General features: G+C 62.7%; 58 protein-coding genes (1 of these 58 only partly in view). 45 read left to right on the forward strand and 13 right to left on the reverse strand.

Translation table 11 applies throughout. The features are described 5' to 3' along the window. Both B7Y49_RS04780 and B7Y49_RS04785 read right to left on the reverse strand, forming a co-directional pair. Positions 1-198, reverse strand: a 198-nt coding sequence (locus tag B7Y49_RS04780; RefSeq protein WP_374126433.1) for a hypothetical protein, incomplete at its 3' end; no start/stop codon positions are given. Between the two features lie 104 nt (positions 199-302). Next, complete coding sequence (locus B7Y49_RS04785; RefSeq protein WP_374126434.1) at positions 303-644, reverse strand: hypothetical protein; 342 nt, start codon at positions 642-644, stop codon at positions 303-305. Positions 645-741: 97 nt separating this feature from the next. Between B7Y49_RS04785 and B7Y49_RS04790 the strand changes: the two genes are divergently transcribed. Then, positions 742-2,847, forward strand: a complete 2,106-nt coding sequence (locus B7Y49_RS04790; RefSeq protein ID WP_374126435.1) for an amidohydrolase family protein — start codon at positions 742-744, stop codon at positions 2,845-2,847. Positions 2,848-2,876: 29 nt separating this feature from the next. After that, positions 2,877-3,215: a DUF962 domain-containing protein gene (locus B7Y49_RS04795; protein WP_374126436.1), complete on the forward strand. Its 339-nt coding sequence runs from the start codon at positions 2,877-2,879 to the stop codon at positions 3,213-3,215. A 3-nt stretch (positions 3,216-3,218) separates the two neighbouring features. On the opposite strand, the gene B7Y49_RS04800 is transcribed toward B7Y49_RS04795, so the two are convergent. Then, positions 3,219-3,608, reverse strand: coding sequence for a type II toxin-antitoxin system VapC family toxin (locus tag B7Y49_RS04800; protein WP_374126437.1), 390 nt, complete (start codon positions 3,606-3,608; stop codon positions 3,219-3,221). After that, positions 3,605-3,871 (reverse strand): type II toxin-antitoxin system VapB family antitoxin, encoded by a 267-nt coding sequence (locus tag B7Y49_RS04805; RefSeq protein ID WP_374126438.1) that lies wholly within the window; start codon positions 3,869-3,871, stop codon positions 3,605-3,607. The genes B7Y49_RS04800 and B7Y49_RS04805 overlap by 4 nt, the downstream gene beginning before the upstream one ends. A 116-nt stretch (positions 3,872-3,987) precedes the next feature. Between B7Y49_RS04805 and B7Y49_RS04810 the strand changes: the two genes are divergently transcribed. The 22 genes from B7Y49_RS04810 to B7Y49_RS04915 all read left to right on the forward strand — a co-directional run bounded on the left by B7Y49_RS04810 (position 3,988) and on the right by B7Y49_RS04915 (position 30,296). Next, the gene (locus B7Y49_RS04810) at positions 3,988-4,977 is read left to right on the forward strand and encodes a cysteine synthase A (protein ID WP_374126439.1); all 990 of its coding nucleotides are present in this window, start codon (positions 3,988-3,990) and stop codon (positions 4,975-4,977) included. Positions 4,978-5,043: 66 nt separating this feature from the next. Further along, complete coding sequence (locus B7Y49_RS04815) at positions 5,044-5,337, forward strand: hypothetical protein (RefSeq protein WP_374126440.1); 294 nt, start codon at positions 5,044-5,046, stop codon at positions 5,335-5,337. Positions 5,338-5,692: 355 nt separating this feature from the next. Continuing rightward, a complete protein-coding gene (locus tag B7Y49_RS04820) occupies positions 5,693-6,196 on the forward strand; it encodes a division/cell wall cluster transcriptional repressor MraZ (RefSeq protein WP_374126441.1) in 504 nt (167 codons plus the stop codon). A gap of 11 nt (positions 6,197-6,207) precedes the next feature. Then, the gene (gene rsmH, locus B7Y49_RS04825) at positions 6,208-7,134 is read left to right on the forward strand and encodes a 16S rRNA (cytosine(1402)-N(4))-methyltransferase RsmH (protein ID WP_374126442.1); all 927 of its coding nucleotides are present in this window, start codon (positions 6,208-6,210) and stop codon (positions 7,132-7,134) included. Beyond that, a complete protein-coding gene (locus B7Y49_RS04830) occupies positions 7,134-7,727 on the forward strand; it encodes a hypothetical protein (protein WP_374126443.1) in 594 nt (197 codons plus the stop codon). Before rsmH ends, B7Y49_RS04830 begins: the two co-directional genes overlap by 1 nt. Beyond that, positions 7,724-9,439 carry a penicillin-binding protein 2 gene (locus B7Y49_RS04835; protein ID WP_374126444.1) on the forward strand — a complete coding sequence of 572 codons (1,716 nt, stop codon included), beginning with the start codon at positions 7,724-7,726 and terminating at the stop codon, positions 9,437-9,439. Before B7Y49_RS04830 ends, B7Y49_RS04835 begins: the two co-directional genes overlap by 4 nt. Next, the gene (locus tag B7Y49_RS04840; RefSeq protein WP_374126445.1) at positions 9,436-10,851 is read left to right on the forward strand and encodes a Mur ligase family protein; all 1,416 of its coding nucleotides are present in this window, start codon (positions 9,436-9,438) and stop codon (positions 10,849-10,851) included. Before B7Y49_RS04835 ends, B7Y49_RS04840 begins: the two co-directional genes overlap by 4 nt. Next, complete coding sequence (gene murF / locus B7Y49_RS04845; RefSeq protein WP_374126446.1) at positions 10,848-12,224, forward strand: UDP-N-acetylmuramoyl-tripeptide--D-alanyl-D-alanine ligase; 1,377 nt, start codon at positions 10,848-10,850, stop codon at positions 12,222-12,224. Before B7Y49_RS04840 ends, murF begins: the two co-directional genes overlap by 4 nt. Beyond that, the gene (gene mraY, locus B7Y49_RS04850; protein ID WP_374126447.1) at positions 12,224-13,294 is read left to right on the forward strand and encodes a phospho-N-acetylmuramoyl-pentapeptide-transferase; all 1,071 of its coding nucleotides are present in this window, start codon (positions 12,224-12,226) and stop codon (positions 13,292-13,294) included. Before murF ends, mraY begins: the two co-directional genes overlap by 1 nt. Further along, entirely contained in the window at positions 13,291-14,580 is a 1,290-nt protein-coding gene (gene murD, locus B7Y49_RS04855) for a UDP-N-acetylmuramoyl-L-alanine--D-glutamate ligase (protein WP_374126448.1), read from the forward strand. The genes mraY and murD overlap by 4 nt, the downstream gene beginning before the upstream one ends. Beyond that, positions 14,577-15,824 (forward strand): FtsW/RodA/SpoVE family cell cycle protein, encoded by a 1,248-nt coding sequence (locus tag B7Y49_RS04860; RefSeq protein WP_374126449.1) that lies wholly within the window; start codon positions 14,577-14,579, stop codon positions 15,822-15,824. Before murD ends, B7Y49_RS04860 begins: the two co-directional genes overlap by 4 nt. Then, on the forward strand, positions 15,821-16,981 hold the full coding sequence (gene murG, locus B7Y49_RS04865) for a UDP-N-acetylglucosamine--N-acetylmuramyl-(pentapeptide) pyrophosphoryl-undecaprenol N-acetylglucosamine transferase (RefSeq protein ID WP_374126450.1): 1,161 nt from the start codon (positions 15,821-15,823) through the stop codon (positions 16,979-16,981). The genes B7Y49_RS04860 and murG overlap by 4 nt, the downstream gene beginning before the upstream one ends. Before the next feature lie 9 nt (positions 16,982-16,990). Then, positions 16,991-18,409 (forward strand): UDP-N-acetylmuramate--L-alanine ligase, encoded by a 1,419-nt coding sequence (gene murC / locus B7Y49_RS04870; protein WP_374126451.1) that lies wholly within the window; start codon positions 16,991-16,993, stop codon positions 18,407-18,409. Positions 18,410-18,534: 125 nt separating this feature from the next. Continuing rightward, positions 18,535-19,413 carry a UDP-N-acetylmuramate dehydrogenase gene (murB, locus tag B7Y49_RS04875; protein ID WP_374126452.1) on the forward strand — a complete coding sequence of 293 codons (879 nt, stop codon included), beginning with the start codon at positions 18,535-18,537 and terminating at the stop codon, positions 19,411-19,413. Positions 19,414-19,540: 127 nt separating this feature from the next. After that, positions 19,541-20,461, forward strand: a complete 921-nt coding sequence (locus B7Y49_RS04880; protein ID WP_374126453.1) for a D-alanine--D-alanine ligase — start codon at positions 19,541-19,543, stop codon at positions 20,459-20,461. Continuing rightward, positions 20,458-21,405, forward strand: coding sequence for a cell division protein FtsQ/DivIB (locus tag B7Y49_RS04885; RefSeq protein ID WP_374126454.1), 948 nt, complete (start codon positions 20,458-20,460; stop codon positions 21,403-21,405). The genes B7Y49_RS04880 and B7Y49_RS04885 overlap by 4 nt, the downstream gene beginning before the upstream one ends. A 4-nt stretch (positions 21,406-21,409) precedes the next feature. Beyond that, positions 21,410-22,672 (forward strand): cell division protein FtsA, encoded by a 1,263-nt coding sequence (gene ftsA / locus B7Y49_RS04890; RefSeq protein ID WP_374126455.1) that lies wholly within the window; start codon positions 21,410-21,412, stop codon positions 22,670-22,672. A gap of 114 nt (positions 22,673-22,786) precedes the next feature. Next, a complete protein-coding gene (gene ftsZ / locus B7Y49_RS04895) occupies positions 22,787-24,235 on the forward strand; it encodes a cell division protein FtsZ (RefSeq protein WP_374126498.1) in 1,449 nt (482 codons plus the stop codon). A gap of 108 nt (positions 24,236-24,343) precedes the next feature. Further along, positions 24,344-26,380 carry an SPOR domain-containing protein gene (locus tag B7Y49_RS04900; RefSeq protein ID WP_374126456.1) on the forward strand — a complete coding sequence of 679 codons (2,037 nt, stop codon included), beginning with the start codon at positions 24,344-24,346 and terminating at the stop codon, positions 26,378-26,380. Continuing rightward, complete coding sequence (locus B7Y49_RS04905; RefSeq protein ID WP_374126457.1) at positions 26,377-27,555, forward strand: deoxyguanosinetriphosphate triphosphohydrolase; 1,179 nt, start codon at positions 26,377-26,379, stop codon at positions 27,553-27,555. Before B7Y49_RS04900 ends, B7Y49_RS04905 begins: the two co-directional genes overlap by 4 nt. 67 nt (positions 27,556-27,622) lie before the next feature. Continuing rightward, on the forward strand, positions 27,623-29,134 hold the full coding sequence (locus B7Y49_RS04910; protein ID WP_374126458.1) for a DUF1800 family protein: 1,512 nt from the start codon (positions 27,623-27,625) through the stop codon (positions 29,132-29,134). Between the two features lie 4 nt (positions 29,135-29,138). Further along, on the forward strand, positions 29,139-30,296 hold the full coding sequence (locus tag B7Y49_RS04915) for a DUF1501 domain-containing protein (protein ID WP_374126459.1): 1,158 nt from the start codon (positions 29,139-29,141) through the stop codon (positions 30,294-30,296). A 1-nt stretch (position 30,297) separates the two neighbouring features. On the opposite strand, the gene B7Y49_RS04920 is transcribed toward B7Y49_RS04915, so the two are convergent. Next, positions 30,298-31,545, reverse strand: a complete 1,248-nt coding sequence (locus B7Y49_RS04920) for a glutamate carboxypeptidase (RefSeq protein ID WP_374126460.1) — start codon at positions 31,543-31,545, stop codon at positions 30,298-30,300. Between the two features lie 117 nt (positions 31,546-31,662). Here B7Y49_RS04920 and argS point away from each other — a divergent pair, with 117 nt between their 5' ends. The 9 genes from argS to tatC all read left to right on the forward strand — a co-directional run bounded on the left by argS (position 31,663) and on the right by tatC (position 38,659). Further along, positions 31,663-33,390 (forward strand): arginine--tRNA ligase, encoded by a 1,728-nt coding sequence (gene argS / locus B7Y49_RS04925; RefSeq protein ID WP_374126499.1) that lies wholly within the window; start codon positions 31,663-31,665, stop codon positions 33,388-33,390. Further along, entirely contained in the window at positions 33,390-34,118 is a 729-nt protein-coding gene (locus tag B7Y49_RS04930; protein ID WP_374126461.1) for an SPOR domain-containing protein, read from the forward strand. The genes argS and B7Y49_RS04930 overlap by 1 nt, the downstream gene beginning before the upstream one ends. A gap of 15 nt (positions 34,119-34,133) precedes the next feature. Then, entirely contained in the window at positions 34,134-35,141 is a 1,008-nt protein-coding gene (locus tag B7Y49_RS04935) for a glycoside hydrolase family 3 N-terminal domain-containing protein (RefSeq protein WP_374126462.1), read from the forward strand. A gap of 157 nt (positions 35,142-35,298) precedes the next feature. Next, positions 35,299-35,640: a hypothetical protein gene (locus tag B7Y49_RS04940; protein WP_374126463.1), complete on the forward strand. Its 342-nt coding sequence runs from the start codon at positions 35,299-35,301 to the stop codon at positions 35,638-35,640. A 132-nt stretch (positions 35,641-35,772) separates the two neighbouring features. Then, positions 35,773-36,513: a ScpA family protein gene (locus B7Y49_RS04945; protein WP_374126500.1), complete on the forward strand. Its 741-nt coding sequence runs from the start codon at positions 35,773-35,775 to the stop codon at positions 36,511-36,513. Further along, positions 36,510-37,172 carry an SMC-Scp complex subunit ScpB gene (gene scpB / locus B7Y49_RS04950; RefSeq protein WP_374126464.1) on the forward strand — a complete coding sequence of 221 codons (663 nt, stop codon included), beginning with the start codon at positions 36,510-36,512 and terminating at the stop codon, positions 37,170-37,172. Before B7Y49_RS04945 ends, scpB begins: the two co-directional genes overlap by 4 nt. Then, the gene (locus tag B7Y49_RS04955; RefSeq protein ID WP_374126465.1) at positions 37,172-37,405 is read left to right on the forward strand and encodes a Sec-independent protein translocase subunit TatA; all 234 of its coding nucleotides are present in this window, start codon (positions 37,172-37,174) and stop codon (positions 37,403-37,405) included. Before scpB ends, B7Y49_RS04955 begins: the two co-directional genes overlap by 1 nt. Positions 37,406-37,451: 46 nt before the next feature. Continuing rightward, a complete protein-coding gene (gene tatB / locus B7Y49_RS04960) occupies positions 37,452-37,889 on the forward strand; it encodes a Sec-independent protein translocase protein TatB (protein WP_374126466.1) in 438 nt (145 codons plus the stop codon). Further along, positions 37,886-38,659 (forward strand): twin-arginine translocase subunit TatC, encoded by a 774-nt coding sequence (gene tatC / locus B7Y49_RS04965; RefSeq protein WP_374126467.1) that lies wholly within the window; start codon positions 37,886-37,888, stop codon positions 38,657-38,659. Before tatB ends, tatC begins: the two co-directional genes overlap by 4 nt. A 241-nt stretch (positions 38,660-38,900) precedes the next feature. Here tatC and B7Y49_RS04970 read toward each other — a convergent pair whose 3' ends face one another. Next, complete coding sequence (locus B7Y49_RS04970) at positions 38,901-40,517, reverse strand: sensor histidine kinase (RefSeq protein WP_374126468.1); 1,617 nt, start codon at positions 40,515-40,517, stop codon at positions 38,901-38,903. Positions 40,518-40,525: 8 nt separating this feature from the next. Next, positions 40,526-40,690 (reverse strand): NepR family anti-sigma factor, encoded by a 165-nt coding sequence (locus B7Y49_RS04975; RefSeq protein WP_374126469.1) that lies wholly within the window; start codon positions 40,688-40,690, stop codon positions 40,526-40,528. 229 nt (positions 40,691-40,919) lie between these two features. On the opposite strand from B7Y49_RS04975, the gene B7Y49_RS04980 reads away from it, so the two are divergent. The 3 genes from B7Y49_RS04980 (at position 40,920) to B7Y49_RS04990 (ending at position 42,673) form a co-directional block, all read left to right on the forward strand. Next, positions 40,920-41,723 (forward strand): response regulator, encoded by an 804-nt coding sequence (locus B7Y49_RS04980; protein ID WP_374126470.1) that lies wholly within the window; start codon positions 40,920-40,922, stop codon positions 41,721-41,723. Between the two features lie 51 nt (positions 41,724-41,774). Continuing rightward, positions 41,775-41,912 (forward strand): hypothetical protein, encoded by a 138-nt coding sequence (locus tag B7Y49_RS04985; protein ID WP_374126471.1) that lies wholly within the window; start codon positions 41,775-41,777, stop codon positions 41,910-41,912. A 104-nt stretch (positions 41,913-42,016) separates the two neighbouring features. Next, positions 42,017-42,673 (forward strand): sigma-70 family RNA polymerase sigma factor, encoded by a 657-nt coding sequence (locus tag B7Y49_RS04990; protein WP_374126472.1) that lies wholly within the window; start codon positions 42,017-42,019, stop codon positions 42,671-42,673. A 34-nt stretch (positions 42,674-42,707) separates the two neighbouring features. Here the strand turns inward: B7Y49_RS04990 and B7Y49_RS04995 are convergent, their stop codons facing one another. Continuing rightward, a complete protein-coding gene (locus tag B7Y49_RS04995) occupies positions 42,708-42,908 on the reverse strand; it encodes a hypothetical protein (protein WP_374126473.1) in 201 nt (66 codons plus the stop codon). 89 nt (positions 42,909-42,997) lie between these two features. Between B7Y49_RS04995 and B7Y49_RS05000 the strand changes: the two genes are divergently transcribed. The 7 genes from B7Y49_RS05000 (at position 42,998) to B7Y49_RS05030 (ending at position 49,367) form a co-directional block, all read left to right on the forward strand. Then, positions 42,998-45,700 carry a glutamine-synthetase adenylyltransferase gene (locus B7Y49_RS05000; protein WP_374126474.1) on the forward strand — a complete coding sequence of 901 codons (2,703 nt, stop codon included), beginning with the start codon at positions 42,998-43,000 and terminating at the stop codon, positions 45,698-45,700. A 5-nt stretch (positions 45,701-45,705) separates the two neighbouring features. After that, the gene (locus tag B7Y49_RS05005; RefSeq protein WP_374126501.1) at positions 45,706-46,173 is read left to right on the forward strand and encodes a peroxiredoxin; all 468 of its coding nucleotides are present in this window, start codon (positions 45,706-45,708) and stop codon (positions 46,171-46,173) included. Positions 46,174-46,195: 22 nt separating this feature from the next. Then, positions 46,196-46,477 (forward strand): hypothetical protein, encoded by a 282-nt coding sequence (locus tag B7Y49_RS05010; protein ID WP_374126475.1) that lies wholly within the window; start codon positions 46,196-46,198, stop codon positions 46,475-46,477. Beyond that, complete coding sequence (locus B7Y49_RS05015; RefSeq protein ID WP_374126476.1) at positions 46,471-47,658, forward strand: M23 family metallopeptidase; 1,188 nt, start codon at positions 46,471-46,473, stop codon at positions 47,656-47,658. The genes B7Y49_RS05010 and B7Y49_RS05015 overlap by 7 nt, the downstream gene beginning before the upstream one ends. A gap of 85 nt (positions 47,659-47,743) precedes the next feature. Continuing rightward, a complete protein-coding gene (erpA, locus tag B7Y49_RS05020) occupies positions 47,744-48,085 on the forward strand; it encodes an iron-sulfur cluster insertion protein ErpA (RefSeq protein ID WP_374126477.1) in 342 nt (113 codons plus the stop codon). A gap of 35 nt (positions 48,086-48,120) precedes the next feature. Further along, complete coding sequence (gene xth, locus B7Y49_RS05025) at positions 48,121-48,897, forward strand: exodeoxyribonuclease III (protein WP_374126478.1); 777 nt, start codon at positions 48,121-48,123, stop codon at positions 48,895-48,897. Positions 48,898-49,076: 179 nt separating this feature from the next. Then, positions 49,077-49,367, forward strand: coding sequence for a hypothetical protein (locus tag B7Y49_RS05030; protein WP_374126479.1), 291 nt, complete (start codon positions 49,077-49,079; stop codon positions 49,365-49,367). Between the two features lie 87 nt (positions 49,368-49,454). Here the strand turns inward: B7Y49_RS05030 and B7Y49_RS05035 are convergent, their stop codons facing one another. After that, positions 49,455-50,612 carry an N-acetyltransferase gene (locus B7Y49_RS05035; RefSeq protein ID WP_374126480.1) on the reverse strand — a complete coding sequence of 386 codons (1,158 nt, stop codon included), beginning with the start codon at positions 50,610-50,612 and terminating at the stop codon, positions 49,455-49,457. Positions 50,613-50,735: 123 nt separating this feature from the next. Here B7Y49_RS05035 and B7Y49_RS05040 point away from each other — a divergent pair, with 123 nt between their 5' ends. Then, entirely contained in the window at positions 50,736-51,848 is a 1,113-nt protein-coding gene (locus tag B7Y49_RS05040) for a fatty acid desaturase (RefSeq protein ID WP_374126481.1), read from the forward strand. A gap of 51 nt (positions 51,849-51,899) precedes the next feature. On the opposite strand, the gene B7Y49_RS05045 is transcribed toward B7Y49_RS05040, so the two are convergent. Then, positions 51,900-52,679 carry a glutathione S-transferase family protein gene (locus B7Y49_RS05045; protein ID WP_374126482.1) on the reverse strand — a complete coding sequence of 260 codons (780 nt, stop codon included), beginning with the start codon at positions 52,677-52,679 and terminating at the stop codon, positions 51,900-51,902. A gap of 64 nt (positions 52,680-52,743) precedes the next feature. Between B7Y49_RS05045 and B7Y49_RS05050 the strand changes: the two genes are divergently transcribed. Then, a complete protein-coding gene (locus tag B7Y49_RS05050) occupies positions 52,744-53,334 on the forward strand; it encodes a TetR/AcrR family transcriptional regulator (protein WP_374126483.1) in 591 nt (196 codons plus the stop codon). 9 nt (positions 53,335-53,343) lie between these two features. On the opposite strand, the gene lptG is transcribed toward B7Y49_RS05050, so the two are convergent. The 3 genes from lptG to B7Y49_RS05065 all read right to left on the reverse strand — a co-directional run. Next, positions 53,344-54,438 carry an LPS export ABC transporter permease LptG gene (gene lptG / locus B7Y49_RS05055; protein WP_374126484.1) on the reverse strand — a complete coding sequence of 365 codons (1,095 nt, stop codon included), beginning with the start codon at positions 54,436-54,438 and terminating at the stop codon, positions 53,344-53,346. Next, on the reverse strand, positions 54,438-55,634 hold the full coding sequence (gene lptF / locus B7Y49_RS05060) for an LPS export ABC transporter permease LptF (protein ID WP_374126485.1): 1,197 nt from the start codon (positions 55,632-55,634) through the stop codon (positions 54,438-54,440). The genes lptG and lptF overlap by 1 nt, the downstream gene beginning before the upstream one ends. Before the next feature lie 94 nt (positions 55,635-55,728). Continuing rightward, on the reverse strand, positions 55,729-56,454 hold the 3' end of the coding sequence (locus B7Y49_RS05065) for an ATP-binding protein (RefSeq protein ID WP_374126486.1). It continues 1,284 nt past the right edge of the window; 726 of the gene's 2,010 nt are visible here — the last part of the coding sequence; its start codon lies off the right edge, out of view — the gene reads right to left on this strand; it ends in the stop codon at positions 55,729-55,731.

Consider the following 56,454-nt stretch of genomic DNA (forward strand, 5'->3'; position numbering starts at 1 on the left):
TCGCTTCCAAGGACCCTTGTTTTTATTGATCAGACCACTGACAACGATATCGGGGTCAGCGGATTTCTTGGGCGCCGCCGACGTAGTTTGTCCAGCGCTTTGCACCAGTAGGGGGAGCGTGATCGTTCGACTGTTCGATGGCGCTGCAATGATAATGCAGACGATTATTGTGATACACCACCATTGATATCTAGCCATCACGTTGCCTCGTGAGTCGGTACGGTACCTACTGTATTTATTGAATCCGCCGGTGCTATGCTATTGTTTTAAATCATTTCCGAAGTGATGATGGACCGGATCATTTAAAGCGCTCGGCGCTCAAACAGTTCCGGATGGGCCTGCGGCTGCTGAGATTGTAAGTCTCGCCTTGCAGCACTTAGATAAGCAAAGATGTTTGGCAGCTTGATCGGCGCGACCAGGATTGGTTTGCCGTACAGCGCCGGGTTCAGCTGCTGCTCCACGCTCGCGAAATAGCTGTTGAGATCGAGAAACAGCCACCGCAGCGGGCGCGGCGGGAGAGAGAGATTGCTTTCGGTTGCAGGGGGAAAAGTTACGGAAGTTGCGGGTCTCGATTGCTTCTGCGCAACCGGCGCAAATGGCCCGACGGTGGCCTGGGGTTGGAGGACAGATTCGCCGTGGAACATACATGGAACATAGGCGATTTCGGGTGTATAGGAAAGAGGCGACCAGCGAACGGATCGCGCTGTCAGGCGTGGCTTGCCAAGGATCGACCGGCGGGGGATGATCCGCCTGTTGTTTGCCGATTTGGAGGGTGAGTCGATGGGGCATCGTGCAAAGATTGCGGCCTGTGCGCTGGCCGCGTTGATGACTTCGGTCGGCGTTTTGCCCGGTATCGTTGCAGCAGGTGCACAGACGCCTAAAGAACAGCTGCTCGTCCCGCCCGCCGATGCGCAGAAATACAAGCTCGTTTCGGCGGCAGGTGAACATGGCAGTGCGGCGGTGTGGCGGCTTGCTGACGGCAGCTATGCGGTGCGTGAGAGCATGAACCTGCGCGGGCAGATATTCGAGCAGGACGAAGTGATCCATTCCGGCCCGAACGGCCAGCCCGACCGGATTGTCATTCGCGGCTTCACGCCGAGCGGCGATTCGGCGGAAACCTTTTCGATCATGGGTGGCTTTGCCCGTTGGCAGTCACCGATCGACAAGGGCGAGGTGAAATACGACGGCAAGGCACAATATTCACCCTTTGGCGGGCCGTTCGCCGCCACTGCCTATGGCGCCGAGGCAATCATGAAAGCGCCGGGGCGGCAGATCAACTTGCTGCCCGGCGGTGTCGCGAGGCTCGAAAAGCTGGTCGATGTCGCGGTCGGCAACGGCGCGACTGCGAAGACCGTGACGGTGTGGACGCTTGAGGGTGTGTCGACCGAGCCGGTCCCGGTGGTGATGAACACCGATGGCAGCTTTTTCGGCTTCGTCAGCTTCATCGCGCTTCTGCCCGAGGCTTACATCGGCGACATGCTCAAGATTCAGAAGGCCCAGATCGACGCGCTCGCGGCGCGCAATCCGGCGTATAAGGAGCGCTTCGGCAAGGTCTCTTCCGTGCCGGTCGCCTTCACTCATGTGAAGCTGTTCGATGCGTTGACAGGGAAGTTCGTCGATGACCAGACGGTGATCGCTGACCAGGGCAAGATCGCCGCTGTCGGGGCATCGGCCACGGTGAAGCTGCCCGCCAATGCGCGCGTGATTGACGGCACCGGCAAGACGCTGTCCCCCGGCATCTGGGATGCGCACATGCATGTCGGCTCGGATTTGTCCGGGCTGCAATTGCTGTCGCAGGGAGCGACGAGCGCGCGCAATCCGGGCGCCGACATTCAGCCGACAGTGCTGCGCAACCAGCAGATCGCTGCGGGCAAATTGCTGTTCCCCACGGTCTATTCGTCGGTGCTGATCGACGGGAAGGGGCCGCTGCAGGCCCAGGGCGGGATCAGCGTCGGATCCGCGGAGGAAGCGGTCGCGGCGGTGCGTCGCGCGAAGGAAAGCGGCTTTACGGCCGTGAAATTCTACACCTCAATGAAACCCGAATGGTTGTGGGCCGGGATCAAGGAGGCCAAGACGCTCGGGCTTCACGTCCATGGGCACATTCCGGCGACGCTGCGCGCGACCGATGTGATCGCGGGCGGCTATGACGAGATCACTCACATCAATTTCGTAATGATGCAGGCGCTTCCCGATAGTGTGATCGCCATCAGCAACGGGATTGAGCGATTCAATGGCCCGGGCAAATACGCCAAGGACGTCGACCTGAACGCAGAACCAATGAAGTCGCTGATCAAGCTGATGGCGGCGAAGCAAACGGTGGTCGATCCGACAATCTCGACCTTCGAAAGTCTCTATGTTCCCGAAAATGGGGATCTGTCACCGGCCTATGCGCCCTTTGTCGGCACGTTGCCGCCCGCCGTGGAACGCGGCTTTCGCGCCGGTGGGTTCAAGCCGCCCGAAGGGGTGGCACGGGCGGATTGGCGGGCGAGCTTTGCCAAGATGATTGCGCTGGTAAAGGCGTTGCACGATGCCGGTGTGCCGATCGTGGCGGGCACCGATGGATCGGGGCTCGAGATCGTGCGCGAGCTGGAGCTGTATGTGCAGGCCGGTTTCAGCCCTGGCGAGGCGCTGCAGACCGCGACGATCGCGCCCGCACGGCTGGTGGGGGCGGACAAGGAAACGGGATCGATCAGCATCGGTAAGCAGGCCGATCTTGTGCTGGTCGACGGTGATGCGTCGAAGGACATTGGCGCTATGCGGCGGACGATCTGGGTAATGTCCGACGGGGCACTGATGAATGCTGACGAGCTGCGTGCGGCGGCGGGTTTTTCAGGGCGACCGAAGTGAAACGACGATTGGGGGACAGAGACAAGACGATGACCAAGATCACCACCTATGCTGAATTCTGGCCATTCTATCTGCGCGAGCATGCCAAGCCCGAAACGCGTACGCTGCATTATATCGGCACGGCGATGACGTTCGGCTTTGCCGCTATCGCGATCGTGCTTGGCGGATGGTGGTGGGCGCTGGTGCCGCTGGCGGGATACGGCATGGCCTGGCCAGCGCATTTTGCGGTCGAGAAGAACCGGCCCGCGACCTTCACTTATCCGCTTTGGTCGCTGGTCAGCGATTACCGGATGTTCTTCCTGTGGCTCACCGGACGGTTGCCGGCGCATCTGGCGGCGGCGGGCGTGGCAGTGAAGCAGCCGGCCTGAGGATCAGGCAGCGGCCGCCACGTCGGTTTGGATGAAATCATCGCCCTTGAAGAGTAACGGCTCGCCAGTGGCGCGTGACAGGGCGTAAGCGAAGCAATCGCCGAAATTCAGGTGCGCCGGGTGGCCGGAACCGCGACCGTAGCGACGATAGGCATCGTGACCAATGCGGGCCTGCTGCACATCGACCGGCATGATCTGCAATTCGGATCGTTCTGCGAGCTCCTTCAGCGCGCCATCGAGATCGGCTTTGCGCCGCGTCAGTACGGCGGCAATTTCGATCCACGATCCTGCCGAAACGCAGCATCGCTCGGCATCTACCATGGCCGACACAAAATCCAGCGCTTCGCCTTCGCCCAGCAGTATGGCCATGATGGCCGATGTGTCGACGATCATATCGGCAGGCCGTGCTCGTCGTAGATTTCGTCCATGATTTCCTTTGATGTTTTGCCGCGCCATTCCTCTGGCATCGTACGGCGAAAATCTTCGGCAATTTTCATGATGGCGGCGATTTTCGCCTCGCGCGCAGCCTCCCGCTCGCGGACTTCTCGTTCCAGCGCAGCCTTGATCACCCCGGTGACGGTTGTGTTGCGGGCCTTGGCCAGTTGCCGGGCCATGGCGATCGTTTCGGCATCCTTGATGTTAAGCTGGCTGGCCATTTCTACCTCCGCAACGCAAGGTTATACCCTTGGAGGCACGCCGCAACAATAGCGGGCATCGGAGCGCAAAGATTGACTCGCTTGCCGAGAGCGCCGGTCCGCGCCATTTATGGTTCATGACCATCATCCCCAACACGCTCGCACTGATCGGCAATACCCCGCTCGTTCGCCTCGCCGGCCCCAGCGCGGCCAGCGGTGGCGAGATTTTCGCCAAGTGCGAATTCGCCAACCCCGGTGCCTCGATCAAGGATCGCGCGGCGCTGTTCATCGTCGAGGATGCCGAGGCGAGGGGGGCGATCCAGTCCGGCGGGACCATTGTTGAGGGGACGGCGGGGAACACGGGCATCGGGCTGGCGCTGGTCGCCAATGCCAAGGGGTACAAGACGATCATCGTCATGCCCGACACCCAGAGCCAGGAGAAAATGGCGACGCTTCGCGCACTCGGTGCCGAACTGGTGCTGGTGCCGGCCGCGCCCTATTCGACTCCGTGTCATTTCGTGCACCAGTCGCGCCGGATCGCTGAGGAAACGCCCAATGCGGTGTGGGCCAACCAGTTCGACAATATCGCCAATCGCCGCGCCCACATCATGGGGACGGCGGAGGAGATCTGGGCGCAGATGGACGGCCGGATCGACGGCTTCACCTGCGCGGCGGGGACGGGCGGAACGATCGCCGGAGTCGGCATGGGGCTGAAAAGCAAGGACGAACGCGTGACGATCGCGCTCACCGATCCGCATGGCGCGGCGCTGTATGAATATTACGCGCATGGCGAGCTGAAATCCGAAGGATCCTCGGTTGCCGAGGGGATCGGGCAGGGGCGGATCACTGCCAATCTGGAAGGCGCGCCGATCGATACCCAGTACCGTATTTCGGATGCCGAAGGCTATGAATGGATGGGGCGGTTGCTTGATGAGGAGGGGCTGTGCCTTGGCCTTTCATCGGGCATCAATGTGGCGGGCGCTGTACGGCTGGCGCAGGATCTCGGGCCGGGCAAGCGCGTGGTGACGATATTGTGCGACACCGGCTTTCGCTATCTATCGACGCTCTATAACCCGGCATGGCTCGCGGCGAAGGGGCTGGCGCGGGCGGAAGCGGTGCCGGCATAGGACAATGGCGCTGCGCGCGCCGGTTCGACAAAAGCGTTGCAAGCCGCTAAATCGATAGTCGAAGCCATGAAAACCAGCCTGGAACCATCCCAGACAATCCAGCGCGTGAAGGTCGGCATGACCGGCCTGGCGTTTGTCATGCTGCTCATCGGGCTCGCCAGCGCGATCTTCAGTTCCGCCAGCCGCGAACCCGTGCCCGCCACTGCGGCCGATGGTGCCAAGCCCGACTTGATCGCCAACCTGGCTGCAGTGCCATTGAACGAGACCGAAACGGTGCAGGAACCGTTGGCAGAGCTGGGCGTCGCCCCGAGTACAGCCACCGAGGCTAGTAACCAGGCGGCCACCACCACGCCGCGATAAGGGCGAATGGCCTCCCATTCGGGATGGCACCGGATCGGTTGGGGAAACTGCCCCACTAGCGTCCTTCACTGTGACATCGGCCGTGTTTTGCGCGATTCTTCCGTTGCCTTAACCAAGCGAATATCGAACAAATCAAGTACAAGATGAGTATCGACGACCGATCTTCACGAGAGTTCCCGCAATTACGTAGTTCTCACCCGCTCATTTCCCTAATTTCCCGTTGCATCCCCAAATCTCCCGCGATAGACCATGGTTAACAGGGGCGGGCTCTCTTGTTGATGATTTGCGAGTCTGCGGGCGGCGATGGGCCGTTTCGCGGAACTGGAGAGCTTTGCGCGCCACGAATGAGGTGGGCGTGTCGATCAGGGGTATCTATCAGGGCTATGCGCTGCAGCAGGTCGACGACAAGGGTCGCGTTGCGATCCCCGCGTCGCTGCGCGCCACCCTGGTTGCCCGGAGCGCGCGCGAGATGGACCCCAAGGAAGCCGCGCAGATCGTGATCGCGCAGCACGAAAGCGATACGTGCCTCGTCGCTTATGATGTGCCCCAGGGCGAAGCGCGGTTCGCTGAACTGGAAGCGCGCGCGCGGGCCCATGCCGGGCCGGACGGGGCCCCCAACGATCAGATCCTGCGGCGCGGCATGGCCTGGGATACGGTGTCGTTCGACTCGAGCGGGCGGTTCATCTTCCCGAGCTTTCCCCGCAAGCGCGCGAAGATCGGCAAATATGCCTTTTTCTACGGGCTCGGCAGCCATTTCGAAATCTGGGACCCCGCCCAGGTCTTCGCCTCTTCCCGCGCCGATACCACGATGCGCGAAATGGTGACCCATTTCCTTGAAGAGCGGGGTGAGCAGCTGTGAATGTCCCGCATGTGCCCGTCCTTCTCGATGAAGTGATCAGCGCGCTGGCGATCGCGCCGGGCGAAATTCATGTCGACGCGACCTTTGGCGCTGGCGGCTATACCCGGGCGATGCTGGCGGGCGGCGCGCAGGTGATTGCGTTCGATCGCGATCCCGACGCGATTGCCGGTGGTGCAGCGCTGGTCGAGGAATCGGCGGGCGCGCTGCGGCTGATTCATGCCGTTTTCTCCGCCATCGAGGCCGAGCTTGAGCAACGCGACGCCGTGCCGGTCGACGGTGTGGTCATGGATATCGGCGTGTCGTCGATGCAGCTCGATCAACCCGCCCGCGGCTTTTCGTTCCAGGCCGAAGGGCCGCTCGACATGCGGATGAGCCAGTCAGGCACCAGCGCGGCCGAGTTTCTGAACGAGGCTGACGAGGAAGAGATCGCGGATATCCTGTACCAGTTCGGCCAGGAACCGCGCGCCCGCCGCGTTGCTCGTGCGATCGTCGCTGCCCGCCCGCTCACGACGACGACAGAGCTGGCCAACGTCGTGCGGCGTGCGCTTGGTTATCGCCCGCATGACAAAAAGGATCCGTCTACCCGCACCTTCCAGGCGATCCGCATTCATCTGAACCGCGAGCTTGATGAGCTGGCCGACGGGCTCGTGGCGGCGGAGCGCGTGCTGAAGCCCGGCGGGCGGTTGGCGGTGGTGACGTTTCACAGCCTTGAGGACCGGCTGGTGAAGCGGTTCTTTCGCGAGCGCAGCGGCGGCACCCCCGGCGGATCGCGGCACTTGCCGCAGGTCGCGGCAAAGGCCGATCCGAGTTTCGAAGCCGTCGGCCGCGCGGTGCGCGCCGGCGAGGAGGAGATTGCCCGCAATCCGCGGGCGCGTTCAGCAACATTGCGGGTGGCAAAGCGGACGAGCGCTGCGCCCTGGCCAGTAGGAGAAGCGTAATGACGGCAGCATATCGGTTGCGGGGTTTGGGCTGGTTCCTGAGCGGGGTGATCATCGTGCTCGGCTTCTATCTCGTGTCGCTGCAGGTGGCGGCCGAGCGTAAAAAAGTGGCCGACATGGATCGCAAGATCATGCTCGCCAAGCGCGAGATCCGCGCGCTGGAAACCGAGTTCGATACCCGCGCCAATCTGGCCCAGCTCGCCCGCTGGAACGGCGAGATTTTTGCGTTGACCGTCCCCGCCAGCGAGCAGTTCGTGGCCGATGAAGCTGCCCTCGCCACAATCGATCTGGATGGGCCGATTGGGGAGGCGCCGCGCGCGCAGGTCGCCGCGTACATTGTGCCTGCCGCACCGCGGGCGCTCGACGTGATCACGCCCGCCCCCGCGCCGGTGGCACCGCAGCCCGCCGCGCCATCGGCCGCCCCCGCTATCCGCCCGGTCCGCGCGGTACTGGCCAGTGCCGCCGCCGTGCAGGCGCATCCTGGCGGCCAACGGGGCGCAGCGATTGCGATGCTCGATCGCAAGCTGCTGAGCGATTCGACGATCGGTGATCTGATGAACCGGGCCCGCGCCGAAGCCGTGGGCAGCCGTTGACCGTCCTGGTCGCCAGACCCGTCGCACCAAAGCGGCTGACCGGCGCGCGCCACCCCATGGCGACGATTGCGCCGGTGCGCCTGATGATCCTGATGCTGCTGATCAGCGCCGGGGTGATGATGATCCTGCTGCGGCTGACGTTTCTGGCGGTGTTCGCCGAACCGGCGACGACGCGCGATGGCGCTGCCGCGCTCGTGCCGCTGCGCGGCGACATCGTCGATCGCAACGGTGCACCGCTAGCCCGTACCATCGATGCCTGGTCGATCGGCATTCACCCCAACAAGCTGGTCAACGATCCCGAAGATCTGGCGCCAAAGCTCGCCGCGCTGATGCCTGAGCATGACAGTGGCTGGTATCTCGCCAAGCTGCGGTCGGGCGCGAAGTTTTTTTATCTGCAACGCCGGGCGATGCCCGAACTCGTGAAGGCGGTGAACGCGCTCGGTGAGCCTGCGGTTGATTTTGCGCGCGAACCCGAGCGACTCTATCCGCAGTCGAGCATGGCCGCGCACGCCATCGGCTTTCTTGATCCCAATGGCGCCGGGGTCAGCGGGATGGAGCGCGTCCTTGAGGCGCGACTGACCGATCCGATCGAACGGTCGAAACCGGTTGCACTTTCGATCGACGCACGCGTCCAGGCCGCATTTGAAAGCGAGCTTGGCAACGCGATGCTGTCTTTCAAGGCGAAGGGCGCGGCCGGTGTGATGCTCGACGCCGATACGGGCGAAATTATCGCGATGGTATCGATGCCGATGTACAATCCTAACCAGTTGCGCGGCGCGTCAAAGGACGGGATGCGTAACAACGTCACTCAATCGGTCTATGAACTCGGTTCGACGTTCAAACCGATCACGATGGCAGCGGCGATCGACAGCGGCGTTGTAACATCGATGTCGCGGCGGTTCGATGCGCGTGAGCCGCTCAAGATCGGGCGGTTTCAGATCAAGGATGATCATCCGCAGCGCCGCTATCTCGATATTCCGGAAACCTTGGTGCACTCATCCAACATTGTCACCGCGCGGATCGCCGATGAGCTGGGCGCCGCGCGGATGCAGGCCATGTTCCGGCGGCTGGGCTTTGATACGCGCCCCGATATCGAACTGCGCGAGAAGCAGCGCTCGATCTGGCCGCATTATTGGGGCCGGGTAACGGTGATGACCAGCGGCTATGGTCACGGCATCGCGGTGACGCCGCTCCATTTGGCGAGTGCCTATGCCGCGCTCGTCAATGGCGGCATCTGGCGTCCGGCGACCTTGTTACGGGTCGAGTCTGGCAAGGCGAGCAGTGGCCGCCGCGTGCTTGCGCAATCGACGAGTGATCGGATGCGGCAATTGCTCCGCCTTGTGGTGCTCGACGGCACGGGGCGCAAAGGCGAGGCGCCCGGCTACCGCGTTGGGGGCAAAACGGGCACTGCTGAAATTGCAATGAAGAGCGGCTATTCGCGGAGTCGCAATGTTTCCACCTTCGCCGCTGCCTTTCCCATGGATGCACCCCGTTACGTGGTGATCGCCATGCTCGATTCGCCCGTCGCCAATGCGCAATCGCAAGGGCAGACGACGGCGGCGTGGACGGTCGCGCCGGTCGTCAGCCGCGTCATCGCCCGGACGGGACAAATGCTTGGCGTGATGCCCGATATGCGCCGTGACGTGGACGTATCCGATCTCACCCCGCTGCTCTGGCACGCACCGGGCGAATCGACGACGGACCCCGAATGAAGCTGGGCGCGCTCATTGGCGGTGATGAGACGCAGACCGTGACCGGGTTTGCGATTGACCACCGCAAGGTCGCGCCCGGTACGATCTTCGGCGCGTTCGAAGGCATGCGCCTGAATGGCGAGGATTTCATCGAAGCGGCGATTGTCAGCGGCGCGATTGCCGTGGTGGCGCGGCCGGGCGTGGCCGTGACCGGTGCGTGCCATATTGCCAGTGACAATCCCCGCGCGGCATTTGCAGCGCTGGCGGCAAAGTTCTTCGCACCTTTTCCCGAAACTGCGGTCGCCGTCACCGGCACCAATGGCAAGACATCGACGGTTGAGATGACGCGCCAACTGTGGCGGATGTTTGGGCACCATGCCGCCTCGATCGGCACGTTGGGCGTCACCACCGCGAATGACAGTGTGACGACCGGGCTGACTACGCCCGATATCGTCACTTTCCTGTCCAATGTCGGTGGGCTGGCGCGCGAGGGTGTGACGCATCTGGCGTTTGAGGCATCGAGCCATGGCCTGTCGCAATATCGCACCGAGGGCTTGCCGGTGCAGGCGGCGGCGTTCACCAATCTAAGCCGCGATCACCTCGATTATCATCGCGACATGGCGGATTATTTTACCGCGAAGATGCGGCTCTTTACCGATATTCTTGCTCCCACAGGCACTGCCGTGGTGTGGGCCGATGACGAATATTCGCCCCGCGTGATCGATCTGGCGCGTGAACGCGGCAACCGCGTGATCACGGTGGGTGAGCAGGGCGAAACCTTGCGACTGGTCGGCCGCGAGCCGAGCCTGTTGGGGCAGGGGCTGACGATCGAAGCGGATGGCCAGCGCCACAAGGTAAACCTGCCGCTGATCGGTGCCTATCAGGCCGCCAACGCGCTGACCGCGGCGGGGCTGGTGATCGCCACGGGCGGTGAGGTGGCGCCAACGCTGGCGGCGCTCGCGCGGTTGCAGCCGGTGCGCGGGCGGCTGGAGCGCGCGGTGATTAGTCGCCAGGGCGCGCCGGTCTATGTCGATTATGCCCACACGCCCGACGCGATCGAGGCGGCGATTGCGGCGCTGAAGCCGCATGCATCGGGCAAGCTGATCGTCTTGATTGGGGCGGGGGGCGATCGGGATTCGGGCAAGCGCGCGCCCATGGGGGCGGTGGCGTCGGGTCTTGCCGACCTCGTCATCGTGACGGACGATAATCCGCGTAGCGAGGATCCCGCGACGATCCGTGCGCAGGTGATGGCAGGGGCGCCGGGCGCGACCGAAGTCGCCGGGCGGCGCGAGGCGATTGCTGCTGCGATCGCTGCCGCTGGACCAGGCGATATCGTGTTGCTGACGGGCAAGGGGCACGAACAGGGCCAGATCGTCGGCGACATGGTGCTGCCGTTCGATGACGTCAGCGTCGCGCGGGAATGTGTGGCATGAGCGGGCTTTGGACATCGGATGCGATTGCGACCGCCACTGGTGGCACCGCCTCTGCACCGTTTGACGCGACAGGCGTCACCTTCGATTCCCGCGAAGTCGGCCCCGGCGACCTGTTCATCGCACTGAAGGGGGAGGCGACCGACGGTCACCGCTTCCTCGACCAGGCATTTGCTCGCGGTGCGGCGGGCGCGATCGTCAGCACGCCGACCGAGCACCCCCATGTGCTCGTCGCCGATACGATGGCCGCGCTTGAGGCGCTGGGTGTTGCCGCACGAGCGCGCACCGATGCGACGATCATCGGCGTCACTGGATCGGTGGGCAAGACGGGCACCAAGGAAGCGCTGTTCGCCGCACTCGATCGCAGCGCGCCGGGGAAGGTCCACCGGTCGGTCAAAAGCTATAACAACCATACCGGCGTGCCGCTCAGCTTGGCGCGGATGCCCGCCGATTGCCGCTATGCCGTGCTCGAAATGGGGATGAATCATGCGGGCGAGCTCGCCGCGCTGACGCGCTTTGTGCGGCCGCATGTGGCGATCATCACTAATGTCGGCCCGGTGCATATCGAGTTTTTCAAAGACGAGGCCGGCATTGCCGATGCGAAGGCCGAGATATTTCAGGGGCTCGAAGCCGGTGGCACCGCGATCATCCCGTTCGATAATGTCCATCGCGATCGGCTCGTGAAGGCGGCGAAAAAGGAGGGCGCCCGGATCGTCACCTTTGGCCGCGGCGACGGGGCCGATGTTCGAGCGCTTGAAGCGATGCGGACGCAGACCGGGGGCACTTTCGTCACCGCTCGGCTGGTGTCGCGTGAACTGAGCTTTACGATTGGCCAGCCGGGTGATCATCTCGTTTCCAATTCGCTCGCGGTGCTGGCGGCAGTTGAAGCGGCAGGGGCGGATGTGGCGCTGGCAGGGCTTGGGCTGGCGGATCTCGGCGGGCTGCCGGGGCGGGGCGCGCGCTTCCTGACGGCGGTGCCCGGCGGCGCGGCGCTGGTGATTGACGAAAGCTACAACGCCAATCCGTCATCGATGCGCGCAACGCTGGCGGTGTTGGCGGCCGAACCTGCACCGCGCAAGATCGCGCTGCTCGGCCAAATGGGGGAACTCGGCGTTGATGGTCCCGCCTTTCATGCCGGCCTCGCCGCACCGGTGATCGACGCCGGTGTGACATTGGCGATCCTGGTGGGGGAGGGCATGGCCGCGCTCGCAATCGCGCTTGAGGGGAGGGTCGATTTCGTCCATGTGCCCGATGCCGCAACCGCGTTGGCGCACCTGAAAACGGTGCTGTCGGCGGGTGATGCGGTTCTCATCAAGGGATCGAACAGCGTGGGGCTGATGACAGTGGTCACGGCGCTGGGGGGCGAAAAACCATAATGCTGTATTTCATCGCGGAATATCTCGGCTTTCCTGGCGTTCTTAATCTGGTGCGCTACCTCAGTTTTCGCAGCGGCGGGGCGGTGGCCACGGCCTTGGTGATCGGGCTGATCATCGGCCCGCGTTTCATCGGCTGGCTGCGCGTTCGGCAGGGCAAGGGGCAACCGATCCGCGCCGATGGCCCCCAAACCCACCTCGCCAAGCGCGGCACGCCGACGATGGGCGGGCTGATGATCCTGACGAGCATGGCGATCTCGATCCTGCTCTGGATGGATCTGACCAACCCCTTCGTCTGGGCATGCCTGTTCGTGACATTGGGCTTCGGCGTGATCGGGTTCCTCGACGATTATGACAAGGTGCGCAAAGCAAGCACCGCCGGCATTTCAGGGCGGATGCGGCTGCTGGGCGAATTCGCGATTGCCGGGGTCGCCAGCTGGATCATCACCCAACAGAACGGCACGCAGCTGTACCTGCCATTCTACAGCGGATCGGTGATCGATCTGGGCTATTTCTACATTCTGTTCGCCGCGTTCACGATCGTGGCGTTCGGCAATGCCGTGAACCTGACCGACGGGCTCGATGGCCTCGCGACGATGCCGGTGATCATCGCCGCCGTCGCCTTCATGCTGATCGCCTATCTCGCGGGCAATGCAAAGTTCGCCGAGTATCTCGGCATCCCACACGTGCCGCGCGCCGGCGACATGGCGATCTTCTGCGGCGCGATGGTGGGTGCGGGGCTGGCGTTCCTGTGGTTCAATGCGCCGCCGGCAGCGGTGTTCATGGGCGATACCGGCAGCCTGGCGCTGGGCGGCGCGCTCGGCGCGATTTCGGTCGTTGCGCATCACGAAATCGTGCTCGGCATCATCGGCGGGCTGTTCGTGGTCGAGGCGATGAGCGTGATCATCCAGGTGTTCTTCTACAAGCGCACCGGCAAGCGTGTGTTCCGCATGGCGCCGATTCACCACCATTTCGAACAATTGGGCTGGGCCGAGGCGACGGTGGTGATCCGCTTCTGGATCATCGCGATCGTGCTCGCGCTCGCCGGCCTGTCGACGCTGAAATTGCGGTGATCACCAGTAGCACCTGGCGCGGCAAACGCTTCGCGGTGCTTGGACTGGCGCGCTCGGGTGCGGCAACGGTGCGTGCGCTCGATGCTGCCGGGGCAGAGGTTGTTGCTTGGGACAATGATGGGGTGCGGCGCGCTGGCATTGAAACCAGCAATGTGGCGGTTTCAAATCTTGATGAAATGCCAATTGCCGATTTCGACGCTCTCGTCCTCTCGCCCGGCGTGCCGCTCAACACCCACCCGATCGCGGCCAAGGCGCGCGCAGCGGGCGTGCCGATCATCGGCGACATCGAATTGTTCGCGCAGGCCCGCGCTGAGCTGCCGCCGCACAAGGTGGTCGGCATCACTGGTACCAACGGCAAATCGACCACCACGGCGCTGATCAAGCACATCATCGAGACGGCGGACGTGCCCGTGCTGATGGGCGGCAATATCGGCCTGCCGATCCTTGAACAGGCACCGCTGCTCGAAGGTGGTGTCTATGTGCTCGAACTGTCGAGCTATCAGATCGATCTGACCCAAAGCCTCGACTGCGATGTCGCGGTGCTGCTCAACATCACGCCCGATCATCTCGATCGCTATGACGGGTTCGATGCCTATGCCGCCGCCAAGGCGCGGTTGTTCGAGATGCAATCGCCGCAGCACGACGCGATCGTCTCGATCTTCGATGCGCCGTCCGCCGCGATCGCGCGCAGCTTATCAGGGCGCGGCGAGCATCTGACCAAGATCGCGCCCGGTTTCTGCATGGATCAATCGCGGTGGCCGTCGCTGCAAGGGCCGCACAACGCCCAGAATGCGCTCGCCGCAATCAATGCCTGCGAGGCGCTGGGCATCCCGAATTCAGCTATCGATGCTGGCCTTGCGAGCTTTCGCGGGCTGCCGCACCGGATGGAAACCGTCGCGGTCAAAAACGGCGTGCGCTTCGTGAACGACAGCAAGGCGACCAACCCCGAAAGTGCCGCCCCGGCGCTCGCGGCGTTCGACGGCATTCACTGGATTCTCGGTGGGCAGGCGAAATCGCCATCACTGGAGGCATGCCGCCCCGGCTTCGGCCATGTCCGCGCGGCTTATACGATTGGCGCTGCGGGCCAGCAGTTCCGCGACCTGCTGACGGGTACAATGCCGGTTACCTATTGCGAAACGCTGGAGCGTGCCGTTGTCAGTGCAGCTGGCGCGGCGCAGACAGGGGAGACGGTGCTGCTCTCCCCGGCTTGCGCTTCGTTCGATCAGTTTCGTGATTTCGAGGCACGGGGCGATGCGTTCCGGGTCGCAGTGGAGGCTCTGCCATGAGCGATGCCATGACCGAAGCTGTATCCCGTCCCGGCGCCGATCAACGCCGTGCGCTATGGGCCAGCGTCAAGCCACGCGGCGGGCGCGGGGATCGCACGCCGCTGGGCATGTGGTTCTGGGATATCGACCGGGTGCTGCTGTTGCTGGCACTGCTGCTGATGGCCATCGGCCTGCTCGCGGTGGCGGCGGCGAGCCCGGCATCGGCGGTTCGCTATTCGGGCGAGAAGGTGCATTTCGCGCCGCTCCATTATTTCTGGCGGCAGGTGATGTGGGTGGGCGTGTCGCTGCCGGTGATGTTCCTGGTATCGATGCTGCCTGTCTCATTGGCGCGGCGGATGGCGCTGATCGGGGCGGGCGTGTTCATCGTGTTGCTGGCCGCGGTGCCCTTTGTTGGCGTCGAGCATAATGGCGCGCGGCGCTGGATCGGGCTGGGCATTGCCGAGTTCCAGCCGTCGGAGTTTTTGAAGCCGTTCTTCATCGTTGCAACCGCCTGGCTGCTGTCGCTGCGCACAAAGGAAGCCGATTTGCCGGTGGTACCGATTACCACGGCGCTGACTGCTGTCGTCGCTTGCCTGCTGATGATGCAGCCCGATTTCGGCCAGACGATCATCTTTTGCGTCATCTGGCTGGCGTTGTTGATGATCGCGGGTACGCCCGTCCGCGTGCTTGGCGGGTTTCTCGCGGCGGTGCCGGTGGGGCTGATCGCGGCGTATCTGTTTTACGATACTGCGCGCATCCGCATCGACGCGTTTCTGTCGCGCGGCGACAACAGCGGCGCGAGCGACCATTACCAGACCGACATGGCCTATGCGACGCTCACAGCAGGCGGCGCGACCGGAACGGGACCTGGCGGCGGCGCGATGAAGTTTCGCCTGCCCGAAGCGCATACCGATTATATCTTTTCGGTGATCGGTGAGGAATTCGGACTGATCGCATGCGCGGTGATCGCGCTGCTGTTTCTGGCGATTGTCGTGCGCGTGTTCGTGAAACTGCTCGACGAGCCCGATCCGTTCCGGATGCTCGCCGCTGCCGGCCTCGCCACGCAATTCGGTGCGCAGGCGCTGGTCAGCATGGCGGTAAACACCGGGCTTGCCCCGTCAAAGGGCATGACCTTGCCGTTCATCAGCTATGGCGGATCGTCGATGATCGCGCTGTCGATCGGAATGGGCTTGCTGCTGGCGTTCACACGGCGCAATCCGTTCCTGACGCGATCTCCCTATGTCGTCCGGTGGAGCGGCCAATGAGCAAAGCACGCCATTTCGTTCTCGCAGCAGGTGGCACCGGCGGGCATATGGTGCCTGCCGCCGCGCTAGCGGCCGAGCTGATCAAGCGCGGACACAGCGTCGCGCTGGTGAGTGATGAACGCGGCGTGCGCTTTCCCGGACTGTTCGACGGCATTGAAACGCATATCCTGCCCGCCGGGCGGCTTGCGGGTGGCCCGATCGGCTGGGCGCGCGCGGGCGTGAACATGCTGCGCGGGCGGAGCATGGCGATCGGCCTGTTCCGCAAGCATCGCCCCGCCGCCGTCATCGGCTTTGGCGGCTATCCGGCTTTCCCGACGCTGTTGGGCGCCTTTGCGCAGAATATTCCAACCGCGGTGCACGAACAGAACGCGGTGCTTGGCCGGGTGAACCGGCTGGTCGCGGGCAGGGTACATGCGATTGCGACGTCCTATCCCGATGTCGAGCGGCTGAAGGACAGCTGGCGCGGTAAGACGCATCTGGTGGGCAACCCTGTGCGCGATGTGGTGTTGGCGCTGCGCACGCGGCCTTATCCGTTGCTCGAGGAGGACGGCATTTTCCGCATACTTGTGACCGGCGGCAGCCAGGGCGCGAGCGTGTTGAGCCAGGTCGTGCCGGACGGCCTCGCACTGCTGCCGATCAGCTTTCGTCGGCGGTTGCAGGTGACTCATCAGGCGCGGCTGGAGGATATCGATCAGGTCCGCGCCAAATATGCCGAGCTTTCGATTGCGGCCGAGCTCGCCACCTATTTGCCCGATCTGCCCGAGCAACTCGCCTGGGCACATCTGGTGATCGCGCGCGCTGGCGCATCGACCCTGGCCGAACTGACCGCCGCAGGCCGCCCCGCGATCCTGGTGCCGCTTCCCAGCGCGACCGATGATCACCAGACCGCCAATGCGCGCGAAATGACGATGGCGGGGGGGGCGCGCACGATCGATCAGCGCGCCTTCACCCCGATTGAACTTGCCAAGCAGATGCAGAAGCTGGGGCTTGATCCGGCCGCGCTGCAGAACGCCGCCGGTCGCGCGCGCGCCTGTGGCCGGCCCGATGCGACGCGCGATCTGGCCGATCTGGTCGAAAGCTTGGATGCGCCGAAGAGCGACATCATGGTCGGCCTGAACCGCCCGATCAAATTCGGGGATCAGGCGGCCTATGCGTAAGGCAAGCACATGAGGGGTGTCGCTACTGATATCGGCACGATCCATTTCGTTGGCATAGGCGGGATCGGCATGTCCGGTATTGCCGAGGTGATGCATAACCTTGGCTATAAGGTCCAAGGGTCGGACGTCGCCGAGGGTTATGTGATTGCTGGTCTGCGCGGCAAGGGCATTGCCGTGCATATCGGCCATAGCGCCGATAATCTGGGTGATGCGGCGGTGATCGTCACCTCGACCGCGATCAAGCGCGACAATCCTGAAGTCGAGGCGGCCTATGAACGCCGCATCCCCGTGGTGCGTCGTGCCGAAATGCTCGCCGAGTTGATGCGACTGAAATCGACCGTCGCGGTGGCGGGCACGCACGGCAAAACGACGACAACGAGCATGATTGCGGCCTTGCTCGATGCCGGTGGTGTCGACCCGACGGTGATCAACGGTGGTATCATCAACAGCTATGGCTCCAACGCCCGGCTGGGGGCCAGCGACTGGATGGTCGTGGAGGCCGACGAAAGCGACGGCAGCTTCCTCCGCCTCGACGGCACGATCGCCGTTGTCACTAACATCGATCCCGAACATCTCGATCATTATGGCAGCTTCGACAACGCCAAGGACGCCTATGTCGAGTTTGTCGAGAACGTCCCCTTTTACGGCGCGGCACTGCTCTGCCTCGATCATCCCGAGGTGCAGGGCATCATCCCGCGTGTGCGCGACCGGCGTGTCGTGACTTACGGCTTTTCGGCGCAGGCCGATGTGCGCGGCGTGAACGTGACGCCAATCCCCGGCGGCAACCGGTTCGAAGCGATCGTGCGGAGCCGCGACGGCAGCCAGCGCTCGATTGAGGGGATCGAGATGCCGATGCCTGGCCGTCATAATGTCCAGAACGCGCTCGCCGCGATCGGCGTGGCGCTCGAGCTGGGCATTCCCGATGCGACGATCCAGCAAGGTTTCGCCAAGTTCGGCGGCGTGAAGCGGCGCTTCACCAAGGTCGGCGAAGTACCGCTCGAAGACGGGTCGGTGACGATCATTGACGATTATGGCCACCACCCGGTCGAAATCCGGGCGGTGTTGTCGGCGGCGCGCGAGGGGGCGACCAACCGGGTGATCGCGGTGGTTCAGCCGCATCGCTACACCCGGCTCGACAGTTTGATGGAGGAGTTCCAGCAGGCCTTCAACGATGCCGATATGGTGCTGGTATCACCGGTTTATGCGGCTGGGGAAGCGCCGATCGAGGGCGTCGATGCCGAGGCGCTGGTATCGGGATTGAAGACGCGCGGGCATCGGAGTGCGGCGACTGTTGCGGATGCGGCGGCGCTGGCCGAGGTGCTGGCCGAGACCATTCAGCCCGGCGATATAGTGATCTGTCTGGGCGCGGGTGACATCACGAAATGGGCGGCTGGGCTGGCCGATGCGATCGTGGCGGTGCGGGCGTGAGCGGCCACTTTTCTGCCCCCCTCCCGCTCGCGGGAGGGGCTGGGGGTGGGCCTGAACTGGTCTCTAGCACTCTTGTGGAGGCACCCTCGTTCCCACCCCTAACCCCTCCCGCAAGCGGGAGGGGAATGCCGACAGTGTCCGGCCGCCTCACCCCCAACGCGCCACTTGCCCCGCTCGTCTGGTTCAAGTCCGGCGGATTGGCGGATTGGCTGTTCGAGCCAAAGGACGTGCAGGATCTCAGCGAGTTCCTCGCCAACCTCGACCCCGCGACACCCGTCATGGCGCTGGGGCTTGGATCCAATCTGATCGTGCGCGATGGCGGCTGGCGGGGCGTCGTCGTGCGGCTGGGCAAGGCGTTCAGCTTTGCGCGCGCTGATGGCACGTCATTGACGTGCGGCGGTGGCACCTCTGGCATTCTAGTTTCCTCCACCGCGCGCGACGCTGGCATCGCCGGGCTCGAATTTCTGCGCTCGATCCCTGGCACGGTGGGCGGGTTCGTGCGCATGAACGGCGGCGCTTATGGCCGCGAGACGAAGGACGTGCTCATCAACTGCACGATCGTCTTGCGCGACGGGACGGTGCAGTCGCTGCCCGTCGACGCATTGGGCTATACCTATCGTCACTCGACGTTGCCTGAAGGCGCGATCGTGGTCGAGGCGGTGTTTCATGGCACCCTTGGCGACCCACAAGCGATCCAGGCCGAGATGGACCGCATCGCCGCCGCGCGTGAGGAATCGCAGCCGCTGCGCTCCAAGACGGGCGGCTCGACCTTCAAAAACCCGGACGGGCATAAGGCATGGGCGCTCGTCGACGCTGCTGGATGCCGTGGCCTGACGATCGGCGACGCGCAGGTCAGCGAGAAGCATTGTAATTTCCTGCTCAACCTCGGCGCGGCCACCAGCGCCGATATCGAGGCGCTGGGCGAAGAAGTGAGGACGCGGGTGAAAGCGCATTCAGGGGTAACTTTGGAGTGGGAAATTCAGCGGGTGGGGGAAGTAGCATGATGTCGCTGCTTATCCCGTCATCCCCGCGCAAGCGGGGATCCGTTGGGTGCAGCACGAGCAATGGAAGTGGTGTTTCCATCGGTTCCCACTTTCGCGGGAATGACGGTTGGTTGGTGAGTGCAAACAAATGGTAACTCCCCTCCACATCGCCGTGCTGATGGGCGGCTGGTCCGCTGAACGCGAAGTCTCGCTCGTCACGGGTGCGAATGTCGCCGATGCGCTTGAATCGCTCGGCCATCGGGTAACGCGGATCGATATGGGTCGCGACGTTGCTGCGCGGCTCGCCGAAGCCTCGCCAGATGTCGTCTTCAACGCGCTTCACGGCACGCCGGGGGAGGATGGATCGGTGCAGGGGATGCTCGATCTGATGGGGTTGAAATACACCCATTCGGGCCTGGCCACGTCGGTCATCGCGATCGACAAGCAGCTGACGAAGTTGCTGCTCGTCCCGCACGGCATCCCGATGCCCGGCGGGCGGATTGTGAAGACGGCAACGCTGTACGAAGCCGATCCGTTGCCGCGTCCCTATGTGCTCAAGCCGGTCAACGAAGGCTCGTCAGTCGGCGTTGCGATCGTCACCGAAGACGGGAATTACGGCAACCCGATTGCGCCCGATGCGGTGGGGCCGTGGCAGGAATTCGAGGAACTGCTCGCCGAACCCTTCATTCGCGGGCGTGAACTGACGACCGCTGTCCTGGGTGACGAGCCGCTGGGCGTCACCGAGTTGAAGCCAAAGAGCGGTTTTTACGATTACGACGCCAAATATACCGATGGTATGACCGAGCACGTCTATCCGGCATTGATTCCTGATGAGATTGCGGCCGCCTGCATGAAGATCGCGCTCGATTCGCACCGTTTGCTTGGCTGCAAGGGATGCTCGCGATCCGATTTCCGATGGGATGACAATCTGGGGGTCGACGGGCTCTTCCTGCTCGAAGTGAACACCCAGCCCGGCATGACGCCGCTGAGCTTGGCGCCCGAACAGGCGCGCCACCGCGGTATGACCTATCCCCAGTTCGTCCAGCGTATTTTGGAGGAAGCGTTGTGAGTAAATCCATCCGTCGCGGTAATCCGCCCGCGCGCCGCCCGGTTCAGCCTAAGCGGCGTGTGGCCAAGGTACAAAAGCCATCGCAGATCGACCGTATGATCGCGATGCTGCCGGTCAGCGAGCGCACGTTGCAACGGATCGCGACCTGGTCGATCATGGGTGTGATCGGCGCTGGGGCGCTGGGTGTTGCGAGCCTGTTCGGCGTGCCACAGGCAGCTGGCGTTGCCGTTGCTGAGGAAATCGGCCGCGCGGGCTTCCGAGTGCGCGGCATAGAGGTGACGGGCGTCAAGCGGATGAACCCGATGACGGTCTATGCCGTCGCGCTCGATCAGCAATCGCGCGCGATGCCGCTCGTCGATCTGGAAGGCGTGCGCCAAAAGCTGCTCAAATATGGCTGGATCGCCGATGCGCAGGTGTCCCGACGCTTGCCCGACAAGCTGGTCGTCCACATCATCGAGCGCCAGCCCGCTGCCGTGTGGCAGGAAAAGGGGCAATTGACGCTGATCGACGCCAATGGCGAGCCGCTCCAACAGATTTCGCCCGATGAATTGCCCGAATTACCGCGCGTGATTGGGGAGGGCGCCAACTGGCAAACGCCTGCCTATCGCGCGCTGCTTGATGCGGCCCCGGCGCTGCGCCCGCTCGTCAAGGCGGCGACCTGGGTTGGCAACCGGCGCTGGAACATCGTTTTCGAAACCGGCGAGACTTTGGTTCTGCCCGAGGAAAATCCCGAAAAGGCGCTGGTAAAATTCGCCGAGCTCGACGGGGCACAGGCGCTGCTCGGCAAGGGCTGGCTGCGGTTCGACATGCGCGATCCGACGCGACTGGTGGTGCGCAAGCCCGGTCATCAGGGGCAGCGCGCGATTACCGATACTTCGACCAATGATAAGAGCAGCGACGGACCAAATACCGGCGCCGTCATGCGCATCGACCGGCAAGGATAAGACCATGGCCAAGACCGCACCCGAAGGATTGATCACCGCGCTCGATATCGGATCGTCGAAAGTCTCGGCGATGATCGCGCAAAAGGCCGAAGGCGGCGAGCTGGTGGTGCTCGGTACCGGCCAGCGCGAAAGCCGGGGCGTGAAGCGCGGCTATATCGCCGATATGGGCGCGACCGAGGCCGCGGTGCGCGAAGCGGTGGAACAGGCCGAACGGATCGCCGGGCTGAATATCGAGAATGTCTGGGTGAGCTTTTCGGCGGGGTGCCTGGTTTCAGATGTCGCCTCGGTGGAGGTCGAACTCGGCGGGCACCGGATCGAACAAGGCGATATCGACGAACTGCTCGCCGCGGGGCGGAATTCGATCGACCCCGCGGGGCGGATGGTGCTGCATGCGCAGCCAACGCTCTACACGCTTGACGGGCTGACGGGGGTGAAGAAGCCACTCGGGCTGCATGCCGATCGGCTGGGCGTGCATATCCACGTCGTCGCTGCGGACGGATCGCCGGTGCGCAACCTCGATCTGTGCGTGCGCTCCGCCCATCTTGAGGTGAAGTCGATCATCGCGTCACCGGTTGCGACTGGCATGGCCTGTTTGTCGGACGAGGAGCGCGAGCTTGGCGTGGCACTCGTCGAAATGGGGGCGGGCATCACCAATGTGTCGCTGTTTGCCGGCGGGATGCTGGTGGGGTTGACGTCGATCCCGTTCGGGGCGGCCGACATCACTGATGACATCGCCAGCGTGTTCGGCACCAGTCGGGTACAGGCGGAGCGGATGAAGTGTTTCTACGGCTCCGCCAATGCCTCGCCGCGTGACAATCATGACATGATCGATGTCGGGCCAGTGTCGATGGATGATGACGCCAGCGAAGGCGCCCGCATCACCAAGGCCCAGCTGATCGCGGTCATCCGCCAGCGGCTCGATCACCTGATGGGCGAAGTGCAGAAGGCGCTGGCGGAACTTGGGTTCGAAGGGCCGGTCGGGCGGCAAGTGGTGCTGACCGGAGGCGGTGCCGAGCTGAAAGGGGTTGCCGATTATGCCCAGGCGGCGCTTGGTCGATCAGTGCGGGTCGGCCGCCCGCGAGGGCTGACGGCATTGCCAGAGGCGCATAGCGGCCCGGCTTTCGCGACGCTGGCAGGGCTGGCGCATTACGCTGCGTCGAACCCGGTCGATTTGCGCGCCGCCTCCCCGGCGCACCAGATGGTGACCCGACCGCAGGGTTTTGCGGTGTTTCAGCGGCTGATGCAGGCGTTCAGGACAAATTATTAAAGAATTACGACAGTCATATTATGATTGGGGCTAGAGTAGCCGGATTGCATGGTGCAGAACGGCGCGAACGAACAAATGACCCGCTTTGCCAAGGGTCGTGATGGAGACATGGCGATGAGCATCGAATTCCTTCCACCCGAGGTCGACGAGCTGACGCCGCGCATCGCGGTGATCGGTGTCGGCGGCGCTGGCGGCAACGCCATCACCAATATGATGCGCGCGAATGTGCAGGGAGTCGACTTTCTGGTCGCCAACACCGACGCGCAGGCGCTGAAACAGTCGACCGCATCGCAGCGGGTGCAACTGGGTGCCAAGATCACGCAGGGATTGGGCGCAGGCTCACGCCCTGAAATCGGTCGCGCAGCGGCCGAGGAAACGATCGAATCGATCACCAAGATGCTCGAAGGCGCGCATATGTGCTTCATCGCGGCGGGCATGGGCGGAGGCACCGGCACCGGCGCTGCCCCCGTCATCGCCAAGGCAGCGCGCGACCTGGGAATCCTGACGGTCGGCGTGGTGACGAAGCCCTTCGCCTTTGAGGGCAATCGCCGTGCGAAAAGCGCCGAGGCGGGCATCGAGGAACTGCAGAAGTACGTCGATACGCTGATCGTTATTCCGAACCAGAACCTGTTCCTGATCGCCAATGCCAACACCACCTTCAAACAGGCCTTTGAAATGGCCGATGAAGTGCTGCAGCAGGGCGTACGCGGCATCACCGATCTGATGGTGATGCCCGGCCTGATCAACCTGGATTTCGCCGATGTTCGCTCGGTGATGCAGGAGATGGGCAAGGCGATGATGGGCACGGGCGAAGCCGAAGGCGACGACCGCGCGATCGTGGCCGCGCAAAAGGCGATCAACAACCCGCTGCTCGACGGCGTCAGCATGCAGGGTGCCAAGGGCGTTATCATCTCGATCACCGGTGGCGAGGATATGCGCCTGCTCGAAGTCGACGAAGCCGCCAATCACATCCGTGAGCTGGTCGATCCCGATGCGAACATCATCTGGGGCTCGGCCTTCAATCCCGATCTGGAAGGCAAGATCCGCGTCTCGGTCGTCGCAACCGGCATCGACGCCGACTCACGGCCGCAATCGGCACCCGAGCCATCGCGTGCGTTCAGCTTTTCGACGCCGCGCCGCGCCGAGTCACCTGTTGTCGCCGCTGAACCCGTAGCAGCCCCGGTGCCGGTCACGTTCGAAGCCCCGGCACCCGCCAAATCGGAACCGGAAACGCCGATTGCTGCTGATCCGGCAGATGACGAATTGGTGCTGGGCGAAGAAGCAGCGGTGCCAACGGCGCCGACCTTTGGTGGCGAAGCAGAAACGCCAGAGGATCGCAGCCAGTGGTTGGCGCCCGGCTCGCTCGATGCGCCTGATCCCGCGCCGACGATTGCGACCACCGAACCCGAACCCGCCCCGGAACCTGCACCTCGCGTCAAGGTGGGGGGGACATTGTTCGAGCGGATGTCGAACGTCACGCGCGGTGCTGCCAAGGATGACGATGGCACGGCCAAAGACCCGCTTGATATCCCGCGGTTCCTGCATCGCCAGAACAACCAGTAAGTCCCGGCGGGAAGGCGGGCCGGTTCATCGTCAAAGCGCCTCGCTCTGGCGCGTGCCGGGGCAAGGGGCATTGTCGGTTGCTCATTGCTCGGTTTTAGCGGAGCACCGATGCCCGGAATGATCCTTCATGCCGCCCGACTGGCGATCAGCGTGCCTTTGCTGCTGGCCGCAGGGCCGGTGCTTGCCGGGCAGAATCAGCCGCAATACCAAACGATGCCGGTGCCAACGCCTGACGCCGATGCCCTCGCTGCGGAGATGCGGATTCTGGGAAGCAATCCGTTCGATCTGCCCGCGCTGATCAGTGCAGGCGAAAGAACCCTGAAGCTGGGCGATATGGAGGCAGCCGCTGCGTTCTTCCAGCGTGCCGAGCGGATCAGCCCGAACAACGGCCGAATCAAGGCGGGCAAGGCACGCACATTGGTGCAGCTGGGTCGTCCTGGCGAGGCATTGCGGCAATTCAACGAAGCCGAGTCGCTGGGATATGGCGTCAGCGAAATCGCGGCGGACCACGCGCTCGCTTATGACCTGATCGGCGAACAGGAGCGCGCCCAGCGCCTCTATCGGCAGGCGCTTAAGCGACAGAGCGACGATGAGACCCAGCGCCGGTATGCGCTGTCGCTCGGGATATCGGGCAAGCGCGACCAGGCGCTTGAAGCGCTAGACGTACTGCTGCGGCGAAGCGACCGCGCGGCGTGGCGGGTGCGGGCCTTTGTGCTGGCGATGAATGGCGATGTCGCGGGCGCGAACCGGATTGCGGTCAGTATGTTGCCGGGCGATATGGCGGAGGGGCTCGCGCCGTTTTTCCAGATTTTGCCGACGCTCAGTCTCGCCAATCGCGCCTTTGCGGTGCATTTCGGTGAGGTGCGTCCAACGCCGGAGCGGATTGCCGATGCGCGGATGATCCCCGATCTGCCCGTGCTTGCGCCCGAACCCGTACCCGTGGTTCAGGTCGCTGCGGTCGATCCACGCAGCAAGGCGCAGCAGCGACGCGATCGCAACCGGCGGCGCAATAGCCCGGTTGAAGTCGCCACGCTGGTGCCACCCAAGATCGTCACGCCCAGCCAATTGCCGCCGCCGCCGCGCGTGGTGATGTCGACGCCCCAGGTGACGCAGCCAACAGCCGATCCGACCGTGCCTTCGCCTGTGCCCGCGCCGATGCGGAGCGCACCCGTTGTTTCGGCGCCTCCAGTGATCACGCGGCCCGCAGCCAATCAGCCCGTTGCTGCCGTACAAATGCCGGAGGTGTCACCACCCGTCGCCAAACCGCTGCCGACGGCGCCCGTGATCGTGACCAAAGTGCCAGAGCCAGCACCCGTCCGTCCGACGGCGCTGCCGCCTGTGCGGGCAACGGCATCCGCGATAGAGCCAGCGCCTGCGCCTGCCGCGCCACCAGCCGCCGTGGCGACAAGCGGTGCCGCATCACCGCAGATCGCACGCGCCAATCCTGTGGTCGTTCCACCCCAGCCACTGGTAACACCAGCGCCAGCGCCCAGCCCGATCGGTCCGCCTGAATCGCTATCGGCCGTGACGACGACGAATGATTCCCCCGCCGTTGTTCAAGCCAGACCGGCTGAAGAACCGGCGGCGACCGACGCGCCATCGCCGCCAGTCCCTTCGCGCCCAAAGCCGGTAGCGAGCGATGAATCGGTACTGGCGCGGATCATCTCGACCATCGGCGTTCCTGCCGCCGAGCTTGAGGTTGCGCCGGTCAAGCCCGTGGCTTCGCCATCGGCGGGTGCGCTTGCCGCGCCAATCGACACAAAGGCAGCTGCGAAGAAGGCGTTGGCTGATAAAGCGGCAGCCGAGAAGAAGATCGCTGACAAGAAACTGGCCGATGAAAAGGCCGCCAAGGCAAAGGCGCTGAAGGCAGATCCCCCGCGGATATGGGTGCAGGTGGCTGGCGGCTCCAGCGTCCGCGATTTACCGAAGGAATGGGCGCGGCTACGCGCCAAGGCATCGGCGGCGTTTCAATCGCGATCACCCTATACAACGCCGCTGCGCTTCACGAATCGCTTGCTGACCGGTCCTTTCAAGTCGGAGGATGAAGCGCAGAGCTTCGTCAACCAGATCGCCCGGTTCGGCTTGACCGGCTTCGTCTTCAACAGCGAGGCCGGGCAAAAGATCGACAAGTTGCCCGCCAAGTGAGCGTCCATGCGCCCTGGGCATCATACCCAGCGCGCAGCCGAGGCCGTCTTCACGAAGAACAAAACGCGATCGTTCCACATGCGCCGCGGGGCCCGCGCGATGCATTCCAGCGCGATCGGGATCGGATCATCCATTCGATCAGCTTTCGCCGCCTGCGCCACAAGACCCAGGTGTTCATGGCCCCTGATGGCGATCATTTCCGCGTCCGGCTGACGCACAGCCTTGAGGTGGCCCAGATCGGCCGCGTGATTGCTCGGGCGCTGGGGCTGAACGAGGACCTGACCGAGGCGCTGTGCCTGGCGCACGATATTGGTCACCCGCCCTTCGGCCATGCCGGGGAAACGGCGCTGACCACCGCGCTCGCCGAGCAGGGCGGGTTTGAGCATAATGGTCATACGTTGCGCGTGTTGATGGAGATTGAGGCGCCCTACCCGCGCTGGTCTGGCCTGAACCTGACCTGGGAAATGCTCGAGGGGCTGGCCAAACATAATGGCCCAATTGATGCGCCGGGCTGGGCGCTGGCGCAGGCCGATGCCTGCTTCCCGCTCGATCTGGGGCAATGGCCATCGCTGGAGGCGCAGGTCGCGGCGATTGCCGACGATATCGCCTATGACAATCACGATATCGATGATGGCCTGCGCGCCGGGTTGCTGACGCTCGATCAGGTGCTCGAGGTGCCGATGGTCGGGCGCATCTGGGATGCCGTCCGCGCGCGGTTCAGCGATGTGCCAGCCGAGCGCCTGGTCGGTGAGCTGATCCGTACACAGATTGGTGAGATGGTGACCGATCTGATTGCGGAGACGCGTCGCCGGATTGCGGCATCGGGCGTGGGATCGGCCGACGATGTGCGGGCAGCGGGAGAGTGTCTGGTCGGTTTTTCGCCCGCGATGCGCGATGATGAGCGCGCGCTTAAGCGATTCATGTATGCAAGTCTGTACCATCATCCGAACCAGCGGGCGGCGGCGCGGATTGCAGAGGGGATCGTCAGCGGGCTGTTCGCTGCCTATCACGCCGATGCTTCGCTAATGACGGCTGACTGGGCAGCGCGCTTGCCCGATGCGGAACCGCACCGCAGCCGCCACATCGCCGATTTCATCGCCGGGATGACTGATCGATACGCGATTACGCGGTACAAACAGGCCGTCGGCCCGATTGATCTGCCCGAAGGGTTCTAGCTTCTGGCGCGTAAAGCCTTTCAAAAGGTAGCCCTTATCTGGTGCACCTGTGATCGGAGACCGGCTCATGTCTGCGCCCAGCATCGCGCTCAACCGTTTTGGCCTTGGGGCCCGGCCTGACGAGGCACCGCCGGGTGCCAGCGCGAGCGCAGCGCAAGCCTGGCTGACAGCGCAATTCACCCGGTTCGATCCGCGCCCAGCGCCGATCGCCGCGCTGCCGGGTCGGCAGGTGATTGCGGGGCAGCTCGCCGATTATCTCGCCGGGCCGCGCCCGATGGGCAATAATGCGATGCGCACGCCAACCGCCGCATCCCCCATGGCGGAGGCTGGCCCCGACATGGCCGGGGCGATGGCAGCGATGCGCCCCGGTGCGGCTGAAAGCCCCGATGAGCCCGAGCCAATCAAGCGCGCGCGGATGTTTTTGCGCACGCAGGGGCGCGAAAACTATGTTGGTTGTGTCGGCGCGCGCGCCAATGCCGCCCTCCTATCGCCTGCGCCCTTCATCGAACGCATGGTTCATTTCTGGGCCAATCATTTTGCGATATCGGCGGACAAGCTGACGGTCATCGGGCTGGGCGGTTATCTGGAACTTGAGGCGATCCGGCCGCATGTGCTCGGCCGGTTTGGCGATATGCTGAACGCGGTGGAGCGGCATCCGGCGATGCTGCTCTATCTCGATCAGGCCCAATCGATTGGCCCTGCGAGCCCGATTGGTGCCCGCATCGCGGAACGCGGCCAACGCAAGGTTGGAATCAACGAGAATCTCGCGCGCGAAATCATGGAATTGCACACGCTCGGGGTTCGTACGGGCTATGCACAGGCCGATGTTACTGAATTTGCCCGGGCAATGACGGGGTGGACGGTTGCCGGCATCAATCGCGGGCCGATCGCGCGTTTTGCTGGTGCGAACGGCGCGCCGGGCGATTTCGCCTTTGCAGCGGCGCTCCATGAACCGGGCACCCGGACCATCATGGGCAAAACCTATCCGCAACAGGGCGAAGCACAGGCACAGGCCGTGCTCAACGACCTGGCAATGCACCCGGCGACGGCGCAGCATATTGCCACCAAGCTTGCCCGGCATTTTGCCGGCGATACGCCACCCGCAACGTTGGTTGCGCGCCTGAAGGATGCCTTTCTGAAATCCGGCGGTGACCTGCCAACGCTGTATCGCACGTTGATTGCTGCACCCGAGTTATGGGGAGATGCGCCCACCAAATTCCGATCGCCCTGGGAATGGTCGATCGCGTCACTCCGCGCAATTGGCGCGCGCGATGTACCAGCGCTGCAAGTGACGGGGCTGACCAATCAGCTTGGCCAGCCGACCTGGCGGCCTGGTTCACCGGCCGGGTTCGATGATGTGACGGCAACCTGGGCGGGGGCAGATGCCATCATGCGCCGGGTTGAGGCGGCCGAACGCTTTGCCGCCCGCACCGGCGGCACCGTCGATGCGCGGGTGCTCGCCCCCAAATTATTCCCCGGCGCGCTCAGTAGCGCGACCCAGGCCGCGCTCGCCAATGCTGACAGTCCGGGCCAGGCGCTTGCTCTGCTGCTCGTCGCCCCCGAATTCCTGCGGAGATAATGCCATGATCGATCGCCGTTTCTTCATCGCAGGTGGGGCCGCCAGTGCCGCAGCTTTGGGCTTTGCGCCCCGGCTCGTTTTCGCCAAGGCCGCCACGAACAAACGGTTCGTGTTCATCATTCAGCGCGGCGCTGCCGACGGGTTGGGGACGATCGCCCCTGTCGGCGATCCCGCCTTTGTGCCGGCACGCGGCGTGCTGGCGGCGGATTTTGCGGGCGTGCCAAAGCTCGATTCGATGTTTGCGCTTCACCCCAATCTCAAAACGGTTGGCGCGCTCTATGCCCAGAAACAGGCATTGTTCGCGCATGCCATCGCTTCGCCTTATCGCGATCGTTCGCATTTTGACGGGCAGAATGTGCTCGAGACGGGTGGGGCAGGGGCGTATCAGGTCAAGGACGGGTGGCTGAACCGGCTGCTCGGGTTGCTGCCTGCCGAAGCCGCCAAGGCAATGGCGGTATCGATTACCGTGCCGGCGGCGCTGCGCGGCGCCAATGAGGTGTCGAGCTATGCCCCGTCGGCCTTGCCGCAGGCGAGCGATGACCTGATGCAACGTGTCGCCATGCTTTATGAGGGCGATGCGCAGCTCCATGCGCTGTGGAGCGATGCAATGGGTACGCGCGCACTGACCGGCGATATGGGGGCGGACGGCCCGCAGAACGGTGTGCGCAATGCGGCCGCAACCGGCGCGCTTGCGGCAAAGCTGCTCGTGCCAACCGATGGCGCCCGGATCGCCATGATCGAAACTGGCGGCTGGGATACCCATGCGCAGCAGCGGGGGCGGCTGGGGCAGCAACTTGGCGGGCTCGATGCGATGATCGCGGCGCTGAAGGAAGGATTGGGCCCGCTTTGGGCGGATACGATGGTGCTGGTCGCTACCGAGTTTGGTCGCACGGTGGCACTGAACGGTACCGGCGGCACCGATCACGGCACGGCTTCGTCGGCGATGCTGCTCGGCGGCGCGGTGAAGGGCGGCCGCGTGATCGCTGATTGGCCGGGGCTTGCCGCATCGGCGCTGTACGAGGGCCGCGACCTGAAACCCACCCTGCCGCTTGATGCATTTATCGGCGGCGCCGTAGCGGGGCATTTCGGGCTCGATCCGGCGCGGGCGATGCCCGCGTTGTTCCCCGCCACGCGTGGAACGGCGATTGCCGGGCTGGTTTAGCCTATTGCACCCTTGGCGGCGGATTTTTGCCGAGTTCGATGATCAGGCTCGTTAGCAGATACAGGCGCGGGGTGAGCGAGTTGAGGTCCAGAAACTCGCCCTCAGTATGCGATCCGGTGCCGACTGGGCCAAGCCCATCGAGGGCGGGCACGCCGGCTTCGTGCGACAGGGCGGATTCAGATGCGCCGCCATTGCCGCTATGGACCAACGTCATGCCCGCTGCGGCGTAGATCCGATCAGCCAATGCTGCCAGCGCATCGGTTGAGGCGTTGGTGGGCAGCGGGGGAAAGCTCGCTTCGTGGCTCACGGTGACCTTGGTGTCGGGGATAATCCGGTTTTGCGCGTTGGTCTGCAGAATGGCATCGACCTCCTCACCCTGCTTCTTTTCCCGAATCCGTACATTGAGCGTTGCCGAGGCATCCTCAGGAATGATGTTGTAGCGCGATCCGGCATTCATCAGGGTGAGATTGACGGTCACGCCCTGGCCAAACTTTGGCAAGCTATCGGCGAGCTGGAGCTGGTGGATGAGTTCCAGTGCGGCATTGCGGCCTTCCTGGGGCGCGACACCGGCGTGCGAGGGGCGGCCCTTCACATCGATTTTGAATGAGGTGCTGCCCTTGCGCCAAACGGTTAGTGCATCGGGCAGATCGCCGGGTTCGAGGTTGAGTTCGACATCGGCGTCCTTCAGCAGCCGGTCGATCAGCTTGCGCGTGCCGGGCGAGCCACGTTCCTCGGATGTTTCGGACAGGAAAGTGATCTGCGCATAACCGCGCTGGCCAAGTTGTTTCAGCAGCTTCAGCGCAAAGATGCCCTCGATCACACCGCCCTTTTCGTCGATCACGCCGGGGCCGTAAGCGCGGGTGCCCTCGATCCGGAACGGGCGTTTGGCGGCGGTGCCGGGTTCGAACACGGTATCGGTATGGCAGATGATCAGGATGCGGCCCTTACCGGTGCCCTTCAATGTGCCGACGACATTGTCGGGCAGGGTAGGCAGTTCGGCGGGGATGAGTTCGACCGTCATGCCAAGTGCGCGCAATTCCGCCGCAACGAATTCGGACGCCTTTTGCCCGCTCACCTTGTCTCCCGTGCCCGAATCGATGTTGACCAGCTTTTCGAGCATCGCGAGCTGATCGGCGCGCGCAGCGGCGGCGGCTTTCCATACCGGGCCACGTTGGGCGGCCGGGGCGGCGACGGCAGGCGTCGCGGCCAGTACGAGGGAGGTCAGCAGGGCTTGGCGAATGAGGCGCAATTGATGGCTCCCGACGAGAATTTCTCGCAGCCTATGGAAAAGCCGTGCCCGACGCCACACTTTGCGCTGCTGCCCGCATCCGCTAAGGCGCGGCTCCACTCATTATTCGGACCTGCCATGACGTTGTACCACCGGTTCGCCGCGCATATCGATGCTGCCCTTGATGCGCTGGTCGCATCGGGCGATTTGCCGGACGGGCTCGATCGGCGAAACGTGACGGTTGAGCCGCCGCGGGACACCAGCCATGGCGATCTCGCCACCAATGCCGCGATGGTGCTGGCCAAGCCTGCCGCTACCAATCCACGTGCGCTGGCGGACAAGATCGCCGCGCTGCTCGGTGCGCTGCCTGAGGTGGCGAGTGTTGCTGTGGCCGGGCCCGGTTTTATCAACATGACGCTGACCGAGGCGACGTGGCGCGACGAACTGTCCGCAATTCGCTTGCAGGGCGATGCCTATGGCCGCGCCGCGCCCGCCAGCAAGCCGGTGGTCAATGTGGAATATGTCTCCGCCAACCCGACCGGGCCGATGCATATGGGGCATTGCCGCGGCGCGGTGGTAGGCGATGCATTGGCGGCGTTGCTCGAGTTTTCGGGCCAGACGGTGATCCGCGAATATTATGTCAACGATGCTGGTGGGCAGGTCGATACGCTCGCGCGGTCAGCGCATCTGCGGTACCGCGAGGCGCTGGGTGCCGACATTGGCGAGATTCCGGAAGGCCTTTATCCGGGCGATTATCTCATCCCGGTGGGGCAGGCGCTTGCCGCCCAATATGGCGATCGGTTTGCCGATGCGCCCGAGGATAATTGGCTGGTGCTGTTCCGGCAGCAGGCGGTGGCGGCGATGCTGGTGCTGATCAAGGGCGATCTCGCCAAGCTGGGCATTCATCACGACATCTTCGCCTCCGAGGCTGAATTGCAGGCAGCGGGCAAGCCCGAGGCGGCTGAGGCCGAATTGCGCGCGCGTGATCTGATCTATGATGGCGTTCTCGAAGCCCCGAAGGGAGAGACCCCGGATGATTGGGAACCCGTTGTCCTGCCGCTGTTCCGCTCGACGCAGTTCGGTGATGATCAGGATCGCCCGATCCGCAAATCGACCGGGCAATGGACCTATTTCGGCGCCGATCTCGCTTATCATTATCAGAAAACGCAAACCGCCGATGAGCTGATCGATATTTGGGGTGCGGATCATGCCGGCACCGTCAAGCGGATCGTCGCGGCGGTGAACGCGCTGACGCATGGGCAGAAAAAGTTCGACGTGAAGCTTGTCCAGATGGTGCGGCTGCTTCGGGCAGGCGAACTTGTCAAAATGTCCAAGCGTTCGGGGAATTTCGTCACGCTGGCCGAGGTGGTCGACGAAGTCGGCAAGGATGTCGTTCGCTTCACGATGCTGACGCGCAAGGCCGATGCGCAGATGGATTTCGATTTTGCCAAGGTTGTTGAGGCGTCGAAGGACAATCCGGTTTTCTATGTGCAGTATGCGCACGCCCGAATCGCGTCGCTCCATCGGCGCGCCGAAGAGGCTGGAATCACGTGCGAATCAGTCGATCTGTCCCAACTTGATACAGAAGAGCTGGCATTGGTGAAATTTGCCGCACAGTTCCCGCGCATCGTTGAAACGGCGGCGCTGGCGCGTGAGCCGCACCGGATCGCATTTTATCTCTATGATCTTGCAGCGCTTTTTCACGCGGCCTGGAATGTTGGTAACGATCGGCCCGATCGCCGTTTCCTGATTTTGGATAACGCGCCGCTTACCTGTGCGCGACTTTTCCTCGCCGATGCGATAGGGCAAATATTGCGCAGCGGTTTGGGCATCATGGGTGTCGAGGCTGTTCAGGAGATGAATTGATGGCGACCGCCGGTGAGTATGAAATTCGCGACGAGGACCGCCTTCCCTGGCTGGAAACCGTTGACGAGGATTACAGCGATGGCCCGTCGATCGTCCGGATCGGGCTGCTCGTATTACTCGGCCTCGCCATCATTGCGGGCGCAATTTACGGCATTTATTGGTATCAGCATAATCAGGCCGAAAAAGGCACCGGCGAGCTGATTGCGGCGGTGGAGGGTGATTACAAGGTCAAGCCCGACACGCCCGGCGGCATGACCGTGGAAGGCGAAGGCGATACGGCCTTTGCGACCAGCGAAGGCAAGGACGGCGGCAATGCGTCGATCGATCTGAAGGCCGTGCCGGAGGCGCCTGTTGCCGCTGCACCGGCTGCGACCGCAACTCCCAAGGGCAAGACCGGGTCGGCCATGGTGCCGCCGTCGAGCGGCGTGCTGACGGCGCCGGCACCCGGGGCGCTGCCAATGGCAAAGCCCGTCGCGGCTGGTACATCGGGCGGCGCGCTGGTTCAGCTCGGGTCTTTCCCGGACGAGGCATCGGCCAATACGTCCTGGGCGCGGCTTGCCAAGCGGTTCAGCTATCTGGGGCCGCTCGGTAAATCGGTGCAGTCGGCCGAGGTGAAAGGCCGTACGGTTTACCGGCTGCGCGTGAATGCCGGCAGTGCGACCCAGGCCGGGGAACTTTGCGCCAAGCTGCAACTCGCCGGAGAGGCTTGTTTCGTCGCGCGCAACTAGGCTAGCGCCTGTGCCATGAAACCAGTGATCTTCGGGCTGTCCGGGCCGTCCCTGACCGCCGACGAGCGGGCATTTTTTGCCGATGCCGATCCGTGCGGCTACATCCTGTTCAAGCGCAACGTTGAGACGCGAGCGCAATTGCGCGCCCTGACACACTCGCTTCGCGCGCTTTCCGGGCGAAGCGATGTCCCGATCCTGATTGACCAGGAAGGCGGGCGTGTAGCGCGAATGGGGCCGCCCGAATGGCCTGCCTCACCTGCGGGGCCTGCATTCGACGCGCTGTATGAGATGGCACCAATATCGGCGATTGAGGCCGCGCGCGCCAATGCGATGGCGGTCGGACTGATGCTTGCCGAGGTGGGGATCAACGTCGATTGCTGGCCGCTGCTCGATGTTTGCCAGCCTGACACCACGCCGGCGATTGCCACGCGCGCTTATGGCAGTGAGCCGATGCGCGTCGCCGCAATGGGCCGCGCGATCATCGAAGGGCTAAGGCTGGCGGGGGTGGTTGGCGTTGTAAAGCACATGCCCGGCCATGGCCGCGCGATCGTCGATACGCATTACCATTTGCCAACGGTGACGGCGACCGAAGCCGAACTCGAGATTGATCTCGAGCCATTTCGCGCCCTCAACACTGCGCCGATGGGGATGACATCGCATATCGTGTTCGAAGCATGGGACCGCGATCGACCGGCAACGCTCTCACCGATTATCATCAACGATATCATCCGGCAGCGGATCGGCTTTGACGGGCTGTTGATGACCGATGATATCGACATGAAGGCGCTATCGGGCACCGCAGGCGAAAAGGCGGCGGGTGCGCTGGCGGCGGGATGCGACTTGGTGCTCGATTGTTGGGCGCGGATGGAAGAAATGGTCGAGATCGCCAGCCTGGTCGGTGATATGCCGGCTGCGTCGCGCGACCGGCTTGATCGGGCGATGGCGACGGTGGCGGGAACGACGCCACAGGGCGATATCGCCGAGTTCATCGCCAAGCGGGACAGTCTGCTCGCACTGGCTTGAGGCCGCGCGATATCGAGAATAATTGAAGCCCTTCATCACATGATGTGCGCCCGCGAAGGCGAGAGCCCAGTCCTGGTCCCTGCCTTTGCGGGGACTCAATGTTGCGAAAAACCAAGAATGTCAGTGACGCTTGACATTAGCGCGTTGTAAGGTGTACATGACTGAATGTAAGGATATCATGTCCTTGCAGGTCATGGAGTTCATGATGGACGGGGCATTTATTGTGTCGCTGATCACCGCCGCATTGGCGCTGGTGGGGATTATCGGCATTATCGGCGGCGCGTCGTTTCGAAATCGCCGCGCAGGACCGCGCATGTTCCGCACCGGATCGATCGCAATGGCCGGCGCCGGGCTGGTCGCGATCATCGCCAGCCTGATCGGTATCGTTGCGACGGATCAATTGTTCGGCGGCATCATGATGCTGATTTTCGGCACCGCCGTCTCGCTGCCAAAGGTGATTGGCACGAGCACAGGTGGTGCCCCTACGCCCGCCAGCTGACCTTCGCTGGCGGCAGCGGTACGCATGGTGCTTGTCCCCACCGGTTAAATGGTCCTAACCCATCGGTTTGCACCGGGTGATGGTCATCCGGTCGATGCCAAAGAGCCGATGACGACCGAGCCTGACCTGCTGATGCCCCCGGATTCGCCCGAGATCGATGTACTGACCGTCGATATCGACGGTTGGGAAGGCCCGCTCGATTTGCTGCTGGCGCTTGCGCGGACCCAAAAGGTCGATTTGCGCGCGCTGTCGATCTTGGCGCTGGTCGATCAGTATCTGGCCTATGTCGATCAGGCACGTTCGCTGAAGCTGGAACTGGCGGCCGATTATCTCGTGATGGCGGCCTGGCTTGCCTATCTCAAATCAGCGCTGCTGCTACCGCGCGATCCGGAGGTAGAGCCGAGTCCCGAGGAATTGGCGCTTCGGCTGCAATTGCGGCTCGAAAGGCTGAATGCGATGCGCGAGGCGGGCGCGCGATTACTCGCACGCGATCGGCTAGGGCGCGATGTGTTCGCGCGCGGCGCCCCTGAAGGGTTGCGGACGGTGCGCAAGGCGGTGTGGCAGGCCGAAATCTATGATCTGATCGCGGCCTATGGTCGGGTGAGTGCACGCACGCGGCCGGTCATGCACATTGTCGCCAACCGCCCGGTGATGACCTTGGAGGCGGCGCTGGAGCGGGTCGCGCGGTTGCTGGGCCAGCAGATCGAGTGGACGACGATCGAAGCGTTCCTCCCGCCCCAGGCCGATGGTCTGTTCCGCAAATCGGCGCTGGCGTCGAGTTTTCTGGCGGCGCTTGAGCTGGCGCGTCAGGGCCGGGTGGAGCTCCAACAGAAATCCGCCTTCGCACCACTTTATCTGCGGCGACCGGCATGAAGGCACCCGATGATTTTGTTCGTGCGGTCGAGGCGGTGTTGTTTGCCGCCGACACGGCGATGACCATCGACCAGATCCGTGCCCATATCGGCGAGGAGGCCCATCCGGCCAATATCCGGATGGCGCTGGCGGAGATCGAGGCCGATTATGCCGGGCGCGGGATCGGTGTGGTGCGCCGGGGCGAGCGGTGGCAGTTCCAGACCGCGCCGGACATGGCGCACCTGCTGCGCCGCGATCGCGACGAGCCGCGCAAGCTGAGCCGCGCCGCGATCGAGACGCTGGCGATCATCGCCTATCACGAGCCGGTTACCCGCGCGGAGATCGAGGCCATTCGCGGCGTGCAAATCTCCAAGGGAACGATCGACGTGCTGATGGAGGCGGGCTGGGTGCGGCCTGCGGGGCGAAGGGAAGTGCCCGGCCGCCCGTTGACCTATGCAACCACGCCCGATTTCCTTGTCCATTTCGGGCTAGCGAGCAGGCGCGATTTGCCGGGACTTGAGGATTTGCGCGCTGCGGGGCTGCTCGATCCGGTCGATCTTGCGCTTGAGCAAGGGGGCGATCAGCTGGGCGATCAGCTTGATTTGGCAATCGACGCGGCGGAGGTGGCAAATAGCGACGAAGAGGCCTATCTACTGGGCCATCCTGAAGGAGACGCGTAATGGGTAGTTTCAGCTTGGGCCATTGGCTGGTGTTCGGCGTGATCGCGATCCTGGTTCTTGGCGGTGGCCGTTTTTCGAACATGATGGGTGACGTTGCCAAAGGCATCAAGAATTTCAAAAAGGGCATGGCTGAAGATGACAGCGTCAAGCCTGAAGCGAGCCGGATCGATGCCAAGCGCGAGCCCGATGTCGTGCTCGACCCTGTCGCCGAACGCGCGCGCGACGATCGCTGATCGCCCGCGCGCGCCAGCCCGAACCTGTCGTTACCGGGTCTGATTGATGTTTGACGTAGCCCCATCGGAGCTGCTGCTGTTGGCGATTGTCGCGCTGGTAGTGATCGGCCCCAAGGACTTGCCAAAGGCAATGCGCTTTGTCGGCCAATGGGTCGCCAAGGCACGCGGGGTAATGGGGCAGTTCCGCGCCGGGTTCGACACCATGGTGCGCGAGGCCGAACTGAAGGAAATGGAAGAGCGCTGGGCGGCTGAGAATGCGCGGATCATGCGTGAGTATCCACCGGCCGTGCAGCAAGCGCTGCCCGATACCGTACATACAACGCCCGATCTGGATGGGGAGGGCGAACCAGTGATGACCGCCGCGCCAGTCCTTCACACGCCCACACCGCCGGTGCTGACCGATGACGAGATCGCCGCTGCCGAGGGCGTGCCCGCGATCGCGCCGGTGCCGCCGGCCGCCACGCCTAACGGCGCTACCGCATGACCACCGACACCGTCGACGAAATCGATCAGTCGCGCGCGCCCCTGCTCGATCACTTGATCGAGCTGCGCCGACGTTTGATCTACTGCGCGATCGCGGTCGCGCTGGCGTTTGGCGTGTGCTTCTATTTTTCCGACATTATCTTCGGCTTCCTGCTCCAGCCGCTGCTGCGGGCGGGGCAGAACCGCGTCGTCTACACCCAGCTGTTCGAGGCGTTTTTCGTTCAGATCAAGGTGGCGTTTTTCGCGGCGACGATGGTGTCATTCCCGGTGATCGCCAACCAGCTGTGGCAGTTCGTCGCGCCTGGGCTGTACCGCCAGGAAAAGCGCGCATTGCTGCCCTTCCTGCTGGCGACACCGGTGCTGTTCACGCTGGGCGCGGCAATGGCCTATTATATCGCGGTGCCGATGGCGTTGCACTTCCTGCTCGGTTTCCAGGGCAGCATCGGCGGCGTGGAACGCGAGGCCTTGCCAGCAATCGACAATTACCTGTCGTTCATCATGCAATTTCTGTTCGGCTTTGGCCTGTCATTCCTGCTGCCCGTGCTGCTGATGCTGCTTGAGCGTGCCGGGATCGTGACCCGCAAACAGCTCATCTCGGCGCGGCGCTATGCGATTGTGGCGGCGGTCGGGATTGCGGCGGTGCTGACGCCGCCTGATATCGGATCGCAGCTGTTGCTCGCGATTCCGCTGATCATTCTCTACGAAATCGCGATTATCGGCATCTGGATCACCGAAAAGCGACGTAAGCCGGTTGAAGCCGCAGCCGAGTGATTGGCACGATTGCGGCGCCTTGTCCGCAACCAATTCCAAACCACAACATCCTGAAATGATAAGACCCGGACACGCTGCCGAGGGGGGGGAGGGCTGGCGCATCCGGGTCTAGGTCTTGGATAGCGAGAGCGGGGGGGCTTTTAATCGCTATCCGAATATAAAAACGCCCTTTGTAATTACTGGTTCCACGCCCCTTGGAAAAAAATCATTTGATCGGATCCGTGGGCGGCGATGGTGCAAATCAGTCCCTGCCCGTGGTGGCAATCGGGATCTCATAAGCACCCACAAGCGGATCGTGGTGCAGCTTGGCGCGCAGTTGGCGAGAAAGGCCCTCGATCACCCGGCCATAGCGCTCGCTGAGCTCGGCACGCAGCAAATCGCTGTCGACCAACGCTGGTGAACTGATCCGCAGGATCGCACTGGACAGGCTCGGCGACGTTTCATTGTCGCCGGAAGCTGATCCGGTCGGTTTCAACGAAATCCGGATTGCGGCATCGTGCTGCACCATCATGGCCAGCTCGACGATCTCGGTGATCAGGAAGGCAATTGCCGTCGCGACATCCTGGTTGGATAGACAGCTATCCAGATCGAGCGTGATCGACAATCCAGTGCGTTCGGGCGACGTGGCGCGAATGTTCGATGCAAGATCACCGATCACCGATCGCAAGCCAAGGCCGCGCGTTTCTTCGAGTTCGGCAAAATGATTGCGGTGGACAACCGCAAGCGCATCAACCCGGCGCTGGATCGCAGCATAGGCCGATGTCGCTTCCTTGCTGCGGGCGCCGCGGGCGTGAAAATTGATCAGGCTGGAGATCACCTGCAGGTTGTTCTTGACACGGTGGTGCACCTCCCGAGTCAATTTGGTCTGGCGCACCAGCCCCTCGGCAAGCCCGGCTTCATGGGCAACGACGGTGCGGCTGATGGTGCGAAAGGTTTCGCCCAGCGCGCGGATCTCCTCCGCCGGTATCGATCGTGCACGCCCCAGATCGATGACTTCGCCGGGTTGATAGCTGGCGACCAGCGACCGCAATTCGCGCAGCGGCCTGATCAACAGGCGATCGACAACGAACCAGCCGATCCCGGCAGCGGCTGCCCACATCAGCAGCGGCAGCACCATGGCGATCACCAGCGCCGAACTGATCGGCGCACTGCGCAGTGTCGTTTCAAAAGTCAGCCCGCCAATGCCCAGTGGCAGGCCAACCACTTCGGTACGATCGAACGGCGTGATGCTCGGCAATTCCTGCAAGGCAAGGCGTTGCCGACCGAGCACAAGAGTGGCCGCATAGGGCTGCATGAACCCCTCCGGACGCGCGACATCGGCCAGCATCATCACGGGGAAAAAGACCTTCGCGGTCAATTTTCTGCTGGGGGCGGTGATCGCCATGGCAAGCCCCACCTTTGGCTCCAATGCCGCAGCAATTGGGCCTGGTTCGTCAGGCGGCGCAATAACGATCGGGCCGGGCACCGTGCTGCCGCAGATAACCTGCCCAGCCCGGTCGATGATCGAAAACCGAACGCCGGTCGCAAGTTGATCGGCAAACACACCTTGGGCGCGCGCGCAGCTGGGGGAATTGCTGCCGTCGTCATCAAGCGCGTTCAGGGCGACACGCAGCGCGGTCATATCGCCGACCAGCTCAATGTTCAGCGCGCTCGCGCTTTCATTGGCCGCCAGTCGCGCGCGGGATGCGACTTCGGCATCGGCGACGTGCGTCGTCTGGCGGGTCGCAAACAGTGCGATCAAGGCGAGCGGCAGCAGTGCCGCGCTCAATATCAGGAATAGTTTCGCGCCCGTCGGCATTCGCGACAACGCGGCATTCCATCGCCGCGTGTCGGGCACCTCAACGCTTGGGCCATCCATTACCGGTGTTATTCAAGCTTGCCCAACAGATCGAGCATTTCTTGCGGAATCTGCTCGTCAATCGTCCGTTGATAGACGGTGCGCAGGGCCTGGCCCATCGGCTGATCGTCGCCGCGTGGTTTCGCCGTACGTTTGGGGGACGCTTTCTTCGGCGTGGTACGATCAGAATTCAACGAAATCCCCCTAAAACAATAATATACGGGTTCAAGCGGTGGTAGCGTACACGGCGGGGTGCTTTTTTGCGTGCCACTGCCAACCGGTGATGAAACCAAATAGCCGCTCGATTGTTCCGCCTGCGATGCAAAAACACAAATCTATTTTGTCGGGGTTGCGTTACACTTTTTTTCAGCCAGGCTGCTGCCAGCATTTGGGGGGCACGCCGCAGAGGAGAATTCGCCGATCATGTCGCTTGGACAACAGCTTGCGCCGCACCTCCCGTTCCTTCGCCGCTATGCCCGCGCTCTCACCGGCAGCCAATCGCACGGCGATCATTATGTCCGTGCTTCGCTTGAAGCGATCGTGGCGGCGCCATCGGAGTTTCCAAAAGACGTCGATCCCCGGCTTGGTCTCTACCGCACTTTTCAAGTGATCTGGGCATCGACAAATGCCGATTTGAGCGGCGAAAGTGAAACCGTTATCGGCAGCGATGATGAAAGCATTGCCCGGGCACGGCTGGCGCGGATGACGCCGCTGTCGCGTCAGGCGCTGCTGCTGACGGCGATGGAGGGCTTCACCCCCGAAGATACCGGCTATCTGATCGATGTTCCGGCCGACGAGGTTGAAACCTTGGTCGACGGCGCGCTCGCCGAGATCGAAAAACAAACGCGCGCGCGTGTGCTGATTGTCGAGGACGAGCCAATCATCGCGATGGACATCGAATCGATCGTGCGGGATCTTGGCCATGATGTCACCGGGGTTGCGGTGACCCGCGACGAGGCCGTGGCGCTGGCAATGGAGGATCGGCCCGGGCTGGTGCTCGCCGATATTCAGCTCGCCGATGACAGTTCGGGGATTGATGCGGTGAAGGACATTCTCGCGCAATTCTCGGTACCGGTGATCTTCATCACGGCGTTCCCCGAACGGCTGCTGACCGGCGAACGGCCTGAACCGACCTTCCTGATTACCAAGCCGTTTCAACGATCGACCGTGAAGGCGGCAATCGCGCAAGCGTTGTTCTTCGACGAAGCAACGGTGCCGACCAGCTGATCAAGATTTAAACGATACGGACCCAAAACGGCTTTGGTGGGTTGAACCACCATGACCGAGCCAGAAACCCCGATCCATATCAGCGAAGAGGATGCGCGTGCTGGTGCTACGCCACACGTCGTCCGCTATGTGCTGGCCATCTCCATGGCGCTCATCATTATCATTTTTGCCGTGATGTTCATGGGTTGAGGGAGGGGGTTGGGGATGAAGCTTTACCGTGACCCAGGTGGCCGCTGTGCCCGGAATAAGCCCCCGGTTTGGTTCGGCATGCACTTTAAATTGATCGGAGCCGCATGAGCGCGCCAGACGACATTGATGATGATCTGCCCGAAGCGCCGCCTGAGGCGCGGGTGCCACTGTCCGATGCTGAGTTCAAGGCACAGCTGGCCCAGGTGATTCCGCATTTGCGCGCTTTCGGGCGTTCCGTGTCGGGCAGTCGGGATCTGGCTGATGATCTGGTGCAGGAAACGTTGATGAAAGCCTGGGCGGCGCGCCAGCGCTTTCAGGCCGGCACCAATATGCGCGCCTGGACCTTCATCATCCTGCGCAACCTGTACCTATCCCAGATGCGCCGATCGCGCTTTCGCGGCGAATGGGATGATCTGGTCGCCGATCGTATTCTTGCAGCGCCCGCCGGGCAGGACAAACAGGTTGAGTTGGGCGATATGCAGCGGGCGCTGCTCCACTTGCCGCAACCGCAGCGCGAAGCGCTGATTCTGGTTGGTGCAGGCGGCTTTGCCTATGAAGAGGCGGCTGAGATTTGCGGTGTGGCGGTCGGCACGATCAAGAGCCGCGTTGCGCGCGGCCGCGTTGCGCTCGAAACGCTTCTCACTGATGGATCGCTGCCATCGCGCCGCACGCACACCAACCCACCAGGCCGCTCAGTGCTTGAGGTGTTGATGAACGATGTCGAAGAACTTAGCCGCGACCGTGGGGCGGCATCGGACTGACCGAATGTGTAGCGCCGAACAATGGAACGCTTGCCTATTCCGTCGCGTTCTGCGTGCCCGGGTGCCGATCGAGCTGCGCCAGCAATGCGCTCATCTCACTTGGCACCTCATGCGACATCACGCGCGTATAGGCATTGCTGAGCGCCGATCCGATCGCATCATGACGGCGTGGAACCCCAACCGAAAACTCGGTCGGCGCCCGCGGCTCCCTGGGTAAAGATGACTTGTTGAACATAACCTGTATAACGGTCAGTCATCGGTTTTGTTGCCATGAATGGTGACATGCGAGTATGATTAAATACCGAAGAGTTATCGGAATTCTCGATGAATGTCGGCAACTCAGCCCCCGAACGGTCATCGGCACTCATCTCGGCGGCGTTTAATCGGGCGCGCGATCATGCCCCCTTTCTGGCACATCTCATCGATCGTGAGCGCGATCTTGCGGCCGGCCTATCCGCCGGGATCCTGCCTGATGTTCAATCGATCCGCTTGAATGATCCCACCATGCCTGTCGGGCAAAGGCTGCGGATCGAGCGGCGTCGGCTGGCGCTGGTGGTGGCTGTGGGCGACCTGGCGGGGTGTTTCGACCTGACGGCGGTGACCAAGGCGCTGTCGGACTTTGCCGATTATGCGCTGGACGCCGCCATCCGCGCCGCGATCGCCGAGCGTACGCCTGAGGCGCCGATGTGTGGGTTTACCGCGATTGCGCTGGGCAAACAGGGTAGCCACGAACTCAATTACTCGTCTGACATTGATCCCATTTTGTTGTTCGATCCGGCGACCTTGCCCTGCCGTCCGCGTGAGGAACCCGATGATGCGGCGGTGCGGATCGGGCGACGTGTGATCGAACTGCTCCAAGCACGGGATGGCGACGGCTATGTGCTACGCGTCGACCTGCGGCTGCGTCCCTCGCCTGAAATTACGCCGATTGTGCTCCGGGTGGATGCGGCCATCGCTTATTATGAATCGCAGGCGCTGGCTTGGGAGCGCGCGGCGTACATTCGCGCGCGGGCGGCGGCGGGCGATTTGGCACTGGGGCGACGGTTTCTCGATGCGATAAAGCCTTTTGTGTGGCGGCGGACGCTCGATTTTGGCGCCATCGGGGAAATCAGGGGGATATCGCGGCGCATCCGCGATCACCATTCGCAGGGTCAGGTATTTGGGCCGGGTTATGACCTGAAGCGAGGGCGCGGCGGCATTCGCGAAGTAGAGTTTTTCGCGCAGATCCATCAGCTGATCCATGGCGGGCGTGATGCTTCCGTGCGCCCCGGCGCGACACGGATAGCGCTTGATCGGCTGGCGACTGGGGGATGGATCGATGCGGGGCAGGCCGCTGATCTTGCCGAGGCATATAGCTTGCTGAGGACGATCGAGCACCGCGTCCAGATGATCGATGATCGCCAGACCCACCAATTGCCGACCGGGGCCGCACTCGACTCGCTGGCACAATTGCACGGTCTTGCCGATGGCGATGCGCTGCTGGGACTGTTGCGACCCCATGTCGAGCGGGTGGGCGCGATTTATGACGGACTGGAGCCTGGCGATGCGCAGGCGCTATCGAGCGACGGAGAGGGATTGCTGTCGACACTGGCACGCGCAGGATTTGACGCGGAGGCGGCAAAAGTGGCGCGCGAGCGGATCGATAGCTGGCGATCAGGGGTATATCCGGCGTTGCGGAGCGGCGCGGCGCGTGCAGCGCTGGAGGCGGTGTTGACCGGACTGATCGACGCACTTGGCCAGTCACCCGATCCGGCTGGCGCGATCATCCGGCTCGATCACATCCTGGCGCGGTTATCGAGCGCCATCAATTTCTTCCGCTTGCTGGAGGCGCAACCGGCGCTGGCGCGGCTGCTCGGCGCGATCCTCAGCAACGCGCCGACCTTGGCCGATGCATTGGGGCGAAGGCCCGAGCTGCTCGACGGGCTGATCGATTCGACCGCACTCGATCCGGTCGGCACTGTTGAAACGCTGGCTGCGGAAATCGCCCCGCGGGTCGGCATGGATTATCAGGCGATGCTCGATCATGCCCGGCTGGTCGTGGGGGAGAAGCGGCTGGCGTTGGGCGCGCAGATCGTTGCCGGCGTGAGTGATCCGCTTGATGTGGCGGCGGGCTATGCGCGCGTCGCGGAGGCGGCAATCCAGGTGATTGTCAGGGCCACGAGAGATGATTTTGCGCGCCGCCATGGCCAGGTGCCGGGCAGCGAACTGGTGATACTGGCGCTGGGGCGGATGGGGGGCGGGGTGCTGACGCACGCGTCGGATCTCGATTTGATCTATCTTTTTACCGGCGACTACCTGGCCGAATCTGACGGAGAAAAATCTTTAGGCGCAGTTCTTTACTACAATCGGCTGGCACAACGTGTGAGTGCTGCGATGTCAGTACCGACCGCTGCCGGGCCGCTTTATGAGATCGATACCCGGTTGCGCCCGTCGGGGACCCAAGGGCCGCTGGTTGTCTCCACGACCGGGTTCGCCTTGTACCAACAGGAAAACGCCTGGACCTGGGAACATATGGCGCTCACGCGGGCGCGGCCGGTGTTTGGCTCAGCCGCCGCCCGTGCTGAAGTGGCGGCGACAATTGCGCGGGTGCTCGGCGGCGCCCGACCGCCGCGCGACATTATTGCTGATGGCGTCGCAATGCGGGCGGAGATGGCGGCGCACAAACCACCCGCCGGGCCGCTTGATGCCAAACTGCTGCCGGGCGGGCTCGTCGATCTCGAATTTACCGTCCACCTCGCGCAGCTCGTCCACCGCACCGGGTTTGACCCCGATCTTGGCCGCGCGATCGATTTGTTGATCGCCGCCGGTCTGCTGTCTCCCGCGATGCGCCCAGCGCATGATTTCCTAACCCGGTTGCTGGTAACGCTGCGGCTGGTGTCCCCCGACATGCAGCCACCGCCCCCGGCCACCCAGGCGCTCATCGTAAGAGCGATGGAGCTGACGGACTGGGCTGAACTGGTTGCGATTCTTGATTTGACGCGGCAGGACGTGCGCGAAAACTGGCAACGCATCAGCGAAAAGGCATGACGACGATGGCATTGAGCGAAGGCGAAAAACTCCCCGATATCGATCTGACGACGTCGAGCGGCGGCAAGGTCAATCTGCGCAGCTATATCGGCAAGCCGTTCGTGCTGTATTTCTATCCTAAGGACGACACGTCGGGCTGCACGCGTGAGGCGCAGGATTTCAGCCAGCATTTGAAGGAGTTTGAATCACTCGATACCGCTGTTCTCGGCGTATCGAAAGATTCACCGATCAAGCATCAGAAATTCATCGATAAATATGATTTGACGGTGCCGCTCGCGACCGATGAAAGCGGCGATGCCATGGAGACTTTTGGCGTCTGGGTCCAGAAGAGCATGTACGGCAAAACCTATATGGGGATCGACCGGTCGACCCTTCTGTTCGATGCCGAGGGCAAACTGGCGCGCAGCTGGCGGCGCGTGAAGGTCCCGGGCCATGCGATTGAGGTGCTTGAGGCGGTTCGCGACCTCGGTTGAGGGACAGCCGGGTAAAGGTTCCGTGAACGATTCGATCGAATCGCGTCTTGATTCGATCGATTCGAACCCGGAACATTTTCATGTGAGAACGCTCGCCGTCCCGATTCGATCCATAATTAACGGTTCTGAAACGATTCGCCGCGCCGCACCTTCGGTTGAACCCATGAAGCGCCTCGCGCTCTTGCTGTTCTGTGGTGCGGTTGCGAAGACGAATCGTCGACGCAGCGGAGGGGCCGTAGGCGCGACATCAGCGGGCGTCATGTCGCGTGACGCCGGCAATCAGATCGCCGGGGACTCATGGTAAAGAAGACGACGATTTCGATTGCGGACCGCATTGCGCAGGTTCGGGGGCAGTTCAAAACGCGTGATTTCATCTTTCATGATGGTCGCGATCTTCGCCGGTTCAGCATCGGGGGCAATACCCAGGCGGCGCTCGCCGGCGTTGCCGGTGTGACACTTTGTTTTTCGGCCTATGGCGTGGGGCACGCTGCCGTCACCGCGGTTCAATTGAGCGGTGTGCTGGAAACGCCTGCATCGCCCGAGGTCAAGGTTGCCCAGTTGCAGACGAAGCTCGTCAAAATGCAGGCTAACCTTGCAGCTGTGAAGCACGCCGCAGAAGTGCATGCATCCCGTGTAGAGCAGCGTCAGGCGCTGATCGTTGCCGTTCTCGAAGGCAAGAATTCGGGCAAATTGGTTTTGGCCAACGAAACCATCGATCCTGAAACCGCCGAAATCGCTGCTGACGTTATCGCGCCATTTAAGCGCGTCGAGCAGCGCCAGCTTTCGATGGCCGTAAAGGCAAAGGCGCTGGTTGAGCAGCGCTATGCCGCTGCTGCCAATCATGTTCGCCGCCTTGGCATCGCACCTGAGCGGTTCGTGCCGCGTCGTTTGGCGATGGGTGGCCCCTACGAACCCGTTGAGGGTGGTGCTGCTGCCCCCGATGTGCAGGCTGATCGGCAATTTCGGTCGTTGTTCCTGACCTGGAAGAAGCTCGATACGCTGGAACGCGGCGTTATCGCCATTCCGTCGACCCAGCCTGTCCAGCAAATCAGCTTCACGAGCAATTACGGCGTCCGCAATGATCCGTTCCGCGGTACAGTGGCGATGCATGCGGGTGTCGATATCCCCGGTTCGATTGGCACGCCCATTTTTGCAACGGCCGATGGCATTGTTGCGCGGTCCGAACGGGCAGGCGGTTACGGCAATCTGATCGAGGTCGATCATGGCCGGGGCATCGCCACACGCTATGGCCATTTGTCGAAGATCTTAGTGGCGCCGAACACGCGCGTCGTGCGTGGTCAGGTGATCGGCCTTATGGGATCGACTGGTCGTTCGACCGGCAGCCACCTCCATTACGAAGTCCGGATCGACGGCCATGCCGTTAATCCACTGCCTTTCCTGCAGTCGGCCGATTTCCTGCGGTCGGTGCAGGATCGCGCGTTGACAGCGGGCGGTGGCGTTGGTGGTCCGCGCGCCGAGAAGTAATTGATCGCGAGCTAGTCGCGCGGCGCCCCCAAAGCTGCCGGTAAGCCCCGTTGCCGCCGCATCATTCCGCGCCTATCTATCAGGCATGACAATGACGGACACTCAAGACTTAACGATCACCGCCGCGGCAGCAGCGCGGGTTGCAGCGATTGCAGCCAAGCAAGGGAAGCCAGCCATCCTCCGCCTTGCCGTAGATGGCGGTGGCTGTTCGGGCTTTCAGTATAAATTCGGTATGGCTGACGAGATTGCAAGCGATGATACCGTTGCTGAGTGTGACGGCGTTCGCCTGGTCGTCGATGCGATAAGTCTTGATCTGGTGCGCGGTTGTTCAGTCGACTTTGTCGAGACACTTGGTGGTACGGCGTTTCGGGTAGAGAACCCGCAGGCGGCGTCGGGATGTGGTTGCGGTTCGAGCTTCGCGGTTTGATGCGCTTGGCCCGCCGATCCGCGTTCTGATCCCGCGTGAAAATCGTCACCTATAATGTCAACGGCATTAAGGCGCGGCTGCCTCGGCTGATTGAGTACCTAGCCGAACAAGCGCCAGACGTCGTCTGTTTGCAGGAACTGAAATCGAGCGACGAGACCTTTCCCGAGGCCGACATCCGTGCCGCAGGCTATGGTGCGCTGTGGCACGGGCAAAAGGGCTTTAATGGCGTTGCAGTGCTCGCCAAGGGAGCTGATCCGGTCGAACGGCAACGCGGACTGATTGGCGAGCCCGAAGACGAACATAGCCGCTATCTGGAGTCCGAAGTCGACGGCGTGGTAATCGCTTCGATTTATTTGCCCAATGGCAATCCGCAGCCAGGGCCAAAGTTCGATTACAAATTGCGCTGGATCGATCGGCTGGCAGCGCGTGCCCGCGTGTTGCTCGCGGAAGAGCGCCCAGTTGTCCTAGCGGGCGATTACAATGTCATTCCAAATGACGACGATACCTATTCGGTGCCTGCGATGGCTGATGACGCGCTGATGCAGCCGGAAAGCCGAGCCAGTTTCCGCGCGCTTGTCGCGCAGGGCTGGACCGATGCGTTGCGCACCCGCCATCCGCGTGGCGGGGTGTGGACGTTCTGGGATTATCAAGCGGGCGCCTGGCAGCGCGATGCCGGTTTCCGGATCGATCACCTGCTGCTGAGCCCGCAAGCTGCCGATCGATTGATCGATGCCGGGGTCGATAAAGCCTATCGGGGCCGCGAAAAGGCCAGCGATCACGCGCCCACTTGGGCAATGCTTTCTGATCGCTGAACGGTGTATTTTTCGGAAAGATCGCAACCTGCGCCAACCGTTGGTGTATTGCTGTTACAATACAATGAATCACACTTTACTAACCATATGTAATACATACATAAAATGATCTGGCATGGTTGATGCAATACCGTTCGTGCGACTTCAATGAGGGTCGCGTAACGTATCGGGAGGTTCTCATGTCTGTTCGCAACGCAACCATCAAGACCGTATCACTGGCCGCAACCGCCGGCCTGTTCGCCACCGTTTTCGGCGCGTCGGCAGCTTTTGCCGCCGTCAAGGCTGAGGGCAACACGGCCGCTGCTACCGAAGCACCGGCCCCGGCCCCCGAAAAGGCGACAGCCGCCAATGACAAACGCCTCTATTGTGTGCGCTCCAATCCGACGGGATCGCGCATTACGCGGGAAAAATGCATGACCAAGGCGCAATGGGCGTCGCGCGGCTTTGACGTCGATAATCCCGAAGGTTGATCTGCCCTTGCCCAGCCCAATGCTGGACAGCCGAGCCGCGACGGTGTGCCCCTGCCGTCGCGGCAACGCGGCATCTACGCCCTGCGATCAGAGCGGGCGTTGATAGACCTGATAGATGCGGTTGATGCTGCCGTTGATCGTCTCGGCGATGGATCGCATCCCTTGATTGTCGTCGAGCACCCAGCCGATCTCCCCCCGCACCGCGCCATAACGGGTGATCGCGGCCTGACGGATATATTCGATCATCATGAAGGCGAGCTGGCTCGCCAGGCGCGATGCCTGCAATTCCTTCACCACGCCCATCAACGGTACGCGCATCGTGCGGACTTGCGGATTGCGCAGCCACAGCAACAGCTTGGCCCAGCCGAACGGCAACAACGAACCCTTTAGAGGCGCTATTGCCTCGTTGAGGTCGGGCAGGGTGATCATGAACGCGACCGGTTTGCCATCGAGCTCGGCGATCATGATCAGGTCTTCATAGACAATCGGTTTCAATTTCTTGCCGACATCGTCGATCTCGGGCTGGGTGAGCGGCACGAAGCCCCAATTATCAGACCAGGCATCGTTGAGGATGGCGAGGATCAGCGCTGCCTCCTCGGCGAATTTCGATTTGTCGACGCGGCGGATCTTGATGCGCGGGTTCTTTTCACCCGATGCAATGATGCGTTTGACGATCGGCGGAAAATAAACGGTTATATCAAGCTCGTAGGTCAGCAGCTGCTTTTCGGGCAGGTAGCCCGCTTCCTCAATCCATGCCTGATACCGCGCCGGGTGGTGCCCCATCATGACGGTTGGTGCATGATAATGTCCCTTGATCAGCAACCCCGGTTCTTCCCAGATCGACAGGCTGATCGGGCCGATCGCGCGGGTCATGCCCTGTTGGCGCAGCCAATCTTCGGCGGTGTTGATCAGCGCGCGTGCGGCGGTCGAATCATCCGCCTCAAACATCCCCCAAAAGCCAGTGCCGGGGCCAAAGCCGCGATCCGCAGGCATTTCCAGCGCAAGCGTATCGATATGCGCCGATATCCGCCCGACCGTCTTGTCGCCGCGCGTCGCGATGAACAACTGACCCTTGGCGTGGCTGAACCAGCCATTTTTTTTCGGATCGATGGTGCCCGCGACCTCGCTGCGCAGCGGTGGCACCCAATGCGGATCGCTGCTGTTCAGCGTGTAGGCGATCTCGATAAACGCCTTACGATCGGCCTTGCTGGTGACCGGGCGTACCGCGAGTGGATTGCTTGCCAAGATATCGGCCCCTTAGCGCAAGTGATTGGCTGGTTTCGGTGTGCAGTCCGTCCTTCGGTGGCGCGAGTCAAGCCGCAGGTTTCGCCACCATGCTGCCACTATTTTTGGGCAAAGGCTGCGGCTATGACCAACGCAATTTCGCTCGATCGGCGTGAGGCCGAGTCCGCTGCTGTCCCATCGTCGCGTCCCACGCACCCGCAACGCATCGCCGACGACATGGCAATGCTGCGCACCGCGGCAGAACTGACGCGTGATTTGAACGCGCCACGTCCCGCCATTTACTGGACCGACATGACCCTGTCGGCGGTGATTGGTTATGCCGCGCTGGCGGCAGCGATTGTCGTTACGTCACCTGTTCTCGCCGTCCTTGCAGGCATCGTCGCGGTGCTGGCACTGTACCGTGCGGGCAGCTTCATCCATGAACTCACCCACATTAAGCACAGTTCGGTGCCGGGCTTCCGGCTCGGCTGGAACCTGCTAGTCGGCGTGCCGATGCTGGTGCCATCATTCATGTATGAAGGCGTGCACAGCCTGCACCATGCCCGCACGCGCTATGGCACGGCGGAAGATCCCGAATATCTGCCGCTCGCGCTGATGAAGCCCTGGTCGCTGCCGCTGTTCATCGCGGCCTCGCTGCTTGCGCCGATTGCGCTGCTGTTCCGCTTTGCGGTGCTGACCCCTCTGGCGGCTTTGTTCCCAGCGGTGCGGCACAAGGTGGTGACGCGGATGTCGGCGCTGTCGATCAACCCGTCGTTCGAGCGCCGCGCGCCCGAAGGCGAGCTTGCCCGCCAATGGCGCTGGCAGGCCGCCGCCTGCAGCGTGTTCGCGATTGCGTTGTTGACGGGCGTGGCGACGGGCATGGTGCCGTTGCGCGGTTTCCTGATCTTCCTCGCGATCGTCTCGGCCGTCGCCGTAATCAATCAGGTCCGCACGCTGGTCGCGCATCTGTGGGAGAATGAGGGCGAGGCGATGACCGTTACCGCCCAGTATCTCGATACCGTCAACGTGCCCCCACCCGCGCTGCTGCCGGTGCTGTGGGCACCGGTTGGCCTGCGCTATCACGCGCTGCATCATCTGATCCCGGGTCTGCCGTACCATTCACTGGCCGAAGCGCATCGGCGGCTGGCCAAGACGCTTGACGCTGGATCGCCCTATCACCGCGCCAACTACCCCGGCCTGCCCGGTCTGGTGCGCCGGATCGTGGTGAGCACGATGACGGTTGGCAGCACGCGCTGACGGCGCGGGGGTCATTAAGCCTGGGGGTGCCGCCCTTCTGTAGCTGCTCGATCAAGGTGCAAGAGGACTGTTGTTCGCGTTTGCTTGTGGACCCACTGACCACAGCACACGGTTTCCCTTAACCTCTTCTGCAAAGTGATCAAGAAAGCCGTTCGCCAGGAACCATTCGAGGCGGTAGGTTCCCCAGTTAATGCGTTTAGTGTCCAGGTCCTGCTCCTCGCGCTTGGCCCACCATTCTAACTTCAACGCCGTGTCGCGCCCGCCCTCTGGTGTTGCGCCCATGCGTGCTAGCCAGGCGAAGACGCGCGGATGCTGTTCGGGGGTCGACCCAATCCGCAGCAATTGCGCTGATCCAAGCTGCGGGAACAATGCGAAGTCCGCTACTGAAAGGGCGCCGACAACATAGTCGCGCCCATCAAGCAATGTTTCGAGTTCGCTATACACGCGGATCAAATCGCGTTTCGCCGCGTCAATCAAGCCTGGCGGTGGCGGCGGAATATCAGCCCATTTGTAAATTGCGACGTCCGTTACAATGGCATCAATTGCCGTATCAGCATCACGTTCCCACCGTCTGACCGTCGCATAAGCTGCGGGATCAGAAGGATAGATCGCTAGTTTAGGATATTTGCGGTCCAGATAGAGAAGAATATCGGCCGAGTTCACGATCGTAAGGCCGTCATCAACCAGGATCGGGATCTCGGCACGTGGGTTATACGCCGGATACTTCGCGATATCACAGCTGTCGAAGACTTCGTGATCGATCCCCTTCCAATCGAGAACCATCCGGACTTTGCGGCAAAACGGGCTAAGCGCGGAATAACAAAGCAGCATAACGACTCCTATCTAGACCGGTCGTCATAGTTGCGTGCGCTGCCCAAGCGTGTCAAGGTACCTTATGAATTCTACGGAGGAACCTGCACGACCCCAGGCGCGTGCCCGAACGATGATGATCCGCGCTGCAGCCGATCTTCTGCAACGCCATGGCTATCATGGGACCGGCGTTGCTGACATTTTGACGCAGGCCCAGGCACCGCGCGGTTCGCTCTATCACCACTTTCCCGGCGGCAAGCGCCAGATCGTGATGGAAGCGCTCGACTACTCAGCCAAGCGGTTTGCCCGCGATATCGAAGGCGTTGCGAGCAAAAGTGCGACGCTGGCGGCGTATTTGGAGGGGCTCACCGAATTGTCAAAGCGCGACCTCATCGCAACAGGGTACGCATCGGGCTGTCCAATCGCCGCAGTGGCGCTTGATGTGCCCTGTGACGAAACACAAATCCTTGAACGATGTTCGGACGGCTTTGACCTCTGGTCTAAAGCTGTCGCCGCAGGACTCGTCGCGCACGGGTTTGAGCAAGAACGCGCACTAACCCTTGGCCGCACCTTTGTTCGCTTCATGCTGGGTGCAACGATGGTGGGGCGGGCAACACGGCAGACCAGTGCGATTGACGACGCGGCGGCTCAGTTCGTTACCTTGACCACTTGCTAGCAATCCCCCTCACTCCTCAGATCGCACCAGCACAATTTCCCCGATTAGCAGGAACAGGAAGAACGGCGCCCAGGCCGCGAGGATGGGCGGATAGGCCCCCAGATTGCCCATCGCGAGCGCGAAGTTATCCGCGACGAAATAGGCAAAACCCAGCAGCATCGCGATGACGGCGCGGATGAACAATTTGCCCGATCGCGCGATGCCGAACGCGGCGACTGCGCCGAGCAATGGCATCAGTACCGACGAGAGCGGCCCGGAGATCTTGTGCCACAGCGACCCCTCAAGCGCCTTGGTCGGGCGGCCGGCATCGTTGAGATCGCTGATCGCGCTGCTGAGCGCGCCGAACGACAGACCATTCGGATCGACATTGGTGAGCGTAAATTGATCGGGCCGTACCCCGCGCGCGACGACGATAGCGCCGAGCGGGCTGATCCGGCCGCTCGCCACATCGAACCGGCTTGCCGAATCGACTCGCCAGCCGCCTTCGACTCGCCCGCCGCCCGCCGAGCGGATGATACCGATCAGGTTGCCGTTCTGGCGATCATAAATGGTGATGCCGGTCAGCTTCACGGCATCGCCCTTGCCCTTCACGGTATCGACCTCGATCAAATCCTCGCCGTCGCGCACCCATACATTGGTGCGATCGCCCCGGTCGATCGGCAGGGCGGCATATTGGACCTTTTGCCAGCGGTTGAGCGTGGCGGTGGCGCGCGAGACAATCCGGTCGTTGAAGGCAAACGACAAGATCGCGATGATGAAACTCGCCAGGATCAGCGGCGCGAGCACCTGATGCGCCGACAGGCCGGAGCCTTTCAGCGCGACGATCTCGCTATTCTGGTTGAGGGTACTGAGCGTCAGGATGGTGCTGAGCAGGACGGAGAAAGGCAGGAACCGCTCGATAATCTGCGGCACGCGAAAGCCGACATAGCGCCAAACCTCGGCATCGCCATTGCCCGCCACTGCCAGAATTTTACCCGATTCACTCAGCAGATCGAGCGCCTGTAGCACCAGCACCAGTGCCGCCAGAATGGCAAAGGTCCGCACGATGAACAGGCGCGCCATGTAAAGCGCCACGGTGCGCGAAGGGAAGAACTGCGCCTGCATTACACGGCCCTTTGGCGTTTCTGGCCCGGCATCCGGCTGGCAACCGCCTTGCCGATCGATGCAAACGCCTTTTCCAATGCGCCGATCGGCTGGCCGCCGGGCACATAGGCGATCTGATAATACATCCAGAATACCAGCGCGGCGAAGATAACGAACGGCACCCACAGCGCCACGAACGGATCGATCAGGCCCAGGCCACCGATCGCTTCGGCATACTCGTTCACTTTATGATACGTCACGATCATAACGATCGACAGGAACACCCCGAGCGCTGACGATGATCGCTTGGGCGGCACCCCCAGCGCGAGCGCGAGCAGCGGCAGCAGGAAGATCGTCGCGACCTCCACCAGCCGGAAGTGGAACGCTGATCGGCTCGTATCGCGCAGCATGGCGGGCGTATCGCTCGCGCCACCGATCCGGGCGAGTTCGGGCAGGGTCAGTTCCAGATTGCGCCCGCCGCGCCCGCGGAAATTCTCCGATTTGGGCAGCGGGATCGGCAAATCATGCGAGGTAAAGGTCAGCACGCGCGGCACCGAAAAGCCCGGTTCGGCATTGATCAGCGTACCATTGGTGAGGCGAAAGATGATCTCGTCCGGATTGTCGGTCGCCAGGAACTGGCCGGTCGCTGCCGTCACCGCAGTCCAGCCGCCCTTGGCGGTTTCGGCATGGACGAAAATGCCCGAAAGTTTGCGACCCTGATCCTCGCTGCGTTCGATCCGTACCGTCGCGCCGCGCGGGAAATTGGTGAACTCGCCGACTTTGATCGATGCACCCAGCGCGCCGGTGCGCAGCTCAAACCGCAACCCTTCGTAAGCGTAGCGCGCATAGGGTTGCACGAAGCCGACGATTGCCAGATTGACCAGCGCGAGCCCCAGGGCAAACATATATGGCACCCGCAACAGCCGGGTATAGCTGATCCCCACCGCGCGCATCACATCCAGCTCTGATGTCGTCGCGAGCCGCCGGAAGGCGAGCAGCACGCCGAGCAGCAGGCCGATCGGAATGCCGAGCCCCAGATATTCGGGGATCAGATTGGCAAGCATTTGCCACACCACGCTCACCGGGCCGCCTTCGGTCGCGACAAAATCGAACAGAATCCGCATGCGATCGAGCACCAGCAGCATCAACGCGATGACGAGGTTGGCAAGCAGCGGCACCGCGATCAGGCGGGCCATGTGTCGATCGATCGAGTTCATGAAGAACGCAGGCGCCTAAACGAAAAAGCGGGCAACAGAATATCTCCCGTTGCGCGGGCTATATCGTGCAACACTGGTGTCGTCAGCAGCCAAATCACGCAGCCCGGCTGCCCATGCTGCCGAGGGGGCTGTCGACGCGCTGGTATTGTATCATCGTGGTGGCAATCGCGCGGTCCAGCGCGGCGATGGTGAAGGGTTTGCGCACCACCTGATGCCCGCCAATATCGTCGGTACCGCCAGCTTCGCCGACAAAGCCGGTCACGAACAGGGCGCGGATATGGGGAAAGCGCGCACGGATGCGCGCCACCACTTCCGGTCCGGTCAGCCCCGGCATCAGCACGTCGGATATGACCAGATCGATATCGGGTTGGGCGACAATCTTGTCGAGCGCCTGGGCCGGATCGCCGCAGCCGACCACCCGATGGCCAAGTTCTTCGAGTGCCCCGGTGGTGGCGACAAGCACGCGGGGATCATCCTCGACCACCAGGATGTTGTACCGCCGCTGCGCCGTTCGATCGGCGACATCAGCTGCATTCGGTGCGGGCTGCGCCGTGACGTGGCCGATATGCCGCTGGAGATAGAGGGTCACGGTGGTGCCCTTGCCGCGTTCGGACTGGATCGCAATCTCCCCCTCTGACTGGCGGACGAAGCCAAAGATCTGGCTCAGGCCAAGCCCGGTACCCTTGCCGACGGGTTTGGTGGTGAAGAATGGTTCGAACACGCGCTCCATCACCGCCGGCGTCATCCCACAGCCGGTGTCAGTCACAGCGATCGCCACATAGTCGCCTGCGGGGCAGTTGCCGATCTGACCCGCCACAAG

Source organism: Sphingomonas sp. 28-62-11, from assembly GCF_002278865.1.
Classification (GTDB): Bacteria; Pseudomonadota; Alphaproteobacteria; order Sphingomonadales; family Sphingomonadaceae; genus Sphingomonas.

Coding starts and splice junctions, on each gene's coding strand:
- B7Y49_RS04785 (WP_374126434.1), bottom strand. CDS start 644: ATGTTCCACGGCGAATCTGTCCTCCAACCCCAGGCCACCGTCGGGCCA.
- B7Y49_RS04790 (WP_374126435.1), top strand. CDS start 742: ATGATCCGCCTGTTGTTTGCCGATTTGGAGGGTGAGTCGATGGGGCAT.
- B7Y49_RS04795 (WP_374126436.1), top strand. CDS start 2,877: ATGACCAAGATCACCACCTATGCTGAATTCTGGCCATTCTATCTGCGC.
- B7Y49_RS04800 (WP_374126437.1), bottom strand. CDS start 3,608: ATGATCGTCGACACATCGGCCATCATGGCCATACTGCTGGGCGAAGGC.
- B7Y49_RS04805 (WP_374126438.1), bottom strand. CDS start 3,871: ATGGCCAGCCAGCTTAACATCAAGGATGCCGAAACGATCGCCATGGCC.
- B7Y49_RS04810 (WP_374126439.1), top strand. CDS start 3,988: ATGACCATCATCCCCAACACGCTCGCACTGATCGGCAATACCCCGCTC.
- B7Y49_RS04815 (WP_374126440.1), top strand. CDS start 5,044: ATGAAAACCAGCCTGGAACCATCCCAGACAATCCAGCGCGTGAAGGTC.
- B7Y49_RS04830 (WP_374126443.1), top strand. CDS start 7,134: ATGACGGCAGCATATCGGTTGCGGGGTTTGGGCTGGTTCCTGAGCGGG.
- B7Y49_RS04840 (WP_374126445.1), top strand. CDS start 9,436: ATGAAGCTGGGCGCGCTCATTGGCGGTGATGAGACGCAGACCGTGACC.
- murF (WP_374126446.1), top strand. CDS start 10,848: ATGAGCGGGCTTTGGACATCGGATGCGATTGCGACCGCCACTGGTGGC.
- mraY (WP_374126447.1), top strand. CDS start 12,224: ATGCTGTATTTCATCGCGGAATATCTCGGCTTTCCTGGCGTTCTTAAT.
- B7Y49_RS04860 (WP_374126449.1), top strand. CDS start 14,577: ATGAGCGATGCCATGACCGAAGCTGTATCCCGTCCCGGCGCCGATCAA.
- murG (WP_374126450.1), top strand. CDS start 15,821: ATGAGCAAAGCACGCCATTTCGTTCTCGCAGCAGGTGGCACCGGCGGG.
- murC (WP_374126451.1), top strand. CDS start 16,991: ATGAGGGGTGTCGCTACTGATATCGGCACGATCCATTTCGTTGGCATA.
- murB (WP_374126452.1), top strand. CDS start 18,535: ATGCCGACAGTGTCCGGCCGCCTCACCCCCAACGCGCCACTTGCCCCG.
- B7Y49_RS04880 (WP_374126453.1), top strand. CDS start 19,541: ATGGTAACTCCCCTCCACATCGCCGTGCTGATGGGCGGCTGGTCCGCT.
- ftsA (WP_374126455.1), top strand. CDS start 21,410: ATGGCCAAGACCGCACCCGAAGGATTGATCACCGCGCTCGATATCGGA.
- ftsZ (WP_374126498.1), top strand. CDS start 22,787: ATGAGCATCGAATTCCTTCCACCCGAGGTCGACGAGCTGACGCCGCGC.
- B7Y49_RS04900 (WP_374126456.1), top strand. CDS start 24,344: ATGCCCGGAATGATCCTTCATGCCGCCCGACTGGCGATCAGCGTGCCT.
- B7Y49_RS04910 (WP_374126458.1), top strand. CDS start 27,623: ATGTCTGCGCCCAGCATCGCGCTCAACCGTTTTGGCCTTGGGGCCCGG.
- B7Y49_RS04915 (WP_374126459.1), top strand. CDS start 29,139: ATGATCGATCGCCGTTTCTTCATCGCAGGTGGGGCCGCCAGTGCCGCA.
- argS (WP_374126499.1), top strand. CDS start 31,663: ATGACGTTGTACCACCGGTTCGCCGCGCATATCGATGCTGCCCTTGAT.
- B7Y49_RS04930 (WP_374126461.1), top strand. CDS start 33,390: ATGGCGACCGCCGGTGAGTATGAAATTCGCGACGAGGACCGCCTTCCC.
- B7Y49_RS04935 (WP_374126462.1), top strand. CDS start 34,134: ATGAAACCAGTGATCTTCGGGCTGTCCGGGCCGTCCCTGACCGCCGAC.
- B7Y49_RS04940 (WP_374126463.1), top strand. CDS start 35,299: ATGACTGAATGTAAGGATATCATGTCCTTGCAGGTCATGGAGTTCATG.
- B7Y49_RS04945 (WP_374126500.1), top strand. CDS start 35,773: ATGCCCCCGGATTCGCCCGAGATCGATGTACTGACCGTCGATATCGAC.
- scpB (WP_374126464.1), top strand. CDS start 36,510: ATGAAGGCACCCGATGATTTTGTTCGTGCGGTCGAGGCGGTGTTGTTT.
- B7Y49_RS04955 (WP_374126465.1), top strand. CDS start 37,172: ATGGGTAGTTTCAGCTTGGGCCATTGGCTGGTGTTCGGCGTGATCGCG.
- tatB (WP_374126466.1), top strand. CDS start 37,452: ATGTTTGACGTAGCCCCATCGGAGCTGCTGCTGTTGGCGATTGTCGCG.
- tatC (WP_374126467.1), top strand. CDS start 37,886: ATGACCACCGACACCGTCGACGAAATCGATCAGTCGCGCGCGCCCCTG.
- B7Y49_RS04970 (WP_374126468.1), bottom strand. CDS start 40,517: ATGGATGGCCCAAGCGTTGAGGTGCCCGACACGCGGCGATGGAATGCC.
- B7Y49_RS04980 (WP_374126470.1), top strand. CDS start 40,920: ATGTCGCTTGGACAACAGCTTGCGCCGCACCTCCCGTTCCTTCGCCGC.
- B7Y49_RS04985 (WP_374126471.1), top strand. CDS start 41,775: ATGACCGAGCCAGAAACCCCGATCCATATCAGCGAAGAGGATGCGCGT.
- B7Y49_RS04990 (WP_374126472.1), top strand. CDS start 42,017: ATGAGCGCGCCAGACGACATTGATGATGATCTGCCCGAAGCGCCGCCT.
- B7Y49_RS04995 (WP_374126473.1), bottom strand. CDS start 42,908: ATGTTCAACAAGTCATCTTTACCCAGGGAGCCGCGGGCGCCGACCGAG.
- B7Y49_RS05000 (WP_374126474.1), top strand. CDS start 42,998: ATGAATGTCGGCAACTCAGCCCCCGAACGGTCATCGGCACTCATCTCG.
- B7Y49_RS05005 (WP_374126501.1), top strand. CDS start 45,706: ATGGCATTGAGCGAAGGCGAAAAACTCCCCGATATCGATCTGACGACG.
- B7Y49_RS05015 (WP_374126476.1), top strand. CDS start 46,471: ATGGTAAAGAAGACGACGATTTCGATTGCGGACCGCATTGCGCAGGTT.
- erpA (WP_374126477.1), top strand. CDS start 47,744: ATGACAATGACGGACACTCAAGACTTAACGATCACCGCCGCGGCAGCA.
- B7Y49_RS05030 (WP_374126479.1), top strand. CDS start 49,077: ATGTCTGTTCGCAACGCAACCATCAAGACCGTATCACTGGCCGCAACC.
- B7Y49_RS05040 (WP_374126481.1), top strand. CDS start 50,736: ATGACCAACGCAATTTCGCTCGATCGGCGTGAGGCCGAGTCCGCTGCT.
- B7Y49_RS05045 (WP_374126482.1), bottom strand. CDS start 52,679: ATGCTGCTTTGTTATTCCGCGCTTAGCCCGTTTTGCCGCAAAGTCCGG.
- B7Y49_RS05050 (WP_374126483.1), top strand. CDS start 52,744: ATGAATTCTACGGAGGAACCTGCACGACCCCAGGCGCGTGCCCGAACG.
- lptG (WP_374126484.1), bottom strand. CDS start 54,438: ATGCAGGCGCAGTTCTTCCCTTCGCGCACCGTGGCGCTTTACATGGCG.
- lptF (WP_374126485.1), bottom strand. CDS start 55,634: ATGAACTCGATCGATCGACACATGGCCCGCCTGATCGCGGTGCCGCTG.